This window comes from Virgibacillus sp. DJP39, assembly GCF_049310925.1.
GTDB lineage: Bacteria > Bacillota > Bacilli > Bacillales > Amphibacillaceae > Virgibacillus_F.
This window is the reverse complement of the sequence record NZ_JBMERP010000001.1, coordinates 115,344-173,014: the sequence shown is the minus strand read 5'-3', so window position 1 is coordinate 173,014 and position 57,671 is coordinate 115,344. Positions and strand designations below refer to the sequence as shown.

61 protein-coding genes, 1 other RNA gene and 2 other annotated features (2 of these 64 cut by a window edge) are annotated in these 57,671 nt (G+C 36.4%); of the genes, 13 read left to right on the top strand and 49 right to left on the bottom strand.

Translation table 11 applies throughout. The features are described 5' to 3' along the window. The 10 genes from ACOI1D_RS00855 to ACOI1D_RS00810 form a co-directional block, all read right to left on the bottom strand. A protein-coding gene (locus ACOI1D_RS00855) for a ComE operon protein 2 (protein ID WP_422498385.1) crosses the window boundary here: on the bottom strand, window positions 1-248 show its 5' end (the start). The gene continues 325 nt to the left of window position 1, outside the view; the window shows 248 of its 573 coding nt (coding positions 1-248); its start codon is at window positions 246-248; the stop codon falls past the left edge of the window. Window positions 249-415: 167 nt separating this feature from the next. Continuing rightward, complete coding sequence (locus tag ACOI1D_RS00850) at window positions 416-997, bottom strand: helix-hairpin-helix domain-containing protein (RefSeq protein WP_422498383.1); 582 nt, start codon at window positions 995-997, stop codon at window positions 416-418. A gap of 133 nt (window positions 998-1,130) precedes the next feature. Then, a complete protein-coding gene (locus tag ACOI1D_RS00845; protein ID WP_422498381.1) occupies window positions 1,131-1,889 on the bottom strand; it encodes a class I SAM-dependent DNA methyltransferase in 759 nt (252 codons plus the stop codon). Between the two features lie 5 nt (window positions 1,890-1,894). Beyond that, on the bottom strand, window positions 1,895-2,251 hold the full coding sequence (gene rsfS / locus ACOI1D_RS00840) for a ribosome silencing factor (protein ID WP_422498379.1): 357 nt from the start codon (window positions 2,249-2,251) through the stop codon (window positions 1,895-1,897). A gap of 34 nt (window positions 2,252-2,285) precedes the next feature. Further along, a complete protein-coding gene (yqeK, locus tag ACOI1D_RS00835; RefSeq protein ID WP_422498377.1) occupies window positions 2,286-2,852 on the bottom strand; it encodes a bis(5'-nucleosyl)-tetraphosphatase (symmetrical) YqeK in 567 nt (188 codons plus the stop codon). Continuing rightward, entirely contained in the window at window positions 2,839-3,408 is a 570-nt protein-coding gene (locus ACOI1D_RS00830) for a nicotinate-nucleotide adenylyltransferase (RefSeq protein WP_422498376.1), read from the bottom strand. Before ACOI1D_RS00830 ends, yqeK begins: the two co-directional genes overlap by 14 nt. An 11-nt stretch (window positions 3,409-3,419) precedes the next feature. After that, window positions 3,420-3,710 carry a ribosome assembly RNA-binding protein YhbY gene (yhbY, locus tag ACOI1D_RS00825; RefSeq protein WP_422498375.1) on the bottom strand — a complete coding sequence of 97 codons (291 nt, stop codon included), beginning with the start codon at window positions 3,708-3,710 and terminating at the stop codon, window positions 3,420-3,422. Window positions 3,711-3,714: 4 nt separating this feature from the next. Beyond that, window positions 3,715-4,557, bottom strand: coding sequence for a shikimate dehydrogenase (gene aroE, locus ACOI1D_RS00820; RefSeq protein WP_422498374.1), 843 nt, complete (start codon window positions 4,555-4,557; stop codon window positions 3,715-3,717). 16 nt (window positions 4,558-4,573) lie between these two features. Beyond that, window positions 4,574-5,674 carry a ribosome biogenesis GTPase YqeH gene (gene yqeH / locus ACOI1D_RS00815; RefSeq protein WP_422498373.1) on the bottom strand — a complete coding sequence of 367 codons (1,101 nt, stop codon included), beginning with the start codon at window positions 5,672-5,674 and terminating at the stop codon, window positions 4,574-4,576. Between the two features lie 2 nt (window positions 5,675-5,676). After that, window positions 5,677-6,192 carry a YqeG family HAD IIIA-type phosphatase gene (locus tag ACOI1D_RS00810; protein WP_422498372.1) on the bottom strand — a complete coding sequence of 172 codons (516 nt, stop codon included), beginning with the start codon at window positions 6,190-6,192 and terminating at the stop codon, window positions 5,677-5,679. Between the two features lie 367 nt (window positions 6,193-6,559). Between ACOI1D_RS00810 and ACOI1D_RS00805 the strand changes: the two genes are divergently transcribed. The 8 genes from ACOI1D_RS00805 (at window position 6,560) to sigK (ending at window position 13,095) form a co-directional block, all read left to right on the top strand. Next, on the top strand, window positions 6,560-6,700 hold the full coding sequence (locus ACOI1D_RS00805) for a sporulation histidine kinase inhibitor Sda (protein ID WP_422498371.1): 141 nt from the start codon (window positions 6,560-6,562) through the stop codon (window positions 6,698-6,700). Between the two features lie 247 nt (window positions 6,701-6,947). After that, a complete protein-coding gene (locus ACOI1D_RS00800) occupies window positions 6,948-9,281 on the top strand; it encodes a Na+/H+ antiporter subunit A (RefSeq protein ID WP_422498370.1) in 2,334 nt (777 codons plus the stop codon). Next, window positions 9,282-9,623 carry a Na(+)/H(+) antiporter subunit C gene (locus ACOI1D_RS00795; RefSeq protein WP_422498369.1) on the top strand — a complete coding sequence of 114 codons (342 nt, stop codon included), beginning with the start codon at window positions 9,282-9,284 and terminating at the stop codon, window positions 9,621-9,623. Continuing rightward, entirely contained in the window at window positions 9,616-11,097 is a 1,482-nt protein-coding gene (locus ACOI1D_RS00790; protein WP_422498368.1) for a Na+/H+ antiporter subunit D, read from the top strand. Before ACOI1D_RS00795 ends, ACOI1D_RS00790 begins: the two co-directional genes overlap by 8 nt. A gap of 8 nt (window positions 11,098-11,105) precedes the next feature. Next, window positions 11,106-11,582: a Na+/H+ antiporter subunit E gene (locus ACOI1D_RS00785; RefSeq protein WP_422498367.1), complete on the top strand. Its 477-nt coding sequence runs from the start codon at window positions 11,106-11,108 to the stop codon at window positions 11,580-11,582. Continuing rightward, entirely contained in the window at window positions 11,579-11,890 is a 312-nt protein-coding gene (locus ACOI1D_RS00780; protein WP_422498366.1) for a Na(+)/H(+) antiporter subunit F1, read from the top strand. The genes ACOI1D_RS00785 and ACOI1D_RS00780 overlap by 4 nt, the downstream gene beginning before the upstream one ends. Beyond that, a complete protein-coding gene (gene mnhG, locus ACOI1D_RS00775) occupies window positions 11,871-12,257 on the top strand; it encodes a monovalent cation/H(+) antiporter subunit G (protein ID WP_422498365.1) in 387 nt (128 codons plus the stop codon). The genes ACOI1D_RS00780 and mnhG overlap by 20 nt, the downstream gene beginning before the upstream one ends. Before the next feature lie 121 nt (window positions 12,258-12,378). Further along, window positions 12,379-13,095, top strand: coding sequence for an RNA polymerase sporulation sigma factor SigK (sigK, locus tag ACOI1D_RS00770; RefSeq protein WP_422498364.1), 717 nt, complete (start codon window positions 12,379-12,381; stop codon window positions 13,093-13,095). Here the strand turns inward: sigK and ACOI1D_RS00765 are convergent, their stop codons facing one another. From ACOI1D_RS00765 to cymR, 18 genes are all read right to left on the bottom strand, one after another. Next, a complete protein-coding gene (locus ACOI1D_RS00765; RefSeq protein ID WP_422498363.1) occupies window positions 13,096-13,338 on the bottom strand; it encodes a YrhC family protein in 243 nt (80 codons plus the stop codon). It abuts the gene before it with no gap. Window positions 13,339-13,410: 72 nt separating this feature from the next. Beyond that, window positions 13,411-14,100: a 5'-methylthioadenosine/S-adenosylhomocysteine nucleosidase gene (mtnN, locus tag ACOI1D_RS00760; RefSeq protein ID WP_422498362.1), complete on the bottom strand. Its 690-nt coding sequence runs from the start codon at window positions 14,098-14,100 to the stop codon at window positions 13,411-13,413. Window positions 14,101-14,131: 31 nt separating this feature from the next. Further along, window positions 14,132-14,863 carry a DUF1510 family protein gene (locus ACOI1D_RS00755; protein WP_422498361.1) on the bottom strand — a complete coding sequence of 244 codons (732 nt, stop codon included), beginning with the start codon at window positions 14,861-14,863 and terminating at the stop codon, window positions 14,132-14,134. Window positions 14,864-15,084: 221 nt separating this feature from the next. Beyond that, on the bottom strand, window positions 15,085-15,561 hold the full coding sequence (gene greA, locus ACOI1D_RS00750) for a transcription elongation factor GreA (protein WP_422498360.1): 477 nt from the start codon (window positions 15,559-15,561) through the stop codon (window positions 15,085-15,087). Window positions 15,562-15,910: 349 nt separating this feature from the next. Then, window positions 15,911-16,549, bottom strand: a complete 639-nt coding sequence (gene udk / locus ACOI1D_RS00745) for a uridine kinase (RefSeq protein ID WP_422498359.1) — start codon at window positions 16,547-16,549, stop codon at window positions 15,911-15,913. 23 nt (window positions 16,550-16,572) lie between these two features. Further along, window positions 16,573-17,211: an O-methyltransferase gene (locus ACOI1D_RS00740; protein ID WP_422498358.1), complete on the bottom strand. Its 639-nt coding sequence runs from the start codon at window positions 17,209-17,211 to the stop codon at window positions 16,573-16,575. Between the two features lie 122 nt (window positions 17,212-17,333). Then, a complete protein-coding gene (gene mltG, locus ACOI1D_RS00735; protein ID WP_422498357.1) occupies window positions 17,334-18,452 on the bottom strand; it encodes an endolytic transglycosylase MltG in 1,119 nt (372 codons plus the stop codon). Window positions 18,453-18,999: 547 nt separating this feature from the next. Beyond that, window positions 19,000-19,287 (bottom strand): DUF1292 domain-containing protein, encoded by a 288-nt coding sequence (locus ACOI1D_RS00730; protein WP_422498356.1) that lies wholly within the window; start codon window positions 19,285-19,287, stop codon window positions 19,000-19,002. 18 nt (window positions 19,288-19,305) lie between these two features. Beyond that, window positions 19,306-19,719 carry a Holliday junction resolvase RuvX gene (gene ruvX / locus ACOI1D_RS00725; RefSeq protein ID WP_422498355.1) on the bottom strand — a complete coding sequence of 138 codons (414 nt, stop codon included), beginning with the start codon at window positions 19,717-19,719 and terminating at the stop codon, window positions 19,306-19,308. Window positions 19,720-19,722: 3 nt separating this feature from the next. Beyond that, window positions 19,723-19,986, bottom strand: coding sequence for an IreB family regulatory phosphoprotein (locus tag ACOI1D_RS00720; RefSeq protein WP_422498354.1), 264 nt, complete (start codon window positions 19,984-19,986; stop codon window positions 19,723-19,725). Window positions 19,987-20,081: 95 nt separating this feature from the next. Further along, entirely contained in the window at window positions 20,082-22,724 is a 2,643-nt protein-coding gene (gene alaS / locus ACOI1D_RS00715) for an alanine--tRNA ligase (protein WP_422498353.1), read from the bottom strand. 219 nt (window positions 22,725-22,943) lie between these two features. After that, window positions 22,944-23,157, bottom strand: a binding site (T-box leader). Between the two features lie 75 nt (window positions 23,158-23,232). Continuing rightward, on the bottom strand, window positions 23,233-24,300 hold the full coding sequence (locus tag ACOI1D_RS00710) for an AI-2E family transporter (RefSeq protein ID WP_422498352.1): 1,068 nt from the start codon (window positions 24,298-24,300) through the stop codon (window positions 23,233-23,235). A gap of 45 nt (window positions 24,301-24,345) precedes the next feature. Beyond that, complete coding sequence (locus ACOI1D_RS00705; protein WP_422498351.1) at window positions 24,346-24,534, bottom strand: hypothetical protein; 189 nt, start codon at window positions 24,532-24,534, stop codon at window positions 24,346-24,348. Between the two features lie 76 nt (window positions 24,535-24,610). Further along, window positions 24,611-26,938, bottom strand: a complete 2,328-nt coding sequence (locus tag ACOI1D_RS00700; RefSeq protein ID WP_422498350.1) for an ATP-dependent RecD-like DNA helicase — start codon at window positions 26,936-26,938, stop codon at window positions 24,611-24,613. Window positions 26,939-26,957: 19 nt separating this feature from the next. Beyond that, complete coding sequence (locus tag ACOI1D_RS00695; RefSeq protein ID WP_422498349.1) at window positions 26,958-27,632, bottom strand: tetratricopeptide repeat protein; 675 nt, start codon at window positions 27,630-27,632, stop codon at window positions 26,958-26,960. A gap of 99 nt (window positions 27,633-27,731) precedes the next feature. Beyond that, window positions 27,732-28,844: a tRNA 2-thiouridine(34) synthase MnmA gene (gene mnmA, locus ACOI1D_RS00690; RefSeq protein ID WP_422498433.1), complete on the bottom strand. Its 1,113-nt coding sequence runs from the start codon at window positions 28,842-28,844 to the stop codon at window positions 27,732-27,734. 408 nt (window positions 28,845-29,252) lie between these two features. After that, window positions 29,253-30,395: a cysteine desulfurase family protein gene (locus ACOI1D_RS00685; RefSeq protein ID WP_422498348.1), complete on the bottom strand. Its 1,143-nt coding sequence runs from the start codon at window positions 30,393-30,395 to the stop codon at window positions 29,253-29,255. A gap of 27 nt (window positions 30,396-30,422) precedes the next feature. Next, window positions 30,423-30,842, bottom strand: a complete 420-nt coding sequence (gene cymR, locus ACOI1D_RS00680; RefSeq protein ID WP_422498347.1) for a cysteine metabolism transcriptional regulator CymR — start codon at window positions 30,840-30,842, stop codon at window positions 30,423-30,425. A 223-nt stretch (window positions 30,843-31,065) separates the two neighbouring features. Here cymR and ACOI1D_RS00675 point away from each other — a divergent pair, with 223 nt between their 5' ends. Beyond that, entirely contained in the window at window positions 31,066-32,349 is a 1,284-nt protein-coding gene (locus ACOI1D_RS00675) for a replication-associated recombination protein A (protein ID WP_422498346.1), read from the top strand. A gap of 97 nt (window positions 32,350-32,446) precedes the next feature. After that, window positions 32,447-33,124: an RsfA family transcriptional regulator gene (locus ACOI1D_RS00670; protein WP_422498345.1), complete on the top strand. Its 678-nt coding sequence runs from the start codon at window positions 32,447-32,449 to the stop codon at window positions 33,122-33,124. Between the two features lie 87 nt (window positions 33,125-33,211). Here ACOI1D_RS00670 and ssrS read toward each other — a convergent pair. The 4 genes from ssrS to ACOI1D_RS00650 all read right to left on the bottom strand — a co-directional run bounded on the left by ssrS (window position 33,212) and on the right by ACOI1D_RS00650 (window position 37,126). Beyond that, a non-coding RNA gene (gene ssrS / locus ACOI1D_RS00665) (6S RNA) lies at window positions 33,212-33,395 on the bottom strand. Between the two features lie 109 nt (window positions 33,396-33,504). Next, the gene (gene aspS, locus ACOI1D_RS00660) at window positions 33,505-35,280 is read right to left on the bottom strand and encodes an aspartate--tRNA ligase (RefSeq protein WP_422498344.1); all 1,776 of its coding nucleotides are present in this window, start codon (window positions 35,278-35,280) and stop codon (window positions 33,505-33,507) included. Then, a complete protein-coding gene (gene hisS, locus ACOI1D_RS00655) occupies window positions 35,280-36,569 on the bottom strand; it encodes a histidine--tRNA ligase (RefSeq protein ID WP_422498343.1) in 1,290 nt (429 codons plus the stop codon). The genes aspS and hisS overlap by 1 nt, the downstream gene beginning before the upstream one ends. 114 nt (window positions 36,570-36,683) lie before the next feature. Then, window positions 36,684-36,906, bottom strand: a binding site (T-box leader). Between the two features lie 46 nt (window positions 36,907-36,952). Further along, entirely contained in the window at window positions 36,953-37,126 is a 174-nt protein-coding gene (locus tag ACOI1D_RS00650; RefSeq protein ID WP_422498342.1) for a hypothetical protein, read from the bottom strand. A gap of 106 nt (window positions 37,127-37,232) precedes the next feature. Here ACOI1D_RS00650 and ACOI1D_RS00645 point away from each other — a divergent pair, with 106 nt between their 5' ends. Next, entirely contained in the window at window positions 37,233-38,294 is a 1,062-nt protein-coding gene (locus tag ACOI1D_RS00645; RefSeq protein WP_422498341.1) for an N-acetylmuramoyl-L-alanine amidase, read from the top strand. Between the two features lie 49 nt (window positions 38,295-38,343). On the opposite strand, the gene dtd is transcribed toward ACOI1D_RS00645, so the two are convergent. From dtd to ACOI1D_RS00605, 8 genes are all read right to left on the bottom strand, one after another. Beyond that, a complete protein-coding gene (dtd, locus tag ACOI1D_RS00640; RefSeq protein WP_422498340.1) occupies window positions 38,344-38,790 on the bottom strand; it encodes a D-aminoacyl-tRNA deacylase in 447 nt (148 codons plus the stop codon). A gap of 29 nt (window positions 38,791-38,819) precedes the next feature. Further along, window positions 38,820-41,024, bottom strand: a complete 2,205-nt coding sequence (locus ACOI1D_RS00635) for a RelA/SpoT family protein (RefSeq protein WP_422498339.1) — start codon at window positions 41,022-41,024, stop codon at window positions 38,820-38,822. Window positions 41,025-41,326: 302 nt separating this feature from the next. Beyond that, window positions 41,327-41,839, bottom strand: a complete 513-nt coding sequence (locus tag ACOI1D_RS00630; protein ID WP_422498338.1) for an adenine phosphoribosyltransferase — start codon at window positions 41,837-41,839, stop codon at window positions 41,327-41,329. Then, window positions 41,829-44,156 carry a single-stranded-DNA-specific exonuclease RecJ gene (gene recJ / locus ACOI1D_RS00625; protein ID WP_422498337.1) on the bottom strand — a complete coding sequence of 776 codons (2,328 nt, stop codon included), beginning with the start codon at window positions 44,154-44,156 and terminating at the stop codon, window positions 41,829-41,831. The genes ACOI1D_RS00630 and recJ overlap by 11 nt, the downstream gene beginning before the upstream one ends. Before the next feature lie 136 nt (window positions 44,157-44,292). After that, entirely contained in the window at window positions 44,293-44,634 is a 342-nt protein-coding gene (locus ACOI1D_RS00620) for a LapA family protein (protein ID WP_422498336.1), read from the bottom strand. Between the two features lie 145 nt (window positions 44,635-44,779). Continuing rightward, the gene (gene tnpB, locus ACOI1D_RS00615) at window positions 44,780-45,964 is read right to left on the bottom strand and encodes an IS200/IS605 family element RNA-guided endonuclease TnpB (protein ID WP_422498335.1); all 1,185 of its coding nucleotides are present in this window, start codon (window positions 45,962-45,964) and stop codon (window positions 44,780-44,782) included. Window positions 45,965-46,276: 312 nt separating this feature from the next. Continuing rightward, window positions 46,277-48,547, bottom strand: a complete 2,271-nt coding sequence (secDF, locus tag ACOI1D_RS00610; protein WP_422498334.1) for a protein translocase subunit SecDF — start codon at window positions 48,545-48,547, stop codon at window positions 46,277-46,279. Window positions 48,548-48,594: 47 nt separating this feature from the next. After that, complete coding sequence (locus tag ACOI1D_RS00605; RefSeq protein ID WP_422498333.1) at window positions 48,595-48,885, bottom strand: post-transcriptional regulator; 291 nt, start codon at window positions 48,883-48,885, stop codon at window positions 48,595-48,597. A 123-nt stretch (window positions 48,886-49,008) separates the two neighbouring features. Here ACOI1D_RS00605 and spoVB point away from each other — a divergent pair, with 123 nt between their 5' ends. Both spoVB and ACOI1D_RS00595 read left to right on the top strand, forming a co-directional pair. Next, window positions 49,009-50,559: a stage V sporulation protein B gene (gene spoVB, locus ACOI1D_RS00600; protein ID WP_422498332.1), complete on the top strand. Its 1,551-nt coding sequence runs from the start codon at window positions 49,009-49,011 to the stop codon at window positions 50,557-50,559. Between the two features lie 74 nt (window positions 50,560-50,633). Continuing rightward, window positions 50,634-51,014: a TIGR04086 family membrane protein gene (locus ACOI1D_RS00595; protein ID WP_422498331.1), complete on the top strand. Its 381-nt coding sequence runs from the start codon at window positions 50,634-50,636 to the stop codon at window positions 51,012-51,014. Window positions 51,015-51,259: 245 nt separating this feature from the next. Here the strand turns inward: ACOI1D_RS00595 and yajC are convergent, their stop codons facing one another. From yajC to nadE, 9 genes are all read right to left on the bottom strand, one after another. Beyond that, the gene (gene yajC / locus ACOI1D_RS00590; RefSeq protein WP_422498330.1) at window positions 51,260-51,523 is read right to left on the bottom strand and encodes a preprotein translocase subunit YajC; all 264 of its coding nucleotides are present in this window, start codon (window positions 51,521-51,523) and stop codon (window positions 51,260-51,262) included. A gap of 15 nt (window positions 51,524-51,538) precedes the next feature. Further along, a complete protein-coding gene (gene tgt / locus ACOI1D_RS00585) occupies window positions 51,539-52,678 on the bottom strand; it encodes a tRNA guanosine(34) transglycosylase Tgt (RefSeq protein ID WP_422498329.1) in 1,140 nt (379 codons plus the stop codon). Window positions 52,679-52,694: 16 nt separating this feature from the next. After that, window positions 52,695-53,723 (bottom strand): tRNA preQ1(34) S-adenosylmethionine ribosyltransferase-isomerase QueA, encoded by a 1,029-nt coding sequence (queA, locus tag ACOI1D_RS00580; RefSeq protein ID WP_422498328.1) that lies wholly within the window; start codon window positions 53,721-53,723, stop codon window positions 52,695-52,697. A 19-nt stretch (window positions 53,724-53,742) separates the two neighbouring features. Next, entirely contained in the window at window positions 53,743-53,940 is a 198-nt protein-coding gene (locus ACOI1D_RS00575; protein ID WP_422498327.1) for a DUF2905 domain-containing protein, read from the bottom strand. Continuing rightward, window positions 53,937-54,941, bottom strand: coding sequence for a Holliday junction branch migration DNA helicase RuvB (gene ruvB, locus ACOI1D_RS00570; protein ID WP_422498326.1), 1,005 nt, complete (start codon window positions 54,939-54,941; stop codon window positions 53,937-53,939). The genes ACOI1D_RS00575 and ruvB overlap by 4 nt, the downstream gene beginning before the upstream one ends. A gap of 15 nt (window positions 54,942-54,956) precedes the next feature. After that, entirely contained in the window at window positions 54,957-55,565 is a 609-nt protein-coding gene (gene ruvA / locus ACOI1D_RS00565; RefSeq protein ID WP_422498325.1) for a Holliday junction branch migration protein RuvA, read from the bottom strand. Window positions 55,566-55,689: 124 nt separating this feature from the next. Further along, on the bottom strand, window positions 55,690-56,418 hold the full coding sequence (locus tag ACOI1D_RS00560) for a YebC/PmpR family DNA-binding transcriptional regulator (RefSeq protein ID WP_422498324.1): 729 nt from the start codon (window positions 56,416-56,418) through the stop codon (window positions 55,690-55,692). Window positions 56,419-56,528: 110 nt separating this feature from the next. Beyond that, a complete protein-coding gene (locus tag ACOI1D_RS00555) occupies window positions 56,529-57,035 on the bottom strand; it encodes a YhcN/YlaJ family sporulation lipoprotein (RefSeq protein WP_422498323.1) in 507 nt (168 codons plus the stop codon). Window positions 57,036-57,152: 117 nt separating this feature from the next. Further along, window positions 57,153-57,671 carry the 3' portion of an NAD(+) synthase gene (nadE, locus tag ACOI1D_RS00550; protein WP_422498322.1) on the bottom strand. It continues 225 nt past the right edge of the window, so the window shows 519 of its 744 coding nt (coding positions 226-744); its start codon lies beyond the right edge, outside the window; the stop codon is at window positions 57,153-57,155.

Below are 57,671 nucleotides of genomic sequence, written 5' to 3'. Positions count from 1 at the left end.
CCAAATTTGGCACATTGAAGCAATGCATTTGCCTCAGCATGGACTGTTCTTACACAATGGCCATCAACGACATAACAGCCTTCTTCGATACAATGTGAGTCTCCTGAAACACTTCCATTATACCCTCCCGCTATAATACGTTTATCTCTTACGATAGTTGCCCCTACAGTCAATCTTTCACAAGTACTTCTTAATGCAAGCAAATGACTTTGTGCCATAAAATATTGATCCCATGATATTCGTTCCATCTGAATTCCACTCTCTTCTGTTTTTTTATTAGAAAACTTGGCTTATCGCCAAGCCTTATGGCGAAAGCCTTAGTTGCACTTATGCAGAAAGAAAGTTTTTATACTTTCTTTACTGCAAATAAATTATAAAATAAGTTTACATGTTGAAAATTATATTAGTCAATCCTTTACGGTAATTGAATACTGTCTTTCATATTGTCAAGTGTCTTCTTTCCAATACCTGGTACATTTAAAACATCTTCAATTGAATCAAACAACCCTACATCTTCACGATATTTAATAATTGCCTGTGCCTTAGAAGGTCCGATTCCATTCAGCTGCTCAATATCTTCCTGCTTAGCGTAATTGAGGTTGATTTTGTTATATGAAGGTGAACCTTGTGCTACTTTGGTGATTTGCTCCCCAACTTTTGGAACTAGGATAATCATTTCATCATGAACTTTTTGCGCCAGGTTTATGACAGATTGATCAGCTTTCATCGTAAATCCGCCAGCAGTGCTAATAACTGCTTCTACACGTGAACCAGTGGCCATTTCATAAACACCCGGGCTTTTTACTTCGCCCTTGACATCAACAAACACTTTTGTTGCATCATGTACTTCCTTAGGCTTAATAGTGCTGGCTGCCTGTAATGGCTTTACCCCTAAAGACTTTTCCTGGCTCGGCTTATCATTAAGTACAAATACAAATACTACTACAGCTACTCCCAACACAGCAAACAACAAATTCCTTTTCAAAAAATTAATCAATTGGGTACACGTCCTTTTTATATGAGGTGAAAAAACCGAGGATAAATAGGGGGGGGTGGAAATCAGCTTACTTTATACATAATTCGACAGCAACTGGCTAATTCCTTCTATAAAAATAAAGATCGATAAAATATTATTTTATCGATCTTTTCTCAGCAACAAAGAAAATTCTTTCTGTTTCTTCATGTACATCTTCTTCATTTAGGGAAAAATCACCATATATATTTTTAATTTGGAATCCATTTTGCTCTAAAAGTGTCTGGTAGATGCCAACAGAAAAGGTTTTTTGGTGATGATACTCTTCAAACTTTGAATAGGAATCCCCATCTGTTTTAACAAAAAAAGTAAGATCATGATTCATCTCGCCACTATCTTCTCCGGGGGAACAAAACCAGATTGAAGACAGATCCTCATCAACTGTTGCAAATGTCTGGTTTACCATATCCTGTTCTACATGGTTTAAAGAATGTATATCAAATATAAATATTCCATCGTCCTTTAACATATCCGCTACATTAGCAAAAACCAGATTTAGATCCTCTTCTGTGGTTATATAGTTTATGACATCACAATAACTAATTACAGCATCAGCTTCGATAATACCTTCTGTGTACCGTATGTCCTGATTAATCCATTGTATAGAAAGGTTTTGTTCACTTGCACGTTGCTCAGCATAACTTAACATGTCAACGGAATAGTCTACACCCACCATTTGATAACCACTTTGTGCTAACCTTGTTGTTATTTGACCAGTCCCGCAGCCTAAGTCAACTATCTGATTAACGGAGATACTAGCTTGATTTAAAATTTCCCTTGTTATTTCATCCCACTGATCGTATGGTGCAGCGTCCATGAGTTTGTCATAAAGCTTTGCCATTTGTTGATAGGCCATTTTTACTATCCTTCTTGCCCGACGCTTAATGAAATTCTTGTAGCATCTCCCCATAGACGTTCTAAGTTATAATAAGATCGCTCATCTTTATGGAAGATGTGACAAACAACATCCCCAATATCAACTAAAATCCATCTTGCCTGGTCAAAACCTTCTAAGCGTTTTACATCTATACCTTTTTCTTCTGCAGCATCCTTGATTGACCGTGCAATAGCCTGGACCTGCCTTTCATTACTTCCATGACAGATTAAAAAGTAATCTGCTATTAATGAAACTTCTCTCATATCTAAAGCAACAATATCCTCTGCTCGTTTATCATCACTTGCTTCTGCTGCTAGTTGCACAATGTCATTACTATTCATCTAATAAAAACCTCCATTTAATTGTTTTAAAAATTTAGCCGTTCAATTTTTGTAAAAAGTAATTGTAAGCATGGAATGAATCTGGATAAATCGATGCATTTTTAGATAGCAGATACTGTATCGTGTTTCGAGACACCATCCAGCACGCATGATTTAAATCCCTTGGTGCCATTTCCCTAACCTTCTCGACACCCGGAAATGACCTGCCTGGCTCTATATAATCGGCCAGAAAAATCACCATTTCAAACGTTCCAAGATTAGCTTTTCCTGTTGTATGGTAACGTATAGCACCTTTAATTTCAGGATCTGAAATTCCGAACTGTTCACCTACCACAATTGAAGCAACCGGGCCATGCCATACTTCATGGTGATAGTCCAATAGGTCGTTTGGTAATTCACTACTCAATATGAATTGTCTCATCTCTTCTAACGGTCGATACTTTGCATAATCGTGAAGTATTGCTGCAAGCTCTACTTTTTCTTTTGAAACATTATACATTCCAGCTAACTCAACTGCTGTTTCAGCGACTCGTAAGGTATGGTCGAATCGTTCTTTCGTTAATGCTGGTTGAACAATCTTAATTGCTTCATCCCTTTTCATACAATTGCTTCTCCTTTATATAGCGTATAACTTTTTCTGGCAGAAAATACTTTGTGGAAGTATTTTCTCTAATCCGATTCCTGATTTCTGTAGAAGATATCTCAACATAAGGAATATCAACTAACTCAATCGAGTAAGGAGTGTTTAGTTGTGAGCCTATCCTTTTTACCCCAACAAATGTAACCATTTTTATTAATTCCTCTATTTTGTACCATTTTGGCAGGTATTCAACCATGTCAGCCCCAATGATAAAATAGAAAGATATATCAGGGTACTTATTTTTTAACACGTTTAGTGTATCAAAGGTATATGATTTTCCTACACGATCTACTTCTATAGTATTCAATTTGAAATAAGGATTACCATCTATTGCTAAGCGTACCATCTCGACACGGTCTTGAGCGCTGATAACCGCTTTCGTTTTATGTGGAGGCTCTTGTGATGGCACAAACCATATTTCCTCAAGTTCTAGTGAAAGACGAACCTCTTCTGCAATCATTAAATGGGCAAGATGTGGAGGATCAAATGTTCCTCCTAAAATGCCTACACGTCTCATGGTATTCCCCTTTATGGCAGCTGTATTTGCTTATTTTCTACTGATTCCTTATATAACACTATATTATTACCAATAATCTGAACTAGTTCTGCTTGGGCACCCTCAACTAGTTCAGATGCAACTGTGTCTTTATCTTCCATACAATTTTGCAGGATACTCACCTTTATAAGTTCTCTTTTTTCTAACGCTTCAGATATTTGTTCTACCATATTGTCATTAACGCCTGTTTTGCCGACTTGAAATATCGGTTTTAATCGGTTCGCCTTTGACCGTAAAAATCGTTTTTGTTTTCCAGTTAACATCTAATCATCCTTCCAATTGTTCAAGCAGTTTATTTTCCATTTCATCTACTTTAACTTGCTTATTTGTCCACAACTCAAAAGCATACTGCGCTTGATACAGCAACATAGTGTGTCCGTAGTGAATTCTTGCACCAACGTTTAAAGCGTCCCTCAATAGTCTTGTTGAAACTGGCTGATAAATGATATCACTTACAATGTTCTTATTCGATAACTTATCATTAATACTGACGATGGCACTATCTTGCGTAGAATTCATCCCAATTGACGTTGTTTGCACAATCAAATCGTATTCTTCCAAGTGCTGTTCAGCTTCTTGTAACGATAATAAACTTGTTTTACTTAGCTCATATTGCAATTTTAATTCTTTTGCTTTATCCTCTGTCCTGTTTGCGATATCAATATAGTTAAATCCATTCTTTGACAATGTATAAAGTATTGCTCTGGCTGCACCTCCAGCACCAAAAATCAGTATCCTCTTGGATTTATCCTGAAGGTCAAATGGGTAAGCATTCATTAAAGATCTAAGATAACCTATCCCGTCTGTATTATATCCAATCCATTTTCCATTTGTATTAACGACTGTATTGACTGCACCAATTGCTTCAGCTTCTTTGTCGATCCCATCTAAAAATGGTATTATTTTTTGTTTATAAGGCGCAGTAATGTTAAAACCGTCCAGTTTATCCTTTCTTAGAACCTTCAGTTGCTCTGTAAAAGAATCCTGCGTATTAATTTCATATAGGCTATAGCTTCCTAGAAGCCCAGCCATATGTAAAAAATTTCCGTGAATCCAAGGTGACAATGAATGTTTGATTGGATAACCAATTAGCCCAAAACGATAGCTCACTACAATCCCCCCATCCCTATATCAATGCCTTTCTAATCGACACTGCTACAGTTCTTGGGCTATGCACAATTACCGTCGTGTTAGCTTCTGGTATCATCACCCAACCCAATCCAGGAAATACAATATCCATTTTTTCTTCTCTAATTTTAAAGGTGCTTTGAACTAGTTTAGGTAAAGTTGTACGTGTGGATTCATCTGGTGGTGACAAAAACTCACCTACGTGGTCATCATATAGCTTATCTGCATTTTCAAACTTTGTACGATGGATATCCAATTGGTTAGAGAAATAACAAACAAAGGATTGTTTGTCTCCTTTTATAAAATCGATTCTACCTAACCCACCAAAAAATAGAGTTTGCTGGCTGTTTAATTGAAACACCCTTGGTTTAATTTCCTTCGCAGGAGTAATCACCTTTAAATCACTTTTGGATACATAATGTGCCATTTGTTCTTTATTAACGATACCAGGCGTGTCTATTAACACTGAGGAATCATCTAATGGAATTTCAATAAAACCTAAAGTTGTGCCAGGGAAATAAGAGGTTGTTATTACATTTTTGTCACCAGTTGTTTGTTGAATCAGTCGATTTATAAAGGTAGATTTCCCTACATTTGTTGTCCCCACAACATAAACATTACGATTTTTTCTCATTACTTCTATCGCCTCAGTAAGTTTCTCAATACCATGGCCTCTAATAGATGATATTAGATGAACATCCTGAACTTTAATTCCAGCTTCTTTAGCTGATTTCTTTAACCAGTTAATCAGCTTCTGTTTATTGGTAGATTTAGGCAAAAGGTCGACTTTATTTCCCACTAAAATAATGGGCTTGTCACCAATTATTCTTGCTAAGCTTTTGATCATACTTCCATTGACATCGAAAATATCAATTAAATGTACAGCTAAACCGTCTACATCCCGGATTTCACTTACCATTTTCAGAAAGTCATCATCTGTAACAGAAACATCTTGAATTTCATTGTAATGCTTCAACTTAAAACAGCGCTGGCACAGTATAACCTCTTTACTTAACGCTGATTCAGGTGTATAACCAATTTCATCTTGGTTCTTTGTTTGAGTTGGTGCTCCACAGCCTTGACAATGTATATCTTCCATATTTACTCCTCCCAGGTTATCTTGCCTTTTTTCCTCATATAGTTTAGTATTCTACGTTCTATTTTTCGATTAAACTGTGTAATTTTACCATCTGTTTGTACAATAGGAAGGACCAATATGGTATAAAAACCTGCAAAGTTCCCACCCAGCACATCTGTTAATAATTGGTCACCAACTACAACAATGTCCTGTTTATTTAGCCCCATTTGTTTGGCGGCTGTCTTAAATGCACGGCTTAATGGTTTCCTTGCGCTGTAAACAAAAGGCGCATCTAAAGGTTCCGAGAAAATTTTCACACGTTCTTGGTTATTATTTGAAATAATTGTTACTTTAATATCATAATCCTTCATTTGTTTAAACCAGTTAATGATTTCAGGGGTAGCGTCCTGAACATCCCAGGCAACTAATGTATTGTCAAGATCAGTTATAATACCTTTAATACCTTTTTGTTTCAGTTTAGAGGGATGAATATCAAATACCTGTTTCACATGTTCATTTGGTAAAAATTTCTTTAACAATGTTTACACCTCATTATTAACTAAGATCAAGAATAGTCCATTATATACTATATCCTATAACAATTTAACATAATTTTGAACTACTAGCGAAATTTGTCTTTTATCAAAGGTCCAATTATATGCGAAAAACAACTATAAATTGTTAAAAAACGTTCGACAAATTCCCCTATTTTTCTCGTTGTGGATAACTTTACTCACAATGGAAACACTTATAAATCAGGTGATACGACATTTTTTTCACTTTTTATTCACAAGTTATCTACAGGGCGTTGTAGATAACTAATACCTTGTCCTATCAAGGGTTTCATGGTAAATTAAACGTACATTAAGTAATAAACCGTAATACAATTTAGGAGGGCTATAGTTCATGAATCACTTATCCGATGAATTATTACTAGAATCATACCATAAAGCATATGAATTAAAGCTAAGCCCCGACTTCATTTATTTAATTGAAAAAGAAATCCACAAAAGAAGACTGACCCATAAAATGAAATGCTCTGGATAGTTATTTTAAAATTAACTATGGTTACCCTTATCATTATTTGTTAATGATAAGGGTTTTTTATTTTTCAATGACCAAACTTATGATAAGCTATCTTTTGAGTATTATTAGCTTGAGAATAGCTTATCCACTATCATAAAATCTAATTACAGTTTATACTTACTGTACGGTGTATTTTACTATTCTTTTACAAAAATTCTCATCAAAGTTAAAAAATGATTTTATATTATTCAAGGAGGAATCCAATTAGATGATTTTCGCAGTTTTACTTCCACTTCTAATTGCCTGCTTAATTCCATTCTTAAGCAAAGTTAAACATAAGGTACATACAGGAATATTTGTCTTCTTTGTCCCTTTCGTAATTTTTCTCTACTTTATCCAGTTTATCGGTACTAACTTCTCGCCTATCAAAAAAACCTATTATTGGATACCTTCTTTGTCCATAAATCTAGATTTTTACCTGGATGGTTTAAGTCTGCTTTTTGTCTTATTAATAAGCGGCATTGGTGCATTAGTTGTTCTGTACTCGATCTATTACCTCGATAAAACTGAACGTTTAGGACATTTTTATGTCTATTTGATATTGTTTATGGCAGGAATGCTTGGAGTTGTCCTATCAGACAATGTTTTTGTTCTCTATACATTTTGGGAGTTGACTTCTATATCTTCCTTTTTGTTAATTGGCTATTGGCACTTTAATGAACGGTCGCGCTATGGTGCATTAAAGTCTATGCTGATCACTATTTTAGGTGGTTTAAGTATGTTTGGTGGATTTATTCTCTTATCAATCATTACAGATACCACGAGTATTCAAGCAATGATCGATCAAAAAGAGGTTATCCTAAATAGCGCTTATCTCCCATTAATTCTTGGGTTTATTCTTATGGGGGCATTTACCAAATCTGCTCAGTTTCCTTTTCATATTTGGCTACCAGATGCAATGGAAGCACCTACCCCTGTTAGTGCCTATCTCCATTCTGCTACGATGGTTAAAGCCGGATTATTTCTTGTAGCTAGGTTCTCACCTATATTTGCAGGTTACGAATGGTTCTTTATTATTGTCACCATTGCAGGTATTGTCACATTATGCTGGGGATCTTATATGGCAGTTAGACAAACTGATTTAAAGGCTATTCTGGCTTTTTCAACTATAAGTCAGTTGGGTATGATTATGGCTATGCTAGGATTTGGTACAAAGCTAGCTGTATTCGCTGCTGTATTCCATATCTTAAACCATGCGACTTTTAAAGGGAGTCTGTTTATGGTTGCTGGGATCGTGGATCATGAAACTGGTACAAGGGACATACGTAAACTAGGCGGATTACTTACCTTTATGCCGATAACAGCAACTTTAGCGTTATTTGGTACTTTTTCAATGGCCGGTGTACCACTTCCATTTCTAAATGGTTTTTATAGTAAAGAACTTTTCTTTAAATCTAGTCTTCATTTAAATGAAAATGTCGGCGCTTTTGCAGAATGGCTTATTATGATCATTCCTTGGCTAGCTGTTTTGGGAAGTATTTTTACATTTGTTTATTCAATGTATTTCCTGTTTGGCGTCTTTGCAGGCAAACATAAAGAGAAAGAATTGCCAAAGAAACCGCATGAAGCACCACTAGGCATGCTGATCTCTCCTATCCTGTTAGTGAGTCTGGTCATTATCATCGGACTATTTCCTAATTTGTTCAATGGAACATTTTTGGCACATGCTGCTGAGGCTATAAGCGGTGTAGAAACACATAAACATATTGCCTACTGGCATGGATGGGAACCGCAATTCTATATGTCATTGATCGTGGTTGGTCTAGGCACCTTATTAGTTCTTACACGCAAAAGATGGACTGGTGTTTATTCTTTCTTTCCTGGTAAGTTAAGTCTAAATAGGGCTTACGATGCAATCTTAGAAAAATTAGAAGTTTATTCCCAAAAAGTAACTGGGTTTTATATGAATGGTTCACTAAAGCTGTATGTGGCATTGATATTAAGTACTACAGTGGCATTTACTTTTATTATTATGGGCTTAACAGGAGGCTTCTTCTTTGAGCCTGATGAGACATTGAATGTGACAACTATCGAGCTTACTGTAGTTGCCGTTATGATTGCTGCAGCAATTGGAACAATTTTTGCAAAACATAATGTTGCTGCAATACTTGTTCTGGGTGTAGTGGGTTATGGAGTCGCAATTCTGTTTGTCATCTATCGAGCTCCGGATTTAGCATTAACACAACTTGTTATTGAAACAATAACAGTTGCATTGTTTCTATTATGCTTTTTCCACTTACCGAAGTTACAGGTCCCTAAGGAATCTAAAAAGTCTAAACTATTAAATGCAGTTATATCTTTAAGCTTCGGCACAATGATGACATTAATCGGAATTTCTGCCCATAGTAGTGATTGGTTTGATTCTATTGCAGAATATTTCATACACACTTCCCACTCTTTAGGTGGCGGTGATAACGTAGTCAATGTGATATTGGTGGATATGCGTGGGCTTGATACGTTATTTGAGATAACTGTATTAGGTATCGCAGCCCTTGCAATCTACAGCCTCATTAAAATAAAGCGAAAAAAGGAGGCAGAATAAATGGAAATTATCATTTGTATACTTGCAGGGCTATTATTTGCTGCAGGTATATACAACCTCCTTCAAAAACAACTTATACGTATTATTATTGGTACAGCCCTTCTGTCACATGGTGCACATCTATTTATTTTAACAATGGGTAAATTAAAAGACGGAAAGGCTCCTATTCTTCAAGAAGGGGTTACCAATTATACAGATCCATTACCACAGGCTTTAATTCTAACATCAATTGTAATCAGCTTTGGCGTAACCAGCCTACTACTGGTTTTGGCATACCGAGCTGCAAATGATAATGAAACAGATAACATGGATAAATTAAGGGGTAGTAGCGAAAATGAGTAATTTAGCAGTATTACCAATCATCATTCCATTATTAGCTGGTATAATTCTTGCTTTCTTTCCAAAAAAAGTTGAATTAGTGAGATTATGGACCAAAATTTTTTCCATTTCCAGTCTGTTAATTGTGTCATATATTACCTGGCAGGTTATTAATAGAGGAACTATTATACTGGAGACTGGAGCATGGCCTGCTCCATACGGAATAATTTTAGTAGCTGATCCGCTTGCAATAATTCTTGTTTTAACAACAAATATTATTCTTACAGCATGTGCTTTTTATGCACCTCATTCTATGACATTAAAACAAGAGCAACATTACTTTTACTCGTTTATGTTCTTTTTGATTACAGGTGTATCAGGGGCTTTTTTAACGGGAGATCTTTTTAATTTATTTGTATTTTTTGAGGTGTTATTGATGGCCTCCTACGCTTTAATAGTTCTCGGTGGAGGCAAAGTGCAACTTCGTGAGTCGATAAAGTATGTATTGATCAACCTCTTCTCTTCTATACTTTTTGTTACAGCTGTAGCATTTTTGTATGGAGTTGTTGGAACGGTTAATATGGCGCATATTGCTGAGCGTGTTCAAGAAGTTGATCAAAAAGGAATTTTAACAACAATAGGGATTTTGTTCTTTTTCGTATTTGCTACAAAAGCAGCATTATTTCCGTTGTTCTACTGGATGCCAAAATCGTATGTTGTTCCTAACCCAGTCGTTTCTGCTTTATTTGGTGCATTATTAACAAAGGTAGGCATTTACTCGATATTACGTGTATTTTCACTGATATTTGTTTACAAGCTTGATTTAACACACCAAACATTTATTTGGATCGCAGGTTTGTCAATGATATTTGGTATCCTAGGCGCCCTCTCAACGAATAATGTAAAGCTTATAATAGCCTACAACATCATTCCCGCTATTGGTTTTATCATTATGGGTATAGGTGTATTTAATCAGGACGCAATGAGCGGTTCAGTCTATTATTTGATTCACGATATGATCATAAAATGTGCCTTGTTCCTCCTGGTTGGTACAATCGCATATGTAGCTGGTACATCAGACCTAAGAAAGATGGGCGGTCTGATTCATTACTATCCTGTTCTTGGATGGCTTTTATTTCTGGCTGCTTTTATTCTAGCTGGTATTCCTCCATTTAGTGGGTTTATAGGGAAATTATTATTGTTAAAAGGCGCTTTGGCAGATGGTGAAATTGCCATAGTCATTATTGCGTTATTGTCAAGCTTGTTAATTTTGTATTCAATAATGAAAATCTTTATCAAAGGATTCTGGGGTGAAAAGAATCCAGAGTTTGAGTCAAACCTAAAATCAACAAAAGGATTAATTGGACCAATTATCTTTTTGCTTACATTTTCTGTTATTCTAGGTGTAGGTGCTGAGTTCGTTTATCCTACGATTCAGGAAATTTCTTCTTATCTGCTAGACCCAGATATATATATTGATGCTGTTTTAAAGGAGTAAATAAGCTTATGACATTTCAGATTGTAATCAACTTGATCGTTGCAGTAATGTGGATGTTCTTAAAAGAGACATACACAACGGCTAGCTTTATAGGTGGTTATATGCTTGGGATACTATTGTTGTTAGTGTTAAATCGTTTTATTCCAGATTCATTTTACCTAAAACGGTTTTTCAAGACTATACAGCTAGTTCTTTTGTTCATCAAGGAATTAATATCAGCTAACTTAGACATTATTAAATTAGTCTATAAGCGAAAGCCAGAATTTGAGCCTGCAATCTTTGCAATGCCTACACAGTTGAAAAGTAATTGGGAAATTACTTTGCTGGCAAACTTAATTACATTAACACCCGGAACATTAACAGTAGCAATCTCGGAAGACAACACACATCTATATATTCATGCAATGGACATTGATGACATTGATGAGGCCATAGCAGAGATCAAAAATACTTTTGAAAAAGCGATAATGGAGGTTACACGATGAATGAGCTTCTAAATCTAACTGAAAGTTTACTTTATTATTCAACGTTACTCTCAATAATTGGAATTGCTATTTCATTAGTGTTACTTTTATATCGTATAATTGTTGGCCCATCTAATGCAGACCGTGCAGTTGCCCTGGATACGATTGGTATGGGTTTAATGGGATTAGCTGCCCTGATGGCAATTAAACTAAATTCAACAAACTTTAACGACGTTATACTGTTAATAGGAATTCTTTTGTTTATCGGCACGTTGGCAATCGCAAAATTTCTTGAAAAGGGTGTTATCATTGATAGAAATTTGGATTAAAATTATTTTAAACTTTGCTATTAGTTTTTTAATATTGTCTGGTACATTCTTTCTTTTATCAAGTGCGATAGGTGTAATAAGATTTCCAGATATATTTACTCGTCTGCATGCTGCAACAAAGGCAGCAACATTAGGAATAGCTGGGGTGCTAATAGGATCATTTTTGTATCTGTACGTAGCCCAATCAATAATTAGTGGAAAGTTACTTCTAGCCATTGTATTTACCATGTTAACTGCTCCAGTTTCATCTCATATGATTTCCAGAGCAGCACATCGAAATGGTGTAAAACCAGTAACCTTTAACCAAAATGACGCATATGAAGAAGCTATTCAAAAAAGAATAAAGGAATCCCTGAACGAAAAGTGACTATTAGACAATAGTCACTTTTTATTTGTCTTCTTTATCCGGACATACACTAAACTCCCCCCTCTGACATATAGATAAATTATAGGCCAATGCCTAGTGGCAATGTCAGGAGGTGTATGATTTGTCGAGTATTTTAAGCGTTCTTGCATTATTAATAAAAGAAACGCTCTTTTTCGTTTCATATGTAAAAAATCATGCGTTCCCGCAACCACTTCCACCTGATGAAGAAGCGAAGTTTATAAAAGCTATGCAAAACGGCGATGGGCATGCTAGAAATATGCTTATCGAACACAATCTTCGTTTGGTTGCTCACATCGTCAAGAAGTTTGAAAACACAGGAGAAGATATGGAAGATCTAATTTCAATAGGGACAATAGGATTAATTAAAGGCATCGAAAGTTTCTCACCAGACAAGGGAACAAAACTAGCCACCTATGCTGCCCGTTGTATTGAAAACGAAATTTTGATGCACTTAAGAGCTTTGAAAAAGGTCAAAAAAGACGTCTCTTTGCACGATCCAATCGGTCAGGACAAAGAAGGAAACGAAATAAGCTTAATCGATATTTTGGAAACAGAATCAGAGGATGTAATTGAATACATTCAATTACATATGGAATTAGACAAGATGAAAAAGTATTTCTCTATATTAGACGAAAGAGAAAGAGAAGTAATTATCTATCGATATGGTCTAAACAATTATCAGGAAATGACACAACGGGAAATTGCCAAGATGCTAAATATATCTAGAAGCTACGTTTCCCGCATCGAAAAACGAGCATTAATGAAAGTATTTCATGAGTACTTTAAACAGGAAAATCCTAAAAGAAACAGAGGATAATCACGCTTGATTATCCTCTTCTAATTGCTGTTTGATATGATTATATTTAACTATAGAAAATGTTAACACTGTTAAAGAAGACAATAATAATACTGTAAGAATATCCGTGTGATTGGTTAGTGGCCTCTCATAAATATCTATAACAAAACCTATATAAAAATAGATAGTAAGAATAAATAAAGTCTGAATAAATGAATGATAGTCTTTACGCTTGTTTTCTAAATACTTTTGTTTGTTATGCATAGTAAAAAACCTCCCCAACATGAATCGTACCATGAAAGAGAGAGGTTTTTATAAAGCAATATATGGTAATAGTTAAAGTTCCTTAATCATTTTCATAATTAGAGTTGCAGCATTCTTAGCTGCCTTATCTATAAATGCATCGAAGGAAACGGATGATTCTTTACCCGCTATATCTGAAAGTGCACGTATAACCACAAAAGGTGTATTGTACTGGTAACTCACTTGTGCAACTGCTGCAGCTTCCATTTCTGCGGCAATCATACTTGGAAATATCTCTTTAATTCGTTTTACATGATTAAGATCGCTCATGAAGGTATCCGCAGTTGCTATTATACCTTCTTTAGCCGTGACTGATAGAGAATTGGCTACATTCAATGCTATTGAGACCAGTTTTGAATCTGCTGCGAACATAGCCGGCATACCGGGTACCTGACCATAAGCGTAATTAAAGGCTGTTACGTCTACATCATGATGTGTAACGTGGGAAGATACAACAATATCACCAATTTCTAATTCTTCCGCAAAACCACCGGCAGAACCAGTATTAATGATATAGGTTGGATGAAAACGCTCATGCAAAATAGTAGTTGCCATAGCAGCGTTTACTTTTCCGATACCTGACTTTAGTAGGACTACTTCTTTACCGCCCAAAAGCCCTGTTACGAACAAACAATTGGCAACTGTTTGTTCGTTTTTATTTGTAATGCTCTCTTTTAATAGCTCCACTTCTTCATCCATTGCACCAATTATTCCAATAGTCATTATATACCTCCACAAAATCTTTCATACGATGTTAAGAATTATTTTTTTTGTCGTTAACCTTAAGAATTTCCACTTTTGTTGGTTTCCACCCCTTATTATCTACCCATGTGAGGTAAACACGATACGTTTCTTCTTGTGCCTTGCTAGAAACGGTACCTATTACTTCCTGTCCACCAGCATTATGAAGCCACCATGTTATCATATCTCCATCTTGTAGACCTGTGGCCAATCGGAGTGCTTTTTCCATTTCAATTCGATCTTGAGTACCTTCATCAAAGTTTTTAGTATGAGTACCTTCCTGCTCTGTTCCAATAGGTTCCCAATCTGCAGTGTACGCTTCTTTAACATTGTCTCCGGAACCTGCAACTGATTCTTTATTTATACCACTGCTATCCGTGCTGCCATCTTCAGTTGTTTTTTCATCACTTTTCTCTGGATCGTCTTCGGCCCCACTTGTGCTGGTATCTTCTGATGTTGTATTGTCTTTATCCTGATCATCTGCTGCATCATTCTCTTGATCCGTAGGTGCTTCCTCTTTTTCTGAATTTGATTGTCCATTATCAGTTGAATTATCTTCGCTGGTTGGTTCAGTAGAAGGTTGTCCACTTTCTGCTTTTTCTTTGTCATCTCCGCCAAATATAAATACGCCAAGCAAAACGATAATTAATAATCCACCTAAAACCAAAAATATAGAAATAGACTTCGTATTTTTTCTTCTCTTTTCAAATTTATCTACCCTTGAATTAGTATCAAAATCATTCATCGTTTAATTATCCTCCTTCAGACATGCTATTATAATATCATATTTTTAACTTTATTTAATATGTCATATTAAGAATGAATCTTATGAACTAGCCTTAAGAAGTATGATGGGGTAGAAAAAGTCGCCACCGTCACCTGGATCGCCCTATAATTAACTTTTAAATAGACGATGAAAAAGGCGAGATAGCTCTATCCCGCCTTTGTTAATAAAAGTAATTATTTCTAATTTACACCCACAATTTTCACCTGTATATCTCCACCTGGTGTCACTACGGTTACCTCAGTGCCTTTTTGATGCCCTAACAGACTTTTCGCCATTGGAGAATCATTTGAAATTTTCCCTTCGAATGGGTCAGCTTCTGCACTACCAACAATTGTATACGTTTCTTCTTCACCACTAGGTAATTCCTGGAATGTCACAGATTTACCAAGTGATACAATATCTGGATTATCGTTATCGTTTTCAATAATAACAGCGTTGCGAATCATTTTTTCTACTTGAGATATACGGGATTCAACAAATGCTTGATCTTCTTTAGCTGCATCATACTCCGAGTTCTCTGAAAGATCCCCGAAATCGCGGGCCACTTTTATTCGTTCTACAACTTCCTGTCTGCGTTCAGTCTTTAAATGATGCAATTCTTTCTCTAACTTTGATTTTCCCTCTTCTGTCATATAATAGCTTTTCTCTACAGCCATTAACTTACACTCCTTTTTTTGTCTACAGTAAAAAATTACATACTGGAAAAGCTTGGCGCGACCTGCATTTAAGTCAAGAGCCATCGTTTTTCTTATAATGTAAACCTTTTAAAAAATCTGTATATATTTTGACCTAGTATAAAAATGAGCAGCACAAGTATGTACGCCCGGTTAGAAAATTTGGCTTATCGCTCTGAAAGCCTTGTAGCATTTTACTGCTATCAACTAAAACTTATGTTAAAAAACATTCTCTAATCATTACTATGCCAGATTTTATTTAAATTTTCAATACTTTTTCATTTAGATCAGTCACCAACTGCTACTTTTTAAATGTAGGTTGCCATCCTTATTATTGTCTTGACTGATTTCTCGCCAATATATTTTCAATTTTAGTAGCCATTATATCAATTGCTACATGATTTTGTCCACCTTCAGGTATTATGATATCAGCATAGCGTTTTGTAGGTTCTACAAATTGTAAATGCATGGGACGTACATTATTGACATATTGATCAATTACCGAGTCAAGTGACCTGCCACGCTCTTTAATATCACGCATCATACGTCTTATGATCCGTATATCAGCATCTGTATCAACAAATACTTTTATATCCATTAAGTCGACTAATCGCGGATCCTCCAGAATCAAAATCCCCTCAAGTATGATTACTTCCTTTGGTTCAACCACAACTGACTCACTCGAACGTGTATGAATCTTATAATCATAAACTGGTTTACTAATAGATTGATGCATCATTAGCTCTTGCAAATGTTCGATTAATAAATCATTGTCAAACGCCAATGGATGATCATAGTTTGTATTTAATCGTTCCTCAAATGGTAAATGGCTCTGATCTTTATAGTAGTAATCTTGCTCGATTACTAGAATAGTCTTATCAGAAAATCGTTTGCAGATTGACCGTGTAACAGTGGTTTTCCCACTCCCACTACCTCCAGCCACTCCAATAACTACTGGCTTATCTCGCATGTTCGGTGTGCACTCCTTTAGTACTATTTTTTAATGCTAATTGCTATTCCATCACCAATTGGAACTATTGTTGTATGAAATTTATCGTTGTTTAGTAACCACTTGTTGTAGTTATTAATTTTATTGGCAATCTTAGAAACACGTTGATTGTCATTGCTCGGGTTCGCAACATACCCTTTGAATAATACATTATCGGATATAATTAATCCACCTTTTCGAACAGCAGTACTGTACAATTCAAAAAATCGTTGGTATTGACTTTTAGCAGCATCAATAAACAACAGATCAAAAGACTTGTAACTGACAACCTCCTTGACAACTTCAAGGGCATCTCCAAATATAACGTTTATTTGATTTAACCTATTTTGTTCTTCTATTACTTTTACCGCGTATTTATAACGTTCTTCGTCCCGTTCTATCGTTGTAATAAATGCCTCTGGATTCGCTTGCTGCATTCGTAGAGCAGAATAGCCTATTGCTGTTCCAATTTCCAATATACGTTCTGGTTTGTGAATACGAATGAGTTGTTGTAAAAAATGCATGCTAACAGGATCCATGATCGGAACATGATTTTCCTTTGCATAAAATTCCAAGTTATCTACCCACTCTTTATTTAAAGGGAGTGATTCTTGCAGGTATTTTTTAAGTAGTTCATCATGCATAGGCGTTTCTCCTCTATTCAAACTAACTTCAATAGCTGTAATGACAAAAAAACGGGAAATGTGAATTTCAAATCCACACTTCCTAATTGATTTAAAGTACTAATTAACTGTTTCTATTTTAGCTAGTCAATATACCTATCTTTTAACTGCAAATGCTTTTCATACGTCTCTGAGTAATGAATATTTCCTTTATCATCATGCAGGAAATAAATGTTCTTAGATTCCTCTGGTTGAAGAACAGCTTTTAAAGAACTCTCAGAGAAATTTGAGATTGGACCAACTGGTAACCCCTTTATCTTGTAAGTATTGTAGGGGGAGACCACTTCTAAGTCCTTTAGAAGTACCTTTTCTTTATGGCTACCTATCGCATATTGTACAGTAGGGTCTGTCTGTAAAGGCATTCCTTTATCTAATCTATTATAAAAAACACCAGCAATCTTTTTGCGTTGTTCAACTGTTTGTGCTTCATTTTCTACTAAAGATGCCATTGTTAACGCTTCGTGAACAGTAAGCTCCCGTGATGATATGTCATCTAAATATGGTTCGACTACTGACTCAGTCTTCCTAAGCATTTTTTCTACGATAGTATAAACACTAGGCTTTTCTTCATAAAAGTCATAGGTCGCGGCAAATAAATACCCTTCCAAAGGGGTCCGTATATCGGGATTCAAAATTTCTTTTGATAATATTGAAGGATAGTTATCAATTAACGTTTCAATATAGTTTACATTATTTACTTCTTTTAAAAAGGCTTCTTTACTAATTGGTAACTTTTTAGAAAATATTTCTGCCATTTGGCTTATTGATTTCCCCTCAGGGATAGTAACAGTATATTTTGGTTCTCTTAAAACCTTTCCCTTTTTCAGTGATTCTATTATTTCATCTAATTTCATTGAAGGGTTAAATGTATATTTACCGGCTTGAAAATTTGATTCATTTTTAAACTTTATGTAAAAGCGAAGTACACGTGCATCTTTGATAATTCCTTTGTCTTCTAATATAGATGCAATATCAGATGTAGACGAACCCATTGGAATTTCAACATTAATCTCTTTCTCACTTTCTGGATTCACGGGTTGGAGTGCAGACTTTATATACATGTATCCAGAGACTCCACCTACAAGGAGAATCAAAATCAAAGATATTATTACGATAGTAACAATTTTACGGACTGTCTTTGCATCATCACTACGTTTTATTAGGTTGTCCGTATAACTGCCTGGATCTTTCTTCTTGAACATAAGTAAATTAACTCCTCTCATCCGCTACATTATACTAAAAAATAGCCAGAATATCTATGGTTAAAAAGGAATTTGATAGTTTTCTGTTTTTAAGGCTGTTTTCTAAAGAATAGTTGTTTTTGACATAAAAATCTATAAACTGCGACATATGCGCTGGGTTGCTTTCCGCGGGTACGGCCCATAGCCTCGTGCTGTTCTAAGCTGGAGTCAACGGTCCTCAGCGTAAGTCAACTATCATAATAGTAAGTGAGCCACACAGCACTGCTGAAACATCGTGTTAGCGGAGATGTCTAGCTGTGGCTCCCAGCGCAAGCCCTAAGGTGCGCGTAGTGATTTTTCCGCAACGATTGCAGGGCGTCGGAAAAATTTTCACTACGTCGCATTTTGTATCAACTGCGAAGATTAAAAAGCAACAAAACTTGCGAAAAGAGCTATTTTTTTAATAGCACGAACAAGAGCGTAAGGGCACGTTTATTGGCAGTAAAGAAATTAAAAAGAGTCTGATGTCATGAACACACCAGACTCTTTTAGTGCTATAAAGTAAATCCTATTGTTCTGATTCTTCATCTGCAAGAGTATTTAACATCTCTTCAACCATTTCCCATTCTTCATCTGATTCAATAGGGAATAGAGATAGATCGTCATCGTCAGCCTCTTTTTCCTGATAACGAAATGCATAAACCTCTACTTCTTCATCGTCTTTTTGTTCCACTGGGACAACCGCGATATACGATTGCTCTGTTTCGTCTACGTCAAATGTAAATAATACTTCAAATAAGTGTTCCTCACCATTCTCATCTGGTATTACAATACGTTCTTTTTCATCTAATGCCATTAACTAGTCACTCCTTCTTCACTTTTTATCTAAATAGCCCTGTAGGATCATTACAGCCGCCATTTTATCAATAACTTTTTTCCTTTTCTTTCTGCTCATATCCGCTTCCAGAAGAACACGTTCTGCGGCAACAGTTGAAAGCCGTTCATCCCATAAATTTGTAGGTATCTTATGTGTTTTTTCCACATGTTTAGCATAGGCTATACACGCTTCTCCGCGTTCACCTATACTCCCATTCATGTGCTTTGGCAACCCTATTACAATTTCATCGGCTTCATACTTTTCAATAATTGCTTTCAATTCTGCATCAGCCGACTTACGATCGTTTTCTTTCCATTTGATCGTAGTCACACCCTGCGCTGTCCAGCCCAGTGCATCACTAACTGCTACACCTATCGTTTTTGAGCCCACATCCAGCCCTAAAATTATCATTTACTATTCCTCTTGATGATCTAGATAAAATTTAACCAATTCTTCTATTAATTCGTCTCTCTCAAGCTTACGAATAATATTTCGCGCATCATTATATCTCGGTATATACGCGGGGTCACCAGACAATAAATAACCCACAATTTGATTAATTGGATTGTAGCCTTTTTCATTAAGTGCTTCATGGACTGTAAACAAAATTTCTTTTATATCTTGATCAAATGGTTCCTCTGAAAAGTTAAATTTCATTGTTTTATCAATCGAGCTCATAGTGACACCTCATTCCAAGTTTTACCTTCTCCCATCATATTAACATGTTTGGAAATATTATTATATCTTTTTATACTATGAATCATACGAACCAATTAGTTGTTAACAGTTTCACTTACATATTTGCTAGCGTAAGACAGTGCTTCACTAATTTTGCTTGGATCTTTCCCGCCTGCTTGTGCCATATCAGGACGGCCACCTCCACCACCGCCACATAGCTTGGCAGCTCCCTTGATTAAGTTTCCTGCATGTAGTCCTTTTTCAATTAAGTCTTTTGATACACCTGAAGCTAGTTGGACTTTACTATCATTGTCTGTAGCTAATAGGATTATACCAGACTCCATCTTCTGTTTTAAATCGTCTACCATTGCTCTTAGTTGGTTAATATCCTTTACGTTTACTTGTTCAGCTAATAATGGGACACCATTGACCTCTGTGACTCTATCCAAGATTGACGATGCCTCAAGATTAGATAGCTTTGCATTTAACGACTCATTTTCTTTTTGTATACCTTTTAAATCTTTAAACAAGCCCTCGATCTTTTCGGGTACATTTTCTGAACTTGTTTTTAGAAGCTCACCTGATGTTTTTAGAATATCGAGTTTATCATTTACATAATGATACGCATATTTACTGGAAACTGCTTCAATACGGCGTGTTCCTGCACCTATTCCTGTTTCATTGATGATTTTAATCATTCCAATTTCTGCTGTATTCGTAACATGACATCCCCCACATAGCTCAATACTATAATCACTAACTTGTACTACGCGGACTACATCTCCATATTTCTCACCAAATAATGCCATAGCCCCCATTTCTTTTGCTTCAGCAATATTTTTGTTTTCAATTACAAGTGGTATTGATGACCAGATTTTTTCATTAATCTTTGTTTCAATTTGTTTTATTTCGTCATCATTTATGGAACCGAAATGAGAAAAGTCAAACCGTAATTTTTCAGGTGTCACTAGTGACCCAGCTTGATTTACATGGCTGCCTAGAACATCTTTTAAAGCCTGGTGCAATAAGTGAGTTGCAGTGTGGTTTTTGACAACCGCATGTCGGAAGTTACTGTCGACAGATGCTGATACTTGCATACCACGATTAAAACTACCCTTTTTAACCATTACGCGTTGTACATGTTGCCCTTTTGGTGCTTTTTGAACAGTTTCAACATACATGGAAGCATCGTCTGTATAAATCCATCCATTGTCCGCAACTTGTCCACCACTTTCCGCATAGAAAGGTGTTTGATTTAAAAATACAAACGCCACATCACCTTTCTGCAGTGTGTCAACAAATTCTTTTCCCTTAATAATATGAGAGATGGTTGTTTCAACCTCCAGTTGATCATATCCAACAAATTGGCTGTCTATGTCAACTTTGCTTAGGATTTCGTCCTGAACCTGCATGGAGTCAGTTTTTTGCCTAGCATTTCGTGCTCGTTCTCGTTGGCGTTCCATCTCTAATTCGAATCCTTCTCTGTCTATAGTAAACCCTTCTTCTTTTACATATTCTTCCGTTAACTCCTTAGGAAATCCATATGTGTCATATAAGCGGAAGACTTCTTCACCAGGGAACACTGTACTCCCTTTACTTTTTTCTACATTCATAATAGTAGTTAACATCTCTAACCCATCATGCAATGTTTCAAGGAATCTCTCCTCTTCTAGTTTCACTATATTTTCAATATGTTCTTGTTGTTTCAATACTTCAGGGTAGAAATCCTTCATAATAGCACCTACATTTGATACCAGTTTGTACATAAACGGCTTTTCAATTCCTATTTGTTTAGCGAAACGCACAGCTCTTCGGAGAAGTCTGCGTAAGACATAACCACGCCCTTCGTTGGATGGAAGAGCCCCGTCTCCAATAGCAAACGTAACAGTTCTAATATGATCGGCAATTACCTTGTAAGCTGTATCAGCCAGATCAGTTTTCCCATATGAAACAGTTGCAAAATTTTCAACTTCTTTTATAATCGGCATAAATAAATCTGTTTCAAAGTTTGTAGGGGTATCTTGAATAACACAAACCATACGCTCAAGTCCCATTCCAGTATCTATATTCTTATTAGGTAATGGTGTATACGTATCATCAGGATTATGATTGAACTGAGAGAATACTAAATTCCAAATTTCGAGATACCGATCATTTTCGCCGCCTGGGTATAACTCAGGATCATCTGGATCATTCCCGTATTTTTCACCTCGATCAAAAAAAATCTCAGTATTTGGCCCACTTGGTCCTTCCCCAATGTCCCAAAAGTTTTCCTCTAGACGAATAATTCGTTCTTTAGGTATTTTAATATCATTTAGCCAAATATTATATGCTTCATCGTCTTCAGGATGAACTGTAACAGCTAGAAGTTCAGGATCAAAGCCTATCCATTTTTTACTTGTTAAAAACTCCCAGCCCCACTCGATTGCTTCTTTCTTAAAATAGTCTCCAATTGAAAAGTTTCCAAGCATTTCAAAAAACGTATGGTGGCGTGCGGTAAATCCAACGTTTTCAATATCATTTGTTCGAATTGATTTCTGAGCATTAACTAAACGGGGATTATCAGGAATAACCCTGCCATCGAAATATTTTTTTAGTGTGGCTACACCACTATTAATCCACAATAAAGTTGGATCCTCAACAGGTACTAGTGAAGCGCTAGGCTCAACTCGATGACCTTTTTCTTTGAAAAAATCAATATACATTTGTCTTACTTCAGCAGATGTTAATTGTTTCATTCTTGTTCCTCCTAATAGATTTCTATAAACAGACTCTCTGTCACAGCAAGCCCATTCCGCTTTAAAATAGATCCAGCTCCATGGGCTAACGACTCGAGACATAGTCAATAAACACTACGAGGATTAAACCTTTTCCTCTTCGGTTTCTTGTCTATGCTTTTCGTCGCTGAACAAGCCCATTCCGCTTTAAAATTAAAAAAAATCCCATCTCTGCATTAATGCAGGGACGAGATTATTCGCGGTACCACCCTAATTATGAACAACATGATTTGTTATTCATCACTTGATCATAATAACGGTTTGAAACCGATGGTTATTAACCACACTCCAGTTTAGCTTTCCATGACTCAGGCTATAGAATTCCTCTCAGCCATGGGAATTCCTCTCTTTAAAGCTTGATACTTCATGTACTTAGAACCTTCAACATTTTTAATATAAATATGTTTTTCCTTTAACTTACCCTTTAGAAATTTAATTGAATTAAGTATAAGTATATTTTTTTCAGATGTCAATTAAGAAGTTTTTTTGACCTAACCTGATTAACAATTTCCTTCGTTACAGTTAGAACTGGAACTGCGAGCAGCAAACCTATAACCCCTCCAATCTCACCTCCAATAAGCAGAGCAAAGATAATGGCTACAGGGTGAATATGAATACTCTTTCCAACAATATAGGGTGACAGTAAGTTACTTTCAATTAATTGAATGGTAAAAACCGTTATGACCACAAACAACACTAGTTGTGTTGAAACCGTAAAAGCGATAGCCACTGCAGGTAACATACCAATAATTGGGCCAAAATAAGGAATGAAATTAAAGATACCCACTATAATCGCAAGTACTAAAGCATACTTTAAGCCTAAAAAATAAAAGCAACCAAATGATGCAACAATTACAAAAAGACTTACTAACAACTGTCCACGTATATAATTCCCCAAGCTTTTATCAATAGAAAAAAGAACGTCATGTGCTCTTGTGTGATAGGACTCTGGAATCCACTTTTTGAACCAATTCTTAATTTTATCTGTGTCCTTCAAGAAATAAAATACGAGAACAGGTATTACTGTAAGCAGAACGATTATATCAAATATCCTTGTAATGGAAGTTGCTATTTTTTCTATCAGTTTTCCTAAGGTGTTTTCTATTTTCATAAACAGACTATCCATCTTATCATGAACTGTTTCTGGCAAAAAAGCAGTGGACTCATACATTTGATAAATCAAATTTTTATACAGTGTGGTGAATTCTGGGATTTGTTCACTTAATTCAGTTAGTTGCCTAATAAATAGTGGATAGATCTGCTTAACGGTAAATAGGATACCACCAAAAAACAATATGTATATGATCAGAATGGTTAATCCTTTAGGAATGTTAAGTGAATGGAGTTTCAGTACCAATGGATATAACAGGTATGCAATAAACAACGCTATTAGAAATGGGGAAAGAATACTCCCTAAAAAGGAAAAAACAGCTCCATAGAAAGGGAACAGTTTTACAAAAAGAAAAAATAATAAGAAGCATAAAATGGCGATTATTAACCAATACAAAACAGTTGTTTGGTTCTTTTCTTTAAACATATTGGGCGCCCCTAAGTTTTAAAAGTAATATATATTTAAAACTAATCACCACTGTATTCTTCTTTCTTCATCAGTAAACAAATCATTTAAACAGCTTAAAGAACCGTCTGATTCAATTTGATTAATAATAACTTCCTCATTAACTACTGTTATTTCAATAAAACAGTTCCAGCAATAGTATTGCTGGGTGCCTATTTTGCCTAAGTCTTTCCGATTACAATTTGGGCATTCCATAAGTAGCACTACTCCTTTTAATGGCTGTACATTATTATGTTATGCTTACCCAAATTTTATGATATTATACACATTTTTACATGAAATCGTAAGGCGAAATTTCTTCCTCTGCTTCGCTGACTTGTTTTGTTAAATCATCAGATAAACGACTCTGAAGTTGTTTAACAAGACTGGTATAACGTTTGTTCGTATCCATTGTGTTAACTCCATGAAGAAATGCATGTGTTTCTCCGCATATTATTAAGGACTGCTTACTTCTTGTAATTGCTGTATATAATAAATTCTTACGCAGCATACGGTTGTATGTTGAAACAACTGGCAATAAAACAATTGGAAATTCACTTCCCTGTGACTTATGGATAGAAATACAATATGCATGCATGATGTTTGTATAATCTTTTCTTTCATAAACAACTTCTTTACCTTCATAATTTACAACGATCTGTTCTACATTCTCAATATTTTCATTTTCAAAAAAGATAGCAACAATTTCACCAATATCACCGTTTGAAACGCCATCTTCAGGTTGGTTAACTAATTGCAATACTTTATCACCAACGCGGAAAATTGTTTCATACAGTTTAACTTCCCGCTTACCTTTTGTTTTTGGATTAACAATGGTCTGCAATGTTTTGTTAATAACTGTTATACCTGCTTGTGAGCGATACATTGGGGCTAATACTTGAATGTCTTTTAATTCAATACCTTTGTTCTCGGCGTGAGAAAACACTTTTGAAATCACATCAATCATATGGTATTCATTGCATTTCAAGAAACTAAAATCCTCATCATTTTGAAGTGATTCTTCGGTACATTCGTTTTTTTTAATAGTATGGGCCAATTGGATAATCTTTGATCCTTCTTTTTGTCTATATACATCATTTAGGCTGACAAGTGGAATCGACTCACTGGTTAATAGATCGGTAAGTACCTGCCCAGGGCCAACTGAGGGTAATTGATCTTCATCCCCAACCAGCAGAACTTGCATATCATCTGGTATTGCTTTAAATAAACTGTTGGCCAGCCAGATATCTACCATTGAGAATTCATCTACAATCAGGAACTTTCCTGTTAATGGTTCATTTTGATCCTTATCAAACCCATTATTTCCATCCCATCCAAGCAAACGATGTATGGTGACAGCAGGCAGACCAGTCGATTCATTTAGCCGTTTAGCTGCCCGCCCAGTTGGAGCTGTTAATACAAATGGGAAATCTGATTTTTTTTCATAATCTCCTGGATCCACGGAAACGTCGTTAATAGCTGCATACGCATCTACAATACCTTTAATTACCGTCGTTTTTCCTGTTCCAGGACCCCCAGTTACAATCATTAGTTTAGAATGCAAAGATTGATTAATAGCATTGAACTGTTCTTTTCCATAGCTTAATGTTTCCTCTTCTTCAATATCACCAATAATCTTCATCATTTCTGCTAACGGTGTTTCCTGCTCTATAGGCTTTGAAATCAGTCGCTTGACATGCGAAGCAAAACCATCTTCTGCATAATACAAGGAAGGTAAATATACATTACCATCATAAATTATAATTGCCTTCTCTGTGTTTAATGCATCCAGCCTTTTTTCAACAGTATCGTCATTGAGTTCAGTCCCTGAGTATCCCAATAACTGAATAACATTTGTTATACATTTATTAATAGGCATGTATACATGACCATCTTGCACACTTTTTTGCATCACAAATATACATCCAGCGCCAATTCGATTTGGATGTGTCAGCGACAGTCCATTTATTCCTGCAATTTCATCTGCCTTTTGGAACCCAAATCCATCTACTTTAAATACATATTGGTACGGATCATTTTTAAGTACTTCAATTGATTCATCCTTATATACCTGATAAATTTTTTGAGCAAGCTTTAACCCAATGCCGTACTTAGCCAAATTTACAACTATATGTTCAAAGCCTTCATTTTCCTGTAAGGTTTTTACTAATTGTTCAGCTTTATCTGGCTTCAATCCTTTTACTCTGTCTAAAAGTCTTGGATTTGTTAATATTTGTGAAATAGCATTTTCACCAATATGTTCAATGATTTTACTCGCAGTTTTTTTACCAATTCCATAAAATAAGTCGCTTGATAAATAGGCAATTAAACCATCTGTTGTATCGGGTACATTTGATTCGTAAGAACTAACCTGATACTGTAACCCAAACTTACTATGCCGCTCTATTTCTCCATAAAAAATATAGTCTTTGGTTTCCTGTAAGTTCGAGAAATGCCCCTTTACAACAATTTCTTTGTCCTGTATCTCTTCATTAGTATCAAGGACCTTAATTTTCGCAATTGAAAAATGCTCAGTAGCATTATGAAAAATTGTGTATAGAAGCTCACCTTTAATATACTTTTGTATATCAAGTTCCCCAGATTGCTCTATTTTTCCCATCAAAACAACCCCACTATTCTCACTTTTGGTTTCGGTTTTGGTCAATTATCATTTGTGTTTGTTCTTTAGCATTTGCTGCTAACTTATGATCCTCCTGGATAGACAAAGCGTCATCAAAGTGATTGATAGCTGTATCCAGTTGATCATCATAAAGCGCTATTACTCCTAAATTGTAATACGCATCGCTATGTTCCTTATTAAGTTTTAGCACGTTTTCAAAAGCCGACTTCGCCTCCTTTAAATGATCACTTTGTGCTAAGGTTAAAGCATACTGAAAAGCAATTTCATCATCTGTTGGTTGTAATTCTGTTGCTCGAAGCAGATAAGGTAATGCAAGCTTCATTTGCTGCTGACTTTGAAGTGTCATTCCTAACATGAAATAAACATCGCCCTCTTCTAAGCCTAACTCAATTGCTTTTTGAAAGTTTTCCTGTGCTTTAGGATAGACCGACTCTTCTAAATACACATTTCCCAGACCATAATAAGCAGTTGCAGCATGTTCATCCAGTTCAATTGCTTTTTCGAAAAAACGTTGCGCACGAGGTAGTTCGTGCAGATGAATTAATAAATTACCAAAGTTAATGTAACCGATTGGGTTGTCAGGTTGTTCTTCAATAATTTCAGTAAAAAGTTTTGCAGACTCTTCGAATTTTTGCTCCTGCATGTATTCAATTGCTTGCTGCATTTTTTCCATTTTCAACACCACACTTTTCAAATAATATTGTTAGTAAAAGGATCCTGCCCATGTGCAGTGGAACATAGATCCTTTTTAATAAATTCAATACCTCTTTACCTATACAACATAGCTAATTGCTTGATTATTTTTAATCACTTGATCAATTGTTCCTCCACCAAGACATTTTTCCCCATCGTAAAACACTACAGCCTGGCCTGGCGTAATAGACCGTTGCCTATCATTAAAGCTAACGTGGACATTACCATTATCAAGGATGGCTACTGTTACTTTACTATCCTTTTGACGATAACGGAATTTTGCAGTACAGGTAAATGTTTTTCCGAGATTTTTTGTGGTAATCCAGTTTAAATCTGTAGCAATTAAACTTTCTGAATACAAATGCTCATTTTCAGATCCTTGTTCAACATATAAAACATTTTCATTTAAATTTTTCCCTACAACAAACCATGCATCACCAGAACCACCAATCCCAAGACCCTGGCGTTGGCCAATTGTGTAATACATTAGACCTTCATGGTTCCCTTTCACTTCATTTTCTAATGTTTTCATTTTACCGGGCTGTGCCGGCAAGTATTCACTTAGAAATTCTTTGAAATTTCGTTCACCGATAAAACATATGCCAGTACTGTCTTTCTTGGTTGCAGTCGCTAGATTGTGTTCAGCTGCAATTTTCCTGACTTCTTTTTTTGGTAGGTGACCTAAAGGAAACATAACTTTCTCCAATACGTTTTGTGTAAGTTGATTTAAAAAATATGTTTGGTCTTTATTATCATCAACACCACGAAGCATCTCATATTCACCATTGTTTTCTCTTACTTGTGCATAATGCCCAGTTGCCAAATAATCAGCACCTAAAGAAATTGCATGATCTAAAAACGCTTTAAACTTTATCTCCTTGTTACACATAACATCCGGGTTAGGTGTTCTCCCAGCTTTGTATTCTTCTAAGAAATAAGTAAACACTTTGTCCCAATATTGTTTCTCAAAATTCACTGCATAATACGGAATACCAATTTGGTTACATACACGCACAACATCGTCATAGTCTTCTGTAGCGGTACAAAAGCCACTTTCGTCCGTATCATCCCAGTTTTTCATGAAAATACCTACCACATCATAGCCTTGTTCTTTTAATAATAATGCTGCTACTGATGAGTCGACACCTCCACTCATTCCTACCACTACACGGATATCTTTATTTTCTTTGATTTTTTCCATTTTATTTGTCACCGCCTGTTTATTTTTTTAGGCTTTTTTGTAAGTTTTGTTTCCTTTTAATCTTCGTAGTTGATACAAACTGCGACATTGTTTACCGCTAAACAAACGACCATTCATCTGATTGATTGGAGCGGAGGGCAGTCGACTCCTGCGGGAACAGCACGTGTCTGAAGACCCCACAGCGGCGGTTTTCCGCGAGGAGTCTGAAGCCGTTCCCGCGGAAAGCGACTGCCCGCAGTGGAAATCAATCCGGCTGTTACGTTGCAGCTTATAGATTTTGTATCAAAACTCTTTTTTAGCAGGTAAGAAAGTATAAATCCTTTCTTACTGCAAAAGTGTAACTAAGGCTTTCGCCATTAAGGCTTGGCGATAAGCCAAGTTTTCTAAGGAAGTTTCCGTTTAAACAGTTAGGCGCTTTACAATTGAAGCAATACGTTTTGCTGCTTCCTTAATATCTTCTTGGTTGTTATGAAGACCAAAACTAAATCGAATCGAATTAGTTGTACGGGCATCCTCCGCACCGTACATTGCACTCAGTACATGTGAAGGCTCAATCGAACCGGCAGTACATGCACTGCCACTTGAAGCAGCCACACCAGATAAATCGAAGTTAGTTAACAATGCTTCAACATTTGTTCCAGGAAAACTGATATTGACTATTGAAGGAACAAGGTCTGCTTGTGCTCCGTTTATTTCAAAGCTAAGCCCTTCTTGTTTTAATGTATCCAAAAAAATCATCTTATAATTCGAATAAGTTTTGTTCCGTTCGTCTTTTCTATCCATCAGCAATTGAACCGCGCGTTGAAACCCTGCAACACTGCCAACGTTCTCCGTACCAGGCCTGCGTTTACGTTCTTGTTCTCCCCCAAACTGCAAAGGATTGACTTGAACATTTTTGTTAATATAGAGAAAACCGATGCCTTTTGGTCCGTTGACTTTATGAGAACTTACTGTCAACAAGTCAATATTATCTCTTTTAACGTCTATTTCAAGGTGACTATACGCCTGAACGGCATCCGTATGAAAATTAGCCTGATGATTTTTTAACAACTCTCCAATTTCCTTTATTGGTTGAGTAATACCTGTCTCGTTGTTGACTGCCATAATCGACACTACTATTGTACTGTCAGTCAGTGCATTTGATAAATCCCCTATCGAAATTTTCCCGTCTTTGTATACAGGTAAATAGGTTACCTCAAATCCTATTTCTTCTAAATGCTCTGCTGCATGTAGAACTGCATGATGCTCCTGTACCGTTGTTATAATGTGATTGCCCTTTTGTTGATTAGCAAGCGCAGTTCCAATCATCGCAAGGTTGTCGGCCTCAGTTCCACCACTTGTAATAAAAATTTCTTTTTCATCTGCATGGATACTTTTAGCAAATACGACTCGGGCCTGATCCATCACTTGTCTTGCTTGTCTACCAAACGAATGGATACTCGATGGATTCCCAAAAACTTGAGAATGGACAGGAATCATTGCTTCAATTACTTCTTTAGCCATAGGAGTTGTAGCAGCATGGTCCAAATAGATGTTATTCATCTTAAACATTTCCTTCCTAATCGTTTACTAAATATAGAACATATAAGATTCATGATGTTGATCATTGTCATGTTGTACTAAGTCTTCCAATGTAGTGGTGTCCAATACATCCTTAACGGCGTCCCGAATGCGTAACCACAATGCCTGTTTTGCTGCATCTTCGTCTTCAATGCCCTCGACAGGCGTAATTGGTCCTTCTAAAACTCGAATAATATCACCAGCTGTTATTACTTTTGGTTCAGAAGCTAACATATAGCCGCCGTATGCTCCACGTACACTCTTAACCAAACCTGCATTTCGTAATGGTGACGCTAATTGTTCTAAATAATGTTCAGACAAATTCTTATCACGTGCTATAGATTTTAGGGAAACGGGTCCCTGCCCATATTGTTTAGCAAGTTCAATCATAATGGTTAAACCGTAACGTCCTTTTGTAGAAATCTTCATGCTTTACACCTCTATTAATATTGTACTACTTTCAAAGCACGTGTTCAAAAGGTCGACAAATCAGTTGAAAAGACAGTCAGTACAGTTTGAACAAGCCGAAAAAAGTAGAATTTAAACAATTTATGTTAACTTATTACAAGGAATTGTTATTCACACATGATATTATAGCATGAATAGTGCATGTATTGCATGAAACACAAACCACATAAAAAGGATGGTACCTATGAAACAAAAGCCATTAGCATATCGAATGAGACCAACTCACATTTCTGAAATAATTGGCCAAACACATATTGTCGGTGAAGGCAAAATAGTCAACCGCATGATTCAATCTGGCCGTCTAGCTTCTATGATTCTATATGGTCCACCTGGTACTGGTAAAACATCCATGGCAGTAGCATTAGGAAAAAGTTTAAACATTCCCGTTAAAATGTTAAATGCTGTTGTAGATAAGAAAAAAGATATGGAAATTGTTGTAGAGGAAGCTAAAATGACTGGGCAAGTCGTGTTGGTTCTTGATGAGGTACATCGATTAGACAAAGCAAAACAGGATTTCTTGTTACCTTACTTAGAGAGTGACCTACTAACATTAATTGGGTGTACAACGAGTAATCCATACCACTCCATAAACCCAGCTATTCGTAGCAGATGTCACTTATTTGAACTACATCCATTAACTCCACCAGATATTAAGATTGCTATAAATAGAGCCTTGGATGATATGGACAAAGGTCTAGGAAACTATCGGGTCACCATCACTGACGAAGCAGTAGAGCAATTTTCACACGCTGCAAACGGGGATTTACGGTCTGCACTAAACGGACTGGAACTGGCAGTATACTCTACCCCTAAGGACAATAATGATGAGGTTAACATTACATTAAGTATTGCTGAAGAATGCATGCAGAAGAAAAGCTTTTCACACGATAAAAATGGTGATGCACATTATGATGTTTTGTCAGCATTTCAGAAATCTATTCGGGGTAGCGATGTAAATGCCGCACTTCATTATTTAGGGAGACTAATAGAAGCAGGCGACCTGGAAAGTATAGCAAGACGAATGATCGTTTGTGCATATGAAGACATCGGGGTAGCCAATCCGCAAGCAGGGCCTCGTGCAGTTGCTGCAGTACAGGCAGCTGAACGATTAGGGTTTCCAGAAGCACGAATACCGCTATCAGTAGCAATCGTGGAACTCTGCCTGTCACCCAAATCCAATACAGCTTACAAAGCTCTTGATGCAGCACTGTCTGATATTCGAAATGGTAAAAGTGGCGAGATACCACTTCACCTTAAAGACTCACATTATAGTGGTGCTGAGAGTATGGGAAGAGGAGTTAATTATAAAGATCCTCACAATCATGAAAACGGCTGGGTAAATCAAGAATATCTTCCAGATACATTGCGTAAAAAAGAATACTATAAACCTAAGAACACAGGTAAGTTTGAGCAAGCTATGAAACAAGTATATGATAAAATTCAAAAAGACAAAAATAATAGCAAGTAAGTTAGGTATAATTCCCTTTACTATCGGTCAAACTAGTTAACATATAAAGATGTACACTAAATAAATCTAGTTGCCGTAGTTAAAGGAGCTGAAAATAGTGGTTAAAGTTAGACAGGATGCATGGTCTCATGAAGATGATTTGCTCTTAGCAGAAACAGTTCTTCGTCACATACGTGAGGGCAGTACACAATTAAATGCTTTTGAAGAGGTTGGTGATCATTTAAATCGAACATCCGCAGCTTGTGGATTCAGATGGAATGCTGAGGTAAGAAATAAGTATGATCATGCTATTGACCTTGCAAAAAGACAACGGAAAGAAAAAAAGAGAGCAGTTGCAGTGCAATCTCAGAGTCAAAGTTCTAGCCAACCAGTTGTTCAATTAGAACGCAAGACTACACCTGTAAATGAAAATAACATTGAACGTAACATTCCCGCACAACAAACAGAGTCGTATATGTCAATGGACCTGGTAATTGGCTATTTAAAACAGGTTAAAAAGGAAAATCAGACATCTAATCAATCAAAGGCTTCTCTGGAACGACTAGAAAAAGAGAATCAAGGATTAAGAAATCACGTTACTGAATTAGGAAAGAAATTAACTGTTACCGAAAAACAACTAAGCACGATTCAAGAAGACTACCAAGTATTCATTCAGATAATGGAACGTGCTAGAAAAATGACGGTTTTAGACGATCAAGGACCTACAAAAACACCAGCTTTCCGAATGGACAAAAATGGAAACTTACAGCAAGTTGCTAATGGCACAAGTAATTAACCTGAAGTAAGCTATACATCTATTAAAAAAAAAGGCTATGACACTAATATATAAATAGTGTCATAGCCTTTTTTCAGTATGTAGACATTTAATCCCAATTGTGCCGTCTACTATTTTTGTTTTGATCCTGCTCCAGCAGGTGGGTGCCTTGTTCTGTACCTATTATACTTCCTCTTTGTAAAAGGCTTGCACGCAATACAGAAACAAACGAGCTCCCATATATAAAAATGTTCGGTCAAAACATTTTTATAAACGTACACATCAGGACTTCATGCCCTCTTTCATGTAAGATAATCTTATCACAAGAAATCCTTTTAATCAATATTGATTATTGTGAAAATTCGATTACATTCATTACAAAAACGTTACATTTCCATTTTTTAATCATTTTTTTTGTTTAACTGAATAGATAATTCATCTAACTGATTGCTTGCTACTTCACTAGGAGCATCCGTCAACAGATCCGAAGCAGATGTTGTTTTCGGAAACAAAATAGTGTCACGAAGGTTGGAACGGCCAGCTAACAGCATAATGATTCTATCCAATCCGAGTGCAATTCCACCATGTGGCGGGGCACCATATTCTAACGCTTCTAATAAAAAGCCAAACTGTTCCTGTGCCTCTTCAGGAGAAAAGCCAAGTATTTCAAACATTTTATCTTGTTGGGCGCGTTGGTAAATACGGAGAGAACCGCCACCAAGCTCATAACCGTTTAACACTAGGTCGTATGCCTTAGCACGTACATTTCCAGGGTCAGTTGACAGTTTGCTGACATCCTCATCCATCGGCATGGTGAATGGATGGTGTGCAGCATGATATCTTTCACCGTCCTCATCATATTCCAACAATGGCCAGTCTGTAACCCATAAATAATTAAATTTATTTTCATCAATTACATTCATTTCTTTTCCTAATTTCAATCGCAACGCACCTAGACTATCATAGACGACAGAAGACTTATCAGCTACAAAGAGTAGTAAATCACCATCGACAGCGTCTGATTTATTACGTATAGCCTTTACTTCCTCAGCAGATAGAAACTTTGAAATAGGCCCTTTCAAGTCACCTTCTTCAACCTTTAACCAAGCTAAACCCTTTGCTCCGTAAACCTTGACAAACTCTGTTAATTTGTCAATATCTTTCCTTGAATAACTTGATGCTTGATTTTTTGCATTTAGTAATGCAACTTTTCCTCCCGTGCTAACCGCATTCTGAAATACTTTAAACGAAGAATCCTTCACATCATCAGAGACATGAACAAGTTCCATTTCAAAGCGTGTATCCGGTTTATCTGAACCATAGCGATCCATTGCATCCTGGTATTTAATTCTTGGTAATGGTAGAGAAAGCTCAAGTCCTTTCACTTCCATCATAACTTTTTGCATCATCTTCTCAGTCATTTCCATGATTTCATCACTTGACATGAACGACGTCTCTATATCAATTTGTGTGAATTCAGGCTGCCGGTCTGCACGTAAGTCTTCATCTCGGAAACAACGGGCAATTTGATAGTATTTCTCAAATCCGGACACCATAATCAGCTGTTTAAAGAGCTGTGGTGACTGTGGCAAAGCATAAAATTCACCAGCGTGGACACGACTTGGAACCAGGTAATCTCGAGCTCCCTCTGGAGTGCTCTTTGTTAGGATTGGTGTCTCCATTTCTAAAAATTCATGGTCATTTAAGTAGTTTCGTATAACTTGGGTTGTACGATGACGTAATTTAAATGTTTCCTGCAAGGAACTTCTCCGCAAATCCAAATACCGATATTTCAAACGCAATTCCTCAGCAACATCAGTCTCGTCCTGGATTAGAAATGGAGGGTTCTTTGATTTATTTAGTATTTCCAGTGACTGAACAACTACCTCTATTTCTCCCGTTGTCATCAGCTCATTTACTGTTGACTTGTCACGTTTTACTACCTGGCCTTTTACTTCAACAACATATTCACTCCGAACTGATTCAGCAATGGTTAATGCCTCTTCAGAAATCGTTGGGTTAAAAACAATTTGAACAACACCAGATTTATCACGTAAGTCAATAAAAATAAGTCCGCCTAAATCACGTCTTTTTTGTACCCATCCCTTAAGAAGTACCTCCTGGTCAATATGATCTGAACCCAGTGATCCAGCTAAACTTCGTGTAACTTTTCCCATTATGATCTGCCACCCTTACCTAGTGTTATAGTTTTCATATAAGATACGATATCTGATAGAGCTACCTCTTTCTGATCGCCACTTTTCATATCTTTTACATTAATTACGTTGTTTTCTATTTCCTGGTCACCCAAAACAAGAACAAACCTTGCGTTAACACGATCTGCAGCTTTAAATTGTCCTTTCATTTTGCGTCCCTGATAATCACGGTCGACCTGGACACCATTTTCACGCAAGACATGTACAAGACGAACAGATTCTGCTTCTGCTTTTTCACCAAAGGCAACAAAGAAACAATCTAACTCATCATCTACCGGTACAGTTAATTTTTCAGCTTCAAGAGCCATTAGAAGTCTTTCAATTCCCATTCCAAACCCAATTCCAGGTGTGTCAGGTCCCCCTAAGTCTTCTACTAAACCATTATACCGACCGCCTCCAGCCAGTGTAGTGATAGAGCCAAACCCTTCAGCCTCACTCATAATCTCAAATGCTGTATGGTTATAATAATCTAACCCACGTACAAGATTTTTATCCACAGTATATGAAATGTCCATTACGTCTAAGTATTTCTTAACCTTTTCAAAATAATCGCTTGATTCCTCGTTTAAATAATCAACCATAGATGGCGCTGTCCCCATTGCGGGGTGATCACTATCCTTTTTACAATCCAATATGCGTAGTGGATTTTGAGTCAGACGGGTTTGACAATCCTCGCATAATTCTTCTTTATGTGGCGAGAAGTTTTGTATCAATGCTTCACGATACGCTATTCTACTCTCCGTATCTCCCAGGCTGTTAATAACAAGTTTTAATGATTTTAGCCCCAGTTGCTTATAGCATGTCATAGCCAAATCAATTACCTCAGCATCGACCGCGGGGTCTGCGCTGCCCATAACCTCAACACCAAATTGATTTAATTGACGCATTCTACCTTTTTGTGGACGTTCATACCTGAACATTTGACCAAAATAAAACAGTTTTACGGGTTGTATTGGCGAACCAAACAATTTATTTTCTACAAAAGCTCTTACAACAGATGCAGTTCCTTCCGGGCGTAAAGTTAAGCTTCTGCCACCACGATCTTCAAATGTATACATTTCCTTTTGAACGATATCTGTTGAGTCGCCAACACCCCGTTGAAACAATTCCGTGTGCTCAAATAAAGGGGTCCGAATCTCACTAAAGTTAAATCTTTCACATACAGATTTTAAAACACTTTCTATATACTGCCACTTTTGCGCCGTTTCAGGTAAAACATCTACCGTTCCGCGTGGTGCTTTTATGTTCATGTTATCTCTCCTTTTGACTTCATATGTAAAATTGAAGATAAAACTATTTCTAGTATTACCATAGATCGGCATTCTTTTCTTTATCAATACAAAAAAACTCCCATCCCAATATAAAAAAGGGACGAGAGTTACCCGCGTTGCCACCCTAGTTGGTGTACAGTTACACCCACTCTTCACAGTTAACGCCTGCAAAACGTCTTAACCTAAAATATTTTTCAATTAAGATCCTAAGGAATGTCTTTCATTAAGTTAGTATTGTAAAAATGTTTTCAGCCTCGCGACATTTTCTCTCTGACCAACTATTCACTTAACTACTTTTTCCCTCAAACGGTTCATTATTTATGATAGAATGATTATAATCATAATAGCATCCGATTACAATGTCAAGTACGATTTACTTTTTTCTTTAGCTGATTCACTTCACCTAAAGTTATTCCTAATTCCATAGCCATTTCCATATGGTTTGTATGATCATGCAGTTCCATAAATCGATGAAAATTAACGTCATGTATGTCTTTATTTGTTGAAGTTTTTCGTTGCATTTCACTCATTCTCATTTTTTTATTACCTCCAGTATAAACCTATCTTTGCCTAATTACATTATTTCTATTAAAATAAAGAAAGATACATATTTGTTTTACTATCATTTAGGGGGAAATAGATTTGCGCAGGTTTAAATTGTTAGGTCTTTGCATAAGTTTACTTTTAGTTTTAACTGCAATGACCAGCCCAGTCAAAGCAAAAGAAGCTGTTATTAATACGGAAGTTTTAAATGTTAGAAACGGCCCAGGTGAAAGTTATGAGGAAATTATGGAAGTTCATGCAAATGAAACATACACAATCCTGCAGCAGAAAAATAATTGGGTTGAAATACAATTGGATTCAACGACTGGTTGGGTGGTTACAGACTACATTTCAATTCGTGAAGGTGGTGCTTCAGCTGATAAAATAGAAGTTTCAACCAACAAACCAACAATAGACCAGGTAATTCTGTCCTATGATAATACGCACCTTAGAAGTGGACCAGCGACACAATACGAAATTACTGGTTACGCTGATAAAGGGACTACCTTTGAAGTTTTAGGTGAAACAGAAGAATGGTACGAAGTGAAAAACAAAGATTTGCAAGGCTTCTTAAAAAAACAATTCATACAAGATGAAACCGAAACTACTTCATCAGGCATTGAAAATAAGACCATTGTAATTGATGCAGGGCATGGTGGTCGAGACGTTGGAGCAATTGGAGTAAGTGGGACCTACGAAAAGAATTATACGTACAGAACTTCATTGGAGTTAAAGCAGGAATTGACTGTTTTGGGAGCAAACGTTATTTTAACTCGGCCAGAAGATGAATTTATTTCTTTAGGTAGTCGATCAAGTTATGCAAACATTGCTGGAACTGATGCATTCATTAGTATTCACTATAACAGTACACCTGAATTACCGAATGTAACAGGTATTGGAACCTATTATTATCACGATCAAAATAAAGAACTTGCAGCTTACGTTCAAAAAGAATTAATTAAAGAAACAAACGCTAATGACCGTAAATTCACGTTTGGGGACTACTTTGTTATCAGACAAACATTTAAGCCTGCTATCTTAGTAGAACTTGGGTTTTTATCCAACAAAGAAAAAGAACAGCTTCTTCAAACTGACGCCTATCAGAAAAAACTGGTTCAGGGAATGGTTAATGGATTGCTTAAATACTTTGCAAATAAATAGGTTGGTGAAAAAAAGGGATCCATTCGTTTAAGACGAATGGATCCCTTTTTCATTTGTCGTTACTATCTAGAATAAATGTAGCTGGCCCAACATTGGTAAGTTGAACATTCATCATTTCCCCAAACCTACCTGTCTCAACTGTAACACCATTTTCTCTAATTAATTGATTAGCAGCCTTGTACATCTTATCAGCATGCTCAGCTTTAGCTGCGTCTGTAAAACTGGGACGTCTTCCCTTTTGTGTGCTTGCATATAAAGTAAATTGAGATATAGATAATACTTCCCCATTGACATCTTTTAGTGACAGATTCATTTTTTCGTTTGAATCCTCAAATATTCGGAGATTCACTATTTTATTAACAATAAAGTTTACATCGTCAATTGTATCTTCATGTGTAACACCCAATAGCAAAACTAGCCCATTGTCAATTTTTCCTATTGCCTCACCGTCAACAGTTACACTAGCATTGACAGCGCGTTGGATAACTGCTCTCATTAGTATAACTCCTTTTCAGACTAATACCGTTACTGCACTGTTCTAGATACTGTATAAACTTCTTTAATTTGTTTGATCCGTTCGACTATTCTTCTTAAGTGATTAGTATCATGAATAAGAATAGTTATATTTATAACAGCCATTTTATTTCGATCAGAACGGCCTGTTACTTGTGTAATATTTGTTTTAGTTTCATTTACAGCTTGTAAAACTTCATTTAGTAGTCCACGTCGGTCATAACCGGATATTTCCAAGTCAACATGGTACTGTTGCTTTTTATCACTTTGATTTGTTTCCCATTCCACATGTAAAAATCGTTGTTTAGCGTTCTCGGTTTGAACATTAGGGCAGTCTGTTCTATGCACAGATACCCCACGACCTTTAGTAATATAGCCAACAATATCATCACCAGGGACTGGATTACAGCATTTTGAAAGACGAACCAGTAAATTGTCGACTCCCTCAACTCTAACACCTGAATCACGTTTACTTGCTTTATTTGCCTTAACATCAGTTTTCACATCTTCTAGTGTTTGAGCTAAATCCTGTTCCTTCAATTTTGTTTGGCGGATTTTATCTGTGAGTCGAGTAGCAATTAATGCAGCAGTAATACCCTGATAACCCACTGCTGCATACATATCTTCTTCGTTAGTGAAATTGAATTTCTCGTAGATACGTTGCAAATTATCCTGTGTTAAAGCTTCCTTAGGATCGATATCTAATGCACGGATTTCCTTGTCCACCAATTCTTTTCCTTTAATAATGTTTTCTTCGCGACTTTGTTTTTTAAAAAACTGTTTGATTTTGTTTTTCGCTTGTGATGTTTGCGTAACCTTTAGCCAGTCTTGAGAAGGACCATAGGAATGCTTAGAAGTCATAACATCAATAATATCTCCATTTTTAAGCTGATAATCAAGTGGTTCCATCTTCCCGTTGATTTTTGCTCCTATTGTTTTATTCCCGATTTCTGTATGAATTCGGTAAGCAAAATCGAGTGGAACTGACCCAGATGGTAACTCAATTACATCACCTTTAGGTGTGAACACATAGACCATATCGGAAAACAGATCTACCTTTAAAGATTCCATGAATTCTTCAGCGTCATGTGTTTCATTTTGCCATTCTAAAATTTCCCTGAACCAGGTTAACTTCTCTTCAAAGGATTTCTTGTCTTTATTTAACTGACGTCCTTCTTTATACGCCCAATGTGCAGCAATCCCGTACTCTGAAATCTCGTGCATCTCTTTCGTTCGTATTTGAACCTCGAGAGGATCACCTTTTGGACCTATTACAGTAGTGTGCAGAGATTGGTATAGATTTGGCTTTGGCATGGCAATATAATCCTTGAATCTGCCAGGCATTGGCTTCCAGCAGGTATGAATAATTCCGAGCACTGCGTAGCAATCCTTAATACTATCCACAATTATCCGAACTGCAAGCAAATCATAAATTTCAGTGAATTGCTTATTCTGTTTAGACATCTTCCTGTATATACTGTATAAATGTTTGGGTCTACCAGAAATATCTGCATCAATATTTACTTCTTCTACCTGTTTATTAACCTGATCCATTACATCTTTTATATACGTTTCACGTTGATCTCTTTTTTGTTTCATTAGTTGTACGATACGGTAATATTGCTGTGGGTTTAAGTATCTTAGTGCAGTATCTTCCAATTCCCATTTTATGGTAGAAATTCCTAACCTGTGTGCCAATGGTGCAAAAATTTCTAATGTTTCATTTGAAATTCTCCGTTGTTTTTCTCCTGGAAGGTGTTTTAATGTACGCATATTATGTAGCCGGTCTGCAAGCTTAATTAAAATTACACGAATATCTTTAGCCATGGCTACAAACATTTTCCGATGATTTTCAGCTTGAATTGCCTCTTTTGATTTATATTTAATTTTACCTAGTTTCGTAACACCATCAACCAGCATAACGACTTCACGATTGAAATTAGATTCTAAATCTTCCAACGTGACATCTGTGTCTTCAACCACATCATGTAGGAATCCACCAGCAATTGTTTCAGGATCCATTTCCAGTTCAACCAGAATACCAGCAACCTGAACTGGATGTATAATGTAGGGTTCACCAGATTTTCGAAACTGATTTGAATGAGCCTTTTCAGCAAATTCGTATGCACGCCGAATAAACGCTGCATCTTCCTCAGTTAAATATCTACGCGCTTTTTTAATTACGTCTTCACTTGTTAAAATATCATCTTTAGCCATCTAGATCACCTTAATTCAATGAGGGAATATAAATCTTGAAAATTTAGCTTCGAAAAACTTTATTTTATATAAAACACATTAACATAATTATTAGTTCATCATAAAAATAGCACGATCAAATAGGACAAATATTTAATATATACCTATAATCTACTAATATGCCTTAGATAGCAACCTATTTATTAGAAAAGTAAAGGTCTTACCTGTCATGAACAGGACAATCAAGCTTGATGTATAAATAATAGGCCTGACGAATAATGGTTGTATCGTCAGACCATTGTATCATGAATTTAATTGTGTTGTTAGTAGCGCATCAACGTTAATACATCATAACCATCTAATTTACTAAGTCCATCTAAATATGTAAGCTCTATCAAAAATGCACAGCCTACTACAATGCCACCTAAATCTTCTACTAGTTTTATGGTAGCCTCAATAGTTCCTCCTGTTGCAAGCAGGTCATCGGTAATTAACACACGTTGTCCCGGTTTAATAGCGTCTTTGTGAATAGTGAGAACATTTTTGCCGTATTCTAGACCATAATCTACCTTAATTACTTCACGTGGGAGTTTTCCTTCTTTTCTCACCGGTGCGAAGCCGATTTCCAATGCATATGATACAGGGCAACCAATTATAAATCCTCTTGCTTCAGGCCCCACAACTATATCTATCTCTTTTTCTTTTGCAAATTCTACAATTTCATCAACCGCTGACTTAAATGCCACACCATTATCCATTAAAGGGGTGATGTCTTTAAATTGAACACCGTCTTTCGGCCAGTTTTCCACTATTTTTATATACTTCTTATAATCCATAGGTAAGCTCCTCCTTGGGAATGTCCACACCTTCTATTAAGCTCCGAAACCATTGATTTAAATCATTATAATTCGAATAATAAAGTTTCTTTTCAATTTCACTGTGTTTAATTCGTTTTTGATATAATTTTGATTCCTGCAACTCTTTTTTTATCGGGTTGGGACTCGGTTTAGCAAGTCCACTCTCTATAATAACAAATTCCAATTCAAAAAACACATTTAACATAAATCTAATTCTTTCTTCAGACCATTCCTGTACCTTCATAAGGGAAGCTAGATCTTTTCGTATATCAAAATACCCCCGTTTACTTATTAATCCATAAAATTGCTTAAAGTCTGCTCTTGTAGGCAATGATTTAAGATAGTTACTGTCTCTCAAATAAAAGCATACATGGATATTTTCTGGCTGTGCCAACCGTACTGTTTTACTAAGATCTTCAAGGTCATCTGGTAAATCAAACAAAAAAATGGTTTCAACTTTACTATGGTCTGATTTATATGTTTCATTGGCAAGATTAGTTGGACACTCTTTAATACGGTTTTCAACATCATTGCCTATAACCAAATAGTTATTCGTGTTACCTACAAATGGCATAATATCAATTTGTTTTTTTCCACGGTGATCAAAAAGCTGCGGTTCTTCTATTTGTAAATCTTTTATTACCATTTGCGCTTTTCTGTTTCCATTCCATTCATTAATTCCAATTTCTCCAACCACTGAGATTTGACTTTTTTCGGTGATGAACGGAAATGTATCACCTAGTCCAAACCCAATTCCGTCTAAGGATAATGCGTCATGTTTAAACTGTAGTTTCAAATGATTTTGCATTGAACCTATTTGACGAACGCTTGCAGGAAATTGTTTTACGTGAAAGGTTGGTTTTGGATTAGCCATTCCAAATGGAGCAAGCTGATTGATTTCATTAACCAGTTCTTCATTAACCTCTTTTATTGAAAGTGTTTTGCTTATTATAATCTTTTGCTTAAAATCGTCATCTGAAAGTTGTTCAGTGATTATTTCTGATAACTTTTGCTGTAATAAGGGTATGTTATCAACTGGTAATGTCATTCCAGCAGCCTGCGAATGTCCACCAAATCGAGTGAAGTAGTCTCTAACTTCCATACAATTTTTAAACAAATCAAATGCAGGAATACTTCGTGCAGAACCTTTAGCAGAGCCATCTTCATTATTGATTGCCAGAACAATTGCTGGTCGGTCATACTTCCGTACTAGCTTCGAAGCTACTATTCCTAGTACCCCTTCATTCCAACCTTCTTTTGCTACAATCGTTATACCCTTTGCGTCACTTTCCTCAACTAGTGATTCCGCTTCTATAACTATTTCATTCACAATCTGCTGTCGCTCTTGGTTTAATCCTTGAACCATTTCTGCAAGGTGTTCAGCTTCTTCCTCGCTATCAGTCATTAACATTTCAACAGCCAATCCAGCATCTTGCAACCTGCCAACTGCATTTATTCGTGGTCCTATCAAAAAACCAACATCTTCTTCCGTTACATTTCCTTCAATTTTACATTGTTTCTTTAATGCTTTAAGCCCTGGTCGCTTTGATCGTGATAGAGTCTTCAAACCATGGTAAGCAAGGATCCTATTTTCGTTTACCAGGGGAACTAAGTCGGCAATTGTACCAATAGCAACTAAATCCAGTAAATGTTCCGGAAAATATCCTAATAAGCTTTGGGCAAATTTAAAAGCTACTCCAACACCCGCTAACTCTTTAAAAGGGTATGTGGGAGAACACTTTGGATGTAAAATAGATAATGCTTGAGGTAATTCATTTTGTGGTTCATGGTGATCAGTTATAATTAAATCGATTCCAAGCTCTTCGGCTAACATTGCTTCCTGAACGGATGTTATTCCACAATCTACCGTAATTATTAATTGGAATCCTTGTTCTTTTGCGTGTGAAAATGCTTGTTCGTTTGGACCATAACCTTCCGAAAACCGATTTGGTATATAATAATCGCAGTCAGCTCCGAGCTCCTGTAATACTAGCATTAACAGAGTCGTAGAACTAACCCCGTCTGCGTCATAATCTCCAAACACGAGAATTTTTTCATTTTTTTCAATTGCTTTATGTACCCGCTCAATTGCAACATCCATACCCAACAGATCCTCTGGATTATACAAATTGTTGATAGTGGGGGTCAGGAATTCAATTGCTTCATCTGAAGTGGTAATTCCACGTTGTACCAATAATTCTTTTATAACAGGAGACAAATCCGGTGTGTCACCCGCCCATTGTACTTCATCTGTATTATTTTCAGTAAATTTCCAAACCGCTTTACTTTTTAACATAAATTCACCCCTGACCTTCCCATTATACAAAAGAGAGCCAAGGGTAGCAATTAGAATTAGTTATCCATTTACAGGTTTTTCTTTACTATTTAAACACAACAAGCGTTTTGCGATAAGTCAATTTTTCTAACATGTGTTAAAAAGGCTTTTCCTGAGTATTATTTTCTGATTCACCTTCAGTACTATCATTACTTAGATTATCCTGTTCTTGTTGAATTGAAGCTGTGTCATCCTTTAATTTAACGTTTTCTTTACGTAAGGACTTAATTTCTCTTTGCAGCCGAAACACTCTGATAATCCCTACAGCAGCTGTAATTATTCCACCCATTAACACTGAAAATAAAATTACATAGATTAAAGGGGCTTCCCCTGTACCAAACAAGTAATTCACTTCAACAGGATCAACATTTATTACTGCAAAAATGGCTACAATAATAACAAATATAATGGCAAGTATAACGGATGTTTGACCTTTCATTAAATAACCTCCTACTAGTCTTATTATTTATAAGTTACCCTTTCTTTCCCTATCGTAATCTTCAACTACCCACCACTTATCAATCTTACGATTTGATTGAAGTGGGGGATTCCTAAGAACACTAATGTAACCACCAGTTATTTTATTAGGCTATCTCCACAGTTCCTGCGGTTAATCGAATTGTTTCATTGTGAATATTGATACTTGCGTTCAAATCTCGATCATGTTGTGTTTGACAAGATGGGCAAACCCATTCACGCAATGCAAGATTTTTAACGTCCTTATTTTGGTAGCCACAATGTGAACATAATTGACTGGAAGAAAAGTATTTTGCCACTATGACAACCTGCTTTCCATACCATGTTGCTTTATATTCAAGCATGGTACGAAATTGTGACCAGCTTACATCGCTAATTGCTTTTGCCAATTTGTGGTTTTTCAGCATATTCGATACGTGCAAATCCTCTATACCAATAATGTCGTGGTTTTTGACAATTTCAGTAGAGATTTTGTGCAGGTAGTCTGTTCGAGCATTGGCTATTTTCTCATGAATGCGTGCTACTTTCCGCTTTTGTTTTTGATAATTCTTTGCTTCATACAACTTGTTTTTTCGTTTTAAAGCTAACCCTTGGCGTCTTGACAGAATGCGTTGTTCCTTCACTAATTTCTTTTCCAGGGTAGAGAAATGCTTTCGATTTTTATATACCGTCTGATCCGACAGAATAGCAAAGTCTTTCAGTCCGACATCTATCCCAACAGATGAACCTGTTTTAGGGAGCTTTTCTACTTCTATCTCAACCATAATGGAGACAGAATAGGTACCACTTACATTTCGTCTAACTGCTGCACTAATCAGCCTACCTTTTACCTCACGACTTTTCGCAAAGCGAATAAAGCCCAGTTTCGGCAATTTAATGTTGTTACCAACGATGGCAATATTTCCGTTTGTTTGTTTTGTTGTATAGGATTGAATGGTGTTCATCTTGGATTTAAAACGTGGTGGTTTCGTTTGCTTGTTGAAAAATCGCGTGTAGGAATCCGCCAGATTTTTTAACGAGGATTGAATGGCAATGCTATCCACCTCTTTTAGCCAGACGAGTTCTTTTTTAAGTGATGGTAATTCCTTCGAACATGTATTATATGTTAATCCTTTACCCGTTTGGTTATAGGAGGTATTCCATTTCGCTAAAAAATGGTTAAAAACAAATCTGGTACATCCAATCGTTTTTGTAATCAGAATTTCTTGTTTCTTATTTGGATAGATTCGAAATTTATAGGCTTTGTGGGTTAACGTGATTTCCACTCCTCCGAAAGGAACGTTTGTTTGCATTATACCACATTAATTATTTTAAGAAAAGAAAATATTAGAAAACTTGGCTTATCGCCAATGCCTTTATGGCCACTTAGTTGCACTTATGCAGTAAGAAAGAAGTTATACTTTCTTACCTGTCAAAATATTTATTAGGTCGGACAATTGAGATAGCAAAAAGCTATCCCTTGTCTGAAGGCAATTCATCCCCACCCTACTCATTGAGCTTAAACCCTTCACATTCCTTGAGTAAGGGGTCTTCTTGCCTGAAAACGATAAAACCCCCGTTCACTATGAATCGGGGGTTTTACGATTGCTAGCCCACTTCAAATCTTATACTTGTGGTCCTTCTGTTCGTTTCTTTTTCTCAAAGACAACAGGCTTTTCTTTTATCATCTTCCCTCTCCAGATCAACCATAATTGGGATGCTAAGAAAAGTGATGAGTATGTTCCTGCAATAAGTCCTACTGCGAGCGCAATAGCGAATCCAGTTATTGAAGCTGCACCTAAGAATAGGAAAGCAAAAACTGCAATCATCGTTGTAAAGGTTGTGTTAATACTACGTGTGAACGTCTGGACTAAACTGCGATTTACAATGATCGCGAGTTGTTTCGCAGACTTAACCCTTTTCTCTTTAATTAAATTTTCCCGAATGCGATCAAATGTAACAATTGTATCGTTAATCGAATAACCAACAATCGTTAGAATTGCTGCTACGATTGTAATGTCAAACTCGATTCGAAACAAACTAAATATCGCTATCACGAAAAATGCATCGTGAAGTAGTGCGATTATAGCCGTTATTGCAAAGAAAAACTCAAAACGGAATGCAACATAAATGATCATTCCTATAATTGCAATTCCAACTGCATATAGAGCGTTTTTGACAAGCTCTTCCCCTACAATTGAAGAAACTACACTTACATTTGGTTCATTTCCATACTTCTCCATAAAATAACTTTTTACTTCCGCAATTTTATCTTGATCTAAAACAGTATCGTAGCGTGTAACCGCAATCTCATTATTTTCTCCCGCTAGGACTACTGATTCCGCTTTTAATTCTAGCTCAGTTAAACTAGCCTTAATTTCTTTAGTTGTTACACTATCCTCTGACAATACCTCTATTCTTGATCCACTAGTGAAATCAATTCCGGGATTCAGTTGGAAAAATAGTAACGAAACTGCACCAAGTATCACCATAATGCTGGATGCTAGGAAAAACTTTTTACGGTGCTTTACAGTGTCAACTTCCCGATTAAAAATAGTAGGTTCTCTTTCTGTTTTATCCTTAATATCCTGAATATCTTTTTGTTTTATTCCAAACAACCATGGTCGATTACGTAAAAATTTCGTTTTTACCCATAATCCCAACAAAATTCTTGATCCATAAACTGCTGTAACAAAACTAACTAATATACTAATGATTAACATGGTGGCAAACCCTTTAACTGAGCTTGTCCCAAATATAAATAATATTGTTGCTGCTAAGATGGTTGTGATATTCGCATCAAAGATTGTAGATAAAGAGTTCTTATTACCAGCTTTAAAGGCAGCTGAAACTGATTTACCAGAACGGAGTTCCTCTTTAATACGTTCATTTGTAATAACATTCGCATCAACAGCCATACCAACTCCCAGTATTAATGCCGCTATCCCAGATAATGTTAAAACTCCATTTAATAATTCAAAGACAACCAAGATCAGGTATATATAGATACTTAAGTTGATTACAGCAATAACACCAGGAAAACGGTAATAAGCGATCATAAATAAGAAAATAATTCCGACACCAATAATCCCCGCAAATACTGTTTTATTTAAAGCTTGTTCACCAAACTGTGCACCCACTGACGTTGAATATTTTTCAATTAGATCAACAGGTAATGAACCAGCATTTATAATATCTGCCAATCGTTGTGCCGATTCGACTGTGAAATCGCCGCTTATCATTACACTTGAAGTGTTTAACGGTTCATCTACCTGTGGAGCAGATATGTATTTTGGATCTTCTTTTTTATATTCTTCAGCAAATGAATTCTCTTCCTGGTAATCCATCCAAATTACTAATAGATTATCTTCATAAGGTGTTTCTGGAATTTTCATTTGGCTAATCTTGCTTGTAACCTCTCTAAACTTAGAAGCGTCTTTTACTTCTAGCGTGACAATTGGTGCATTGGTATCCGGATGAAAGTCCTGTTGTGCACTTCCGCCTTTAATATCATTTCCATTCATATATTCCTTATCATTTACATCACGAAACGACAATCTAGCAGATGTGGACAACATTTTACGAGCTTCGGTTTGATTCTCTACACCAGCTAGCTGTACACGTATACGATTCTCACCTTCAATATTGATAGTTGCTTCACTAATACCGAGTCCATTAACTCGTTCATTTAGTGTTCTCACTGTTGCTTCTAGTAATTCCCGATCTACTTCGGTTCCTTCTTCAACTGGTTCAACTTTATATAATACCTCAAACCCGCCTTGAAGATCTAATCCTAAATTTATATCTTTTGTTATGCCTGTCACCGTTGTTCCAATCGTTGCAGCAAATAATATAACGATTAGAAAAAAGGCAACAATTTTACCTCTGTTTTTCATTTAAAAATTGCCTCCCTTTCTCTTTGTGTTTTACTTATCCTTTTTTGCTAGTTATTCATTTTCGTTACTGCCTGTATGGAGGCCATTAAGTCATCATCTTCATAAGCTTTAACGGTTAAATAACTTAAATATGTAGCTGCCGGAAGATGAAAAACGTCCTGAATCACCTCGTGCAGCCTTTTGGAAGGATTGCCTTTCCAAACCTTTTGTACGAGACATCCCCATATATCTTCAGTTGAAGATTTTGAATATCCCATTGTTTTAAATTCATGCACTTTGCTTAACAAAGCAGGTTCCATAGTCTTTTTCCACTCGTTCACACTTCGTATTATTTCCAACGCATTTCCTCCTGTTTTCTAAAAAGAAGACTCAATTCTATCTTTTGTCATGCTTGGACACATCTAATGCATATATATCATTGTATATTAAATTTTATTATTTGAGAAGGCAGGGTTTTTAATATGACCAAACAAACTTTTTTACAAGGTACAATCATTTTAATTATAGCAGGAATGATTACGCGTTTGTTAGGTTTTATAAATCGTATAGTCGTAGCACGGTTAATGGGTGAAGAGGGTGTTGGTCTATACATGATGGCCCTTCCAACTCTATTTTTGGTCATAACCATTACGCAGTTCGGGTTACCTGTTGCAATTTCAAAAAGGGTGGCTGAAGCAGATGCTGTCAACGATCAGGATAAAATCAAAAAAATACTGACTGTTTCATTAATTGTTACTGGGTGTACAAGTATACTAATGTCTATTCTCTTAGTATTTATTATCCCATACATTGCTACATCTTTGCTAACAGACAGTCGTACTGTATATCCTTTACTTGCCATATGTCCCATTATACCAATTGTTGCCGTTTCTTCCGTGATTCGTGGTTATTTTCAGGGGCTTCAGGATATGAAACCTCAGAGTTATTCGCAGGTTATTGAGCAGATTGTACGGATAAGCTGTGTTGCACTGTTTGTTAAGTTACTTCTTCCTTATGGAATTGAGTATGCAGCAGCTGGTGCCATGATTAGTGTTACCCTGGGTGAAATTGTATCATTAGCTTTCATTATTTACATCTTTAAACGTCGAAAAGTAATAAAAATACGTTACCGGTTTTTTAGTTACTTGAAATCAAGCAAGGACACGTTAACTGAACTATTTTCAGTAGCCCTGCCAAGTACAGGCAGCAGGATGATTGGATCAATTTCATACTTTCTTGAACCTATAATCGTTGCGCAAAGCCTAGCCATTGCTGGTGTCGCCAGCAAACTGGCGACTGAGCAATATGGACAACTTACAGGATATGTATTACCACTTTTATTTCTACCAACTTTTATTACACAGTCTTTAGCCATCGCGCTATTACCTTCAATTAGTGAGGCAGGAGCTAATCGGAACAAAACATTAATCCATTACCGAATCCATCAATCCCTTCGTATTTCTTTTGCATCAGGAGCACTAGCAACAATCGTTTTATCTTTATTTGCAGGACCTATCTTATTTTATATGTATGGGTCGGATGATGCCAGTAGCTTCCTTATACTGATGGCTCCCTTTTTCATCCTGCTTTATATACAAGCCCCACTTCAGGCCGCACTACAAGCGTTGGATCTGGCAAAACCTGCTATGTGGAACAGCCTTATTGGAGCGATAATAAAATTCATTGCATTGTTTATGTTAGCTTCCAGTCCCAGATTTGGAATTACTGGTGTAGCACTTGCCATGATTGTAGGAGTAGTATTAGTAACGCTATTGCATCTAGCTAGTCTACAAAAAGCAATAAAATTTTCTATCCCTTTTATAGATATAGTGAAAATGGTAAGTCTACTGACACTTACATGGTGGTTTGGCCATATATTAAGAGATATTTATACATCTATCGATTCCAATTTATTCTCTTTAGCAGGAATATTTCTGGTCTTAATACTTATTTATATCGCCTTACTTTTCATACTACGGTTTGTAACGAAAGAAGAATTAAAGCAAATTCCTATCTTTGCTAAATGGTTATAATTGAAATATAGTTCGTCTATTTTAAAAAAACGTGAATAAAATGACAGTAAATGGACTAACTAGGGGGAAGTAGAATGGGGAAACAACAGTTTGTGGCACTAATGTATGGGTGGATTGTAATACTTGGACTAATTTTTATTTCAAGTATGGTTATTGCCCTGTTATTGAGATTCACACCGTTAAATGAGCCTGCTTTATCATGGGTAACACTTATAGTTGGATTAATAACATTATTCATCGGAGGAATTGTAGCAGGAACAAAAAGTAAGAAAAAAGGACTGTTTATTGGCTGTATTACTGGTCTGGGATTTACTTTGTTTACCTTTGCAGTTCAATATCTAGGGTATGAGCAAACATTTTCATTAGAACAATCTTTTAATCATTTAGGATACATTCTGGTAGCTGTTTTAGGAGGCGTAATCGGCGTAAATGCTGTTGGAGGAAGTGAGCAATAATTAATACTTTACCGTGGCACATTTACATGTTTAATAATCTTAGAAAACTTGGCTTATCGCCAAGCCTTAATGGCGAAAGTCTAAGTTGTACTTATGCAGTAAGAAAGGATTTATACTTTCTTACCTGCAAAAAAAGAAGTTGATGCATATAAAGCATCAACTTCTTTTTCAATTCAGGAGTAGTACAAGTTACAAATATGCTATCAGCAGCTTGTACTACGAAACGTTAATATACTATGTGTCTATTATTCAGAGGAATTACTAACTTCCCGAATAGCAGAACGGTCATATGTAAACTTCGCTCCGTCAGCTGTAATTACAACGGTTGACTCATCAATCGCATGAACTGCAGCATGAAGGCCACCTATCGTGACAACTGAATCACCTTTTTTCAGATCAGCTTGCATTTGTTTAACTTGTTTTTGACGCTTTTGTTGCGGACGTATTAACAAGAAGTAAAAAATTACAAACATTAATATTATTGGAAGCAGACTATACAATGTATCCATCTTTTTCCCCCCTTTCTAGAAGTTCTTAGCATTCGGCTTATTCAACCCATATTGTTCAAAGAATGCTTCTTTAAAATCCCCAAGACGATCCTCGCTTATAGCTTTTCGCACTTGTTCCATTAATTTTAACAGAAAATGGAGGTTATGATAAGTAGTAAGTCTAAATCCGAATGTTTCGTTACATTTAATTAAATGTCGGATATAAGCTCTTGTATAGTTTTTACAAACATGACAATCACAATTTTCATCTATAGGTGAAAAATCCCTAGCATATTTTGCGTTGCGAACAACTAGTCTACCATTAGATGTCATGCATGTCCCATTACGAGCAATACGAGTAGGCAAGACACAGTCAAACATATCAATTCCACGAATCGCACCATCAATCAGTGAGTCCGGTGAACCAACCCCCATTAAATAACGTGGTTTATTTGATGGCATAAGTGGTGTTGTATACTCAAGCATTCGATTCATGATATCTTTTGGTTCGCCTACTGATAATCCACCAATTGCGTAGCCAGGGAAGTCTAATGAAGTCAGATCCTGAGCACTCTGCTTCCGTAGCTCCTCATATTCACCACCTTGAATAATTCCAAACAAACCCTGGGTAGAAGGGTTTTGGTGTGCCTCTAAGCATCTTTCTGCCCATCTTGATGTACGTTCAACAGAAGACTTCATATAATCATATGAAGCAGGATACGGAGGACATTCATCAAACGCCATCATAATATCTGAACCTAATGCATTTTGAATGTGCATCGCTTTCTCAGGTGATAAAAATAATTTTTCACCACTTATATGACTGCGAAAATGAACTCCTTCTTCTTTGATGTCACGAATTTTACTCAAACTAAAAACTTGAAATCCTCCAGAATCGGTAAGAATGGGTCTATCCCAATTCATGAATTTATGCAGTCCTCCAGCTTCTCGAATGATGTCTTCACCAGGTCGCAGCCATAAATGATACGTGTTGGACAAAATTATTTTTGCTTCCATTTCTTTTAGTTCTTCTGGGCTCATTGTCTTTACCGTTGCAAGGGTTCCTACTGGCATAAACATAGGCGTATCAAATGAGCCATGTGGCGTGTGGACTTTACCTAACCGTGCACCTGTTTGTTTGCACGTCTTTATTAATTCATACGTAATTGATGTCATTTTATTCGTTCCTCTTCTATAGAATTAACATAGCATCACCAAAGCTGAAGAAACGATATTCTTCCTTTACAGCTTCTTGGTAAGCACGCAGTATATTTTCGCGGTCAACGAGTGCACTAACTAACATAACTAATGTGGATTTCGGCAAATGGAAGTTTGTGATTAATCCATCAATTGCTTTAAACTCATATGGTGGATAAATAAAAATATCCGTCCAGCCACTAGACGCAACAAAGCTTCCATTATGATCACGTGTAATAGTTTCAATTGTTCTTGTAGAGGTTGTCCCAACAGAAATAATTCTGCCCTTGTTTTCTTTAACCAGCCTAAGTGTTTCTGCTGTCTCCTCTGTCATATGATAAAACTCGGAATGCATGGTGTGATCATTAATATTGTCTACACTAACTGGTCGGAAAGTTCCCAGCCCAACATGAAGCGTGATAAATGTAATGATAACCCCCATTGCCCTCAGCTCATCCAGCAATTCATTGGTGAAATGCAACCCGGCTGTAGGCGCAGCGGCTGAACCTTCTTCCTTGGCATATACAGTTTGGTAACGTTCTTTCTCAGACAGTTGTTCTTTAATATATGGAGGGAGTGGCATTTCACCAAGTTCGTCTAAAACTTCGTAAAATATACCCTCATAACTAAATTCCAGCATACGTCCACCATGTTCTTTGATTGCAACACAAGTCGCTTTAAGCTTTCCTTCACCAAAAATAAGTTCGGTACCTACTTTTATTTTTTTAGCAGGCTTTGCTAATACTTCCCAGCAATCCTTTTCTTGTTGATTTAGAAGGAGTACTTCAACTTTTGCTTTTGTATCCTGTTTTATACCGTATAACCTTGCTGGCAATACACGTGTATCATTTAAGACTAAACAATCTCCTTCTTTAAGATAGTTCTTAATATCCGGGAAAAGTTTATGCTCGATTTGTTTTGAATCCCGATTCATCACTAATAATCGAGAATCTGTCCGATCCTTTAACGGTGTTTGTGCGATTAACCTTTCTGGTAAATCAAAATCAAAATCATTTATATCCATGCTGGCGCCTTACCCTTTCTTATTTCAATTTTCCTATTAAAAATAAAATAATAGATAGTACAATGCTTACTACGATGGAGGTCATAATTGGAAAATGAAAAGAAAAATTGCCTCTTTTAAAACTAATGTCACCCGGCAGCTTACCAATAAACGTCCAAATAACCCCTATAATAATAAAAGCTACACCTAAAACTATAAATAATTTTCCAACACTCATCTTACTTCAGGTCCTTTAATGCCAAAATGATTGTACGCTCTCTGTGTAACAACCCTACCCCGTGGTGTTCGCTGAATAAACCCAATTTGTAATAAATATGGCTCGTATACATCTTCTATAGTTTGTGATTCCTCTCCAATTGTAGCTGCAATCGTATCGAGCCCAACCGGACCACCCTGAAAACCTTCAATAATATTCATAAGGAGTTTGTGGTCAATGTGATCCAATCCAACTTCATCAACCTGTAACATTTCCAGAGCCAAGTGTGTTGTTGTCAAACTTATCTCGGTTTCACCTTTAACTTGGGAAATATCACGAATTCTTTTCAATAACCGATTTGCAATTCGAGGTGTTCCTCTTGATCTTCCAGCTACTTCTACAGCAGATTCCTTAGTAATTGTAGTTTGAAATATATCAGCAGTACGTTCAACAATTGAACATAGATCTTTTGCTTCATAATATTCAAGTCTGCTCAACACTCCGAAACGATCTCTTAACGGGGCAGATAATAAACCAGCTCTAGTCGTTGCTCCAACCAACGTAAATGGTGGCAAATCAATTCTAACAGATCGCGCACTTGGACCAGTTCCAATAACAATATCAAGAAAAAAATCTTCCATTGCCGGATACAAAACTTCTTCTACGGATCTTGGCAACCGATGAACTTCGTCAATAAATAAGACGTCTCCCGGCTCTAAAGAAGAAAGGATGGCAGCAAGATCTCCAGCCCGTTCAATAGCAGGACCAGAAGTAGACCGGAATTGTACGCCCATTTCATTCGCTATGATAGCCGCTAACGTCGTTTTACCAAGGCCAGGAGGGCCATATAAGAGAACATGATCTAACGGCTCTCTGCGCATCTTGGCAGCTTGAATAAAGATATGCAGGTTTTCTTTAACTTTATCCTGTCCAATATATTGGTTAAGCATTGTAGGGCGAAGACTAAGTTCAACAACAGAATCATCCTCCTGCATCTCACCTGTAACCATGCGTTCCTCCATCATTATTCCCCCCTGTTAGTTTTTCATTAATAATGCTAAGGCTTTCCGGATAATTTCATCTGTGTTTGTCAGGTTCTCTTTTTGTAGTTGTGGTATGACAGCTTTTATCTCTTTTTCAGAATACCCTAATGTCCGTAATGCTTCCTGTGTTTCGGAGAGTCCCTCAAACGATTCCCTGCCCCATAAACTGTCTGCATCATTTTCTTCTGCCGGGATAGAAAGCATTGTCGTTAGTTTTCCTTTTAAATCAAGAACCACCTGTCGTGCAGTTTTTTTACCTACACCTGGAAAACTAGTCAAAAATTTATCATCTTCTCGTTCAACTGCAGCTACGAAATCACTTACGTTTACGGAACCCAGTATTGCAAGCGCTCCTTTTGGACCTATGCCTGATACTTGTAGCAGTTTGGTAAAAAGTAATTTTTGTTCCTGATTTTCAAATCCGTACAAAACCTGTGCGTCTTCCCGCACGTGATGGTGCGTGAATATTAATGCTTCATCATTTAGTGAATTTTGAAAAACAAAAGGATTGGCACAAAAAATCTCATACCCAACCCCATTTACATCAACAATGACAGAATCATCTTGAATATATGTAACTTTCCCCTTTATGTACGCAATCATAATTCTTCTCCTCGTATAACAGCCTATCTTATAGTTTAACACATTTAATTATAGCTCATAAGAGCAAAAAATTAAAAACTTCTATTCGTGTTCAGAATAGAAGTTTTTAAATAACCAGATTTAATTAGCTCAATTCTAAATTGTGGTGGATATCCTGCACATCTTCATTATCTTCCAATACATCAATAAGATTTAACATTTTTCTTTCGTCTTCCTCAGGTAATGAACTGTAGTTTTGTGGAATTAATGTGATTTCAGAGTCGGAAATAGTGTAATCAAAATTCACTAAATGATTGAGAACTTCTTCAAAATCCTCTGGAGCAGTAAAAATCTCGTATGCATCTTCCTCAACTACAATATCCTCTGCTCCTGCTTCTATCGCTTGGAGCGTAATTTCATCTTCGCTTATTTTTCCATCTTCATTTCCGATAACGATGTATCCTTTTCGATCAAACATGAAAGCTACACAGCCACTTTCTCCAAGATTCCCATTGTTTTTCTTAAATGCATGGCGAATTTCAGCTGCTGTACGGTTTTTATTATCGGTTAAAATATGAACAATAACTGCTACACCACCTGGTCCATAGCCTTCATATGTAATTTCCTCAAAACTGGCACCATCGAGTGATCCAGTTGCTTTTTTAATAGCACGTTCTACATTGTCACTTGGCATATTGTCTGATTTAGCTTTCTCTACAGCTAAACGCAATGAAGCATTCGTATCAGTATCTCCCCCACCCTGTTTTGCAGCGGTGTATATATCTTTTGCATGACGCATAAATATCTTTCCCTTTTTAGCGTCCTGAGCGTTTTTTCTTTTTTGGATATTCTTCCATTTAGAATGACCAGCCATTTGGACATTTTCCTCTCCTGAAATTTCTTACTTAAACTATATCAAACTTTCTTAATCATATAAACAATAAGTTATAGAAAGCAAAAAACCTTTGCTTGACCACAAAGGTTTTATTGATTTGGCCTTGCCTTTAAATCCTTGACTTGCTCCCAATTACTTTGATCTGTGTATACAACTATCTGTTTGCTTGCGTCAAATTTTCGAACTTCCTTTTCGATGACGTCAGCAATTGCATCGTTTGTTCCAGTTCTATCATCAAACATAACTGCTACTATTATCTTTTCGTCAGTAATTGCAACTTGAGCAACTTTTATACCATGACGATCCATTAAATATTTTACAATCTCCTGCGACTTTTCATTCGTATAAATATCTTTATTGTTTGCTCCAACGTCTCCTCTATTGATTAACTTTTGATCTGACTGAGAATAACCACCTTTTTCACCTATTGTCTGATCACGTAAACCAAGACGCCTGTTCTTTTCTGTTTCATTTTCATAATTTAATGGCTGAGATTGAGGTTCATTATTGTTGTTGTCCGCGGCGCTATTCTCACCATCCGAACAAGCTGTCATAACGATAACAATAAACAATAAGCATACATAATTAAGTTTCATTAAAAACCCTCCTTTAAAATTAGCTTGTTTAAAAAAGAAGTTTTTAACCCTAGTTAATTATAGTAATTTTCAAAGTTGGAAAAGTTGAATATAAATATGTCTTTTAAATCCACGTACTTATTTTTTTAATTTGAACTGCTTGGCGTCTCTGCGTTTATGCTCGGTTCTTCTATGCATTTTTTCAATAATTTCTCTATCGCGTTCAGGAATTTCTTCTCCTTTAAGAAATGCGTCAATTTTTTCATAGGATGTTCCCATTTCAGTTTCATCTGTTTGACCTTCCCAGAGATCTGCGCTTGGCTGCTTTTTAATAACCTCATCTGGAACTCCCAGAATCTTAGCCATTTCGCGAACTTCCTTCTTTGTAAATTGAATAATTGGTAATATATCTACTCCGCCATCACCATGCTTGGTGAAATAACCTGTATACCATTCGGAAGCATTATCTGTTCCTACTACCAAATAATTGTAATTGGTTGCTAACGAATATGCTGTGCTCATACGTAGGCGTGCTCGTAAATTCGCGTTAGATAATTGGTCCTTATCTTCTTCCCATTCACCTTTTTGTTTTAACTTATTCTGAATTTGGCTATACATAACATTATGTGTTTCTGTTAAATCAATCGTTATTTTATC

Bases quoted from the DNA above. Each gene is read 5' to 3' on its own strand.
- ACOI1D_RS00845 (WP_422498381.1), bottom strand. From the start codon at position 1,889: ATGGCCTATCAACAAATGGCAAAGCTTTATGACAAACTCATGGACGCT.
- rsfS (WP_422498379.1), bottom strand. From the start codon at position 2,251: ATGAATAGTAATGACATTGTGCAACTAGCAGCAGAAGCAAGTGATGAT.
- yqeK (WP_422498377.1), bottom strand. From the start codon at position 2,852: ATGAAAAGGGATGAAGCAATTAAGATTGTTCAACCAGCATTAACGAAA.
- ACOI1D_RS00830 (WP_422498376.1), bottom strand. From the start codon at position 3,408: ATGAGACGTGTAGGCATTTTAGGAGGAACATTTGATCCTCCACATCTT.
- yhbY (WP_422498375.1), bottom strand. From the start codon at position 3,710: ATGTTAACTGGAAAACAAAAACGATTTTTACGGTCAAAGGCGAACCGA.
- yqeH (WP_422498373.1), bottom strand. From the start codon at position 5,674: ATGGAAGATATACATTGTCAAGGCTGTGGAGCACCAACTCAAACAAAG.
- ACOI1D_RS00805 (WP_422498371.1), top strand. From the start codon at position 6,560: ATGAATCACTTATCCGATGAATTATTACTAGAATCATACCATAAAGCA.
- ACOI1D_RS00800 (WP_422498370.1), top strand. From the start codon at position 6,948: ATGATTTTCGCAGTTTTACTTCCACTTCTAATTGCCTGCTTAATTCCA.
- ACOI1D_RS00795 (WP_422498369.1), top strand. From the start codon at position 9,282: ATGGAAATTATCATTTGTATACTTGCAGGGCTATTATTTGCTGCAGGT.
- ACOI1D_RS00790 (WP_422498368.1), top strand. From the start codon at position 9,616: ATGAGTAATTTAGCAGTATTACCAATCATCATTCCATTATTAGCTGGT.
- ACOI1D_RS00785 (WP_422498367.1), top strand. From the start codon at position 11,106: ATGACATTTCAGATTGTAATCAACTTGATCGTTGCAGTAATGTGGATG.
- ACOI1D_RS00780 (WP_422498366.1), top strand. From the start codon at position 11,579: ATGAATGAGCTTCTAAATCTAACTGAAAGTTTACTTTATTATTCAACG.
- ACOI1D_RS00765 (WP_422498363.1), bottom strand. From the start codon at position 13,338: ATGCATAACAAACAAAAGTATTTAGAAAACAAGCGTAAAGACTATCAT.
- mtnN (WP_422498362.1), bottom strand. From the start codon at position 14,100: ATGACTATTGGAATAATTGGTGCAATGGATGAAGAAGTGGAGCTATTA.
- ACOI1D_RS00755 (WP_422498361.1), bottom strand. From the start codon at position 14,863: ATGAATGATTTTGATACTAATTCAAGGGTAGATAAATTTGAAAAGAGA.
- greA (WP_422498360.1), bottom strand. From the start codon at position 15,561: ATGGCTGTAGAGAAAAGCTATTATATGACAGAAGAGGGAAAATCAAAG.
- udk (WP_422498359.1), bottom strand. From the start codon at position 16,549: ATGCGAGATAAGCCAGTAGTTATTGGAGTGGCTGGAGGTAGTGGGAGT.
- ACOI1D_RS00740 (WP_422498358.1), bottom strand. From the start codon at position 17,211: ATGCATGATGAACTACTTAAAAAATACCTGCAAGAATCACTCCCTTTA.
- mltG (WP_422498357.1), bottom strand. From the start codon at position 18,452: ATGTTCAAGAAGAAAGATCCAGGCAGTTATACGGACAACCTAATAAAA.
- ACOI1D_RS00730 (WP_422498356.1), bottom strand. From the start codon at position 19,287: ATGGCATTAGATGAAAAAGAACGTATTGTAATACCAGATGAGAATGGT.
- ruvX (WP_422498355.1), bottom strand. From the start codon at position 19,719: ATGATAATTTTAGGGCTGGATGTGGGCTCAAAAACGATAGGTGTAGCA.
- ACOI1D_RS00720 (WP_422498354.1), bottom strand. From the start codon at position 19,986: ATGAGCTCGATTGATAAAACAATGAAATTTAACTTTTCAGAGGAACCA.
- alaS (WP_422498353.1), bottom strand. From the start codon at position 22,724: ATGAAACAATTAACATCTGCTGAAGTAAGACAAATGTATATTGATTTT.
- ACOI1D_RS00710 (WP_422498352.1), bottom strand. From the start codon at position 24,300: ATGTTTAAAGAAAAGAACCAAACAACTGTTTTGTATTGGTTAATAATC.
- ACOI1D_RS00705 (WP_422498351.1), bottom strand. From the start codon at position 24,534: ATGGAATGCCCAAATTGTAATCGGAAAGACTTAGGCAAAATAGGCACC.
- ACOI1D_RS00700 (WP_422498350.1), bottom strand. From the start codon at position 26,938: ATGGGAAAAATAGAGCAATCTGGGGAACTTGATATACAAAAGTATATT.
- ACOI1D_RS00695 (WP_422498349.1), bottom strand. From the start codon at position 27,632: ATGGAAAAAATGCAGCAAGCAATTGAATACATGCAGGAGCAAAAATTC.
- ACOI1D_RS00685 (WP_422498348.1), bottom strand. From the start codon at position 30,395: ATGAATAACATCTATTTGGACCATGCTGCTACAACTCCTATGGCTAAA.
- cymR (WP_422498347.1), bottom strand. From the start codon at position 30,842: ATGAAGATTTCTACAAAAGGACGTTACGGTTTAACCATTATGATTGAA.
- ACOI1D_RS00675 (WP_422498346.1), top strand. From the start codon at position 31,066: ATGAAACAAAAGCCATTAGCATATCGAATGAGACCAACTCACATTTCT.
- aspS (WP_422498344.1), bottom strand. From the start codon at position 35,280: ATGGGAAAAGTTACACGAAGTTTAGCTGGATCACTGGGTTCAGATCAT.
- hisS (WP_422498343.1), bottom strand. From the start codon at position 36,569: ATGAACATAAAAGCACCACGCGGAACGGTAGATGTTTTACCTGAAACG.
- ACOI1D_RS00650 (WP_422498342.1), bottom strand. From the start codon at position 37,126: ATGAGAATGAGTGAAATGCAACGAAAAACTTCAACAAATAAAGACATA.
- dtd (WP_422498340.1), bottom strand. From the start codon at position 38,790: ATGAGAGCAGTTATCCAACGCGCTGTCAATGCTAGTGTAACTGTTGAC.
- ACOI1D_RS00635 (WP_422498339.1), bottom strand. From the start codon at position 41,024: ATGGCTAAAGATGATATTTTAACAAGTGAAGACGTAATTAAAAAAGCG.
- ACOI1D_RS00630 (WP_422498338.1), bottom strand. From the start codon at position 41,839: ATGGATTATAAGAAGTATATAAAAATAGTGGAAAACTGGCCGAAAGAC.
- recJ (WP_422498337.1), bottom strand. From the start codon at position 44,156: ATGTTAAAAAGTAAAGCGGTTTGGAAATTTACTGAAAATAATACAGAT.
- ACOI1D_RS00620 (WP_422498336.1), bottom strand. From the start codon at position 44,634: ATGAAAGGTCAAACATCCGTTATACTTGCCATTATATTTGTTATTATT.
- tnpB (WP_422498335.1), bottom strand. From the start codon at position 45,964: ATGCAAACAAACGTTCCTTTCGGAGGAGTGGAAATCACGTTAACCCAC.
- secDF (WP_422498334.1), bottom strand. From the start codon at position 48,547: ATGAAAAACAGAGGTAAAATTGTTGCCTTTTTTCTAATCGTTATATTA.
- spoVB (WP_422498332.1), top strand. From the start codon at position 49,009: ATGACCAAACAAACTTTTTTACAAGGTACAATCATTTTAATTATAGCA.
- ACOI1D_RS00595 (WP_422498331.1), top strand. From the start codon at position 50,634: ATGGGGAAACAACAGTTTGTGGCACTAATGTATGGGTGGATTGTAATA.
- yajC (WP_422498330.1), bottom strand. From the start codon at position 51,523: ATGGATACATTGTATAGTCTGCTTCCAATAATATTAATGTTTGTAATT.
- tgt (WP_422498329.1), bottom strand. From the start codon at position 52,678: ATGACATCAATTACGTATGAATTAATAAAGACGTGCAAACAAACAGGT.
- queA (WP_422498328.1), bottom strand. From the start codon at position 53,723: ATGGATATAAATGATTTTGATTTTGATTTACCAGAAAGGTTAATCGCA.
- ACOI1D_RS00575 (WP_422498327.1), bottom strand. From the start codon at position 53,940: ATGAGTGTTGGAAAATTATTTATAGTTTTAGGTGTAGCTTTTATTATT.
- ruvB (WP_422498326.1), bottom strand. From the start codon at position 54,941: ATGGAGGAACGCATGGTTACAGGTGAGATGCAGGAGGATGATTCTGTT.
- ruvA (WP_422498325.1), bottom strand. From the start codon at position 55,565: ATGATTGCGTACATAAAGGGGAAAGTTACATATATTCAAGATGATTCT.
- ACOI1D_RS00560 (WP_422498324.1), bottom strand. From the start codon at position 56,418: ATGGCTGGTCATTCTAAATGGAAGAATATCCAAAAAAGAAAAAACGCT.
- ACOI1D_RS00555 (WP_422498323.1), bottom strand. From the start codon at position 57,035: ATGAAACTTAATTATGTATGCTTATTGTTTATTGTTATCGTTATGACA.